Below are 56,667 nucleotides of genomic sequence, written 5' to 3'. Positions count from 1 at the left end.
GAACTAATGTCCTTATTATAAATTATTCCCCAACCTTTTTTATGAGCTGGCGCTTTAAACAAGCCAGCTTCAAAAGATGGCAATGAAGCCCCTTTTATCATAGATATTGGGTCATCAGGATAAAGGTTCCTAGATATCTCTTCAGCTGTAAGCTTAACGTCAACTGGAAATCTTGATAATCCTGGAACAGCATTGAGAATGTTAGTTAATTTGTAAGCCCATTTATAGGGACTTTGTTGTTTAGTCAGAATCGTCATCCCATAGTTCTGCTATTGAACGAATTTTTGCTTTAGCTTTATCGTCCATCTGTTTATATTTTCTATAGAACCGAGCATCCGCTGCATCTTCAATTGTTAAGCTTCCATCAGTATCTAATAAATACTCTATAGTAACTCCAAGTTGTTCGGCAATTTTTCCAAGCTTTTCTGCTGATGGTCGTGGGGGTGTTTTATTTTCTAGTTCCCATATATAACTTTTACTTGAACCTGTAAGTTCAGCCAATTTTTCCAAAGTAAAACCTTTAGACTTTCTAAGATCCCTTATTTTATCTGCCAGAGCAGTACTCATTGGGGGTGTACCTCAGTTTGATAAAAAAGTTCGGTATAGACGTACATTATAGGCTTGACTATCGGAAAAATCCATGTCTAAAATGTTCGGAGTACTGAACATATTTTGCTTTTTTTGTGTTACTTGAGCCGGTTCGTCGGTATATAAGTTAAAGCATGTAAGCAAAGTTGAGATACGCGTTGATTAACGCTTTAGACGGAGGTGCACAATGGCACGCTTACATGTAGACCACAAAGATTTAGTGAAATTTGCAAATGATAGAGTCAACTTACCCAAAGAAAAAGCTGACGAATATAGGGCTCAAGCACGAAGATTGGCTGATAAATTAGAAAATTACATCAGCGAGCACCCTACCTTTTCCATTAAACGGATTATGCTTTCTGGAAGTTTGGCCAAAGGGACTGCTCTTAGATCTCTCAACGATGTGGACATGGCGTGTTATATATCAGGGGCGGAAGCTCCTACTGATGTAAAAGAGCTTCTGGAATATGTTGCGGAGCGATTGCGCACCGCGTTTCCAAATTTTAAACCAGATCAAGTCAAGCCTCAGACTTACAGTATTACCGTCTCATTTATGGGTAGTGGTTTGGATGTCGATATCGTTCCTATTCTTTACTATGGCGATAAAGAATGGAAAGGCGATTTGGTAAGTCAAGAAAATGGTTCCTATCTTGAAACTAGTATACCAATGCATCTTGAATTTATTAGGAAAAGAAAGAGTGCTAATCATACCCATTTTTCTCAGGTTGTAAGACTTATAAAGTTTTGGACCAGAAAAGAAAAACGGGAACGAAGTGATTTTAGATTCAAATCATTTATGGTTGAGTTGGTATTAGCCCACCTAGTAGATAACGGTCAGGATTTGTCTGACTATCCTGAGGCACTACAAAGCTTTTTTACCTATTTAGCATCTAGCGAATTACGGGAGAAAATCATATTCACTGATTACTACAGTCGAAACTCTGTAGGGAACTTCAAGGAGCCATGTCAGATTATTGACCCTGTTAATACCAGCAACAATGTTGCAGGTCTTTATACAGAAATGAATCTCAAGGTAATTGCAGAAGCAGCTCTGGATGCAGGTGATGCAATAGATGCTGCCTTAGCTGCGACTACTAAAGAGAAAACAGTGTACTACTGGCAAAAAGTGTTTGGCTCAACTTTTGACGTGTGAGGTTAAAAATGACTTCAAGTTTCACTCAATCCTATTCTCAAACTTTCACTGTTACGCATGCTAAGCACCTAGCATCCAAAGTTGCAGCAGATCTCAAACGTATTCAAAGGTTTTATCAGAATGGTCCCACAGATCTACAAATTGAAAAATTTGAACAAGAACTTGTTCTTCTCTTGAAACATGGATATTTGGAAAGTGTTAAATATGGATTTCAAAGAAACGGGCAGTGGATTGAGCCTTCACTATTCTACACAGCTTCAGAAATTTCGAGCGGAAGTATTGATGACGATCCGGGAAAGGTAAGACCCAATAGAGATACTTCAGGTGCTGTATTTAGAAGCTTTTTAACTTACACAAGTAAATGGCATGCTTTATCAACACAGCAACAAGATGACTTTGATAATCAGTCACCTATAAGACGTGTTGGTGCGCCAGTCCCAACAATCAATGGATACCTAGAGAGCGATAGAAATTATAGCTCAGGCGGTTGCTCGCTTAACAGATCATCTGTAAGGACATGTTAATGACAGAAATAAATGAGTTGTTTGAAAAACGAACGATTTTCCCTGATGTCGATGCTAAAAGCAGGTTATCTCGGCTAGTTGGCATGGATGAGCGTAAACTAATGCTCACCAAAATTATTGGATTGTTAGTCAATCCAACTGGGTTGACTAATTGGCTTGATAAGAAACATCCCGATGCATATTTCTTAGCTGAGGCAGTGTTAAGGCGGCCTCCGTTGATTATTCTTGCCGGTGATGTTGGATCTGGAAAGTCTGAGTTAGCCGAAACTATTGGTGATGCAGTCGCAAGGCAAGAAAACATTGAGATTACTTTGCTACCAATGAGCTTAAGTACACGAGGTCAAGGTCGCGTAGGTGAAATGACTCAGTTGGTTACAGCTGCATTTGATACCACACTTGCTGAAGCCTCGAAGCTTAAGTCTATTGGCTCTTCTTCCAGAGGAGCGGTGATTCTCTTGATAGATGAAGCTGATGCATTGGCTCAGTCCCGTGAAGCTTCGCAAATGCATCATGAAGATCGAGCCGGAGTTAATGCATTTATTAGAGGCATAGATAGGATTGCTCAAGGTCAATTACCTGCAGCGGTCATTATGTGTACAAATCGATTAAATGCTTTAGACCCAGCAATACGACGGCGAGCTGCAGAAATAGTCACCTTTCAAAGACCAACTTTGGAACAACGTGCTCACTTACTAAATCATTTGTTGAAACCTGCCGGATTATCTACAAATGATATTCTGGATTTAGCACGTATTACTGGTAATTCTGATGATAGGAATTTCGGCTTTACTTTTTCAGACATTTCTCAACGCCTGATCCCATCAATAGTTTTGGATGCCTACCCAAATGGAACTATCAGCGCTTCGAGGGCTAAAGAAATAGCTAGTGCAATGGTACCTACCAAACCGTTTGTTGAAGAAAGTATTTAGTAATGATTTTTCATATTAGACTGATTTTTGGATGAACAGATGAATAAAGCAAAATCACTTTCTGATGTTGATGGAAGAGCTTTCCTTAGACAATCTTTTGCAGCTGAGCAGGATGTTCTAGGTTTACATTTAAAGTTAGCGTCAAAATCAGTGACTCATAACGGTGTAATGGGTGATATCAATGAAAAACATTTTATGCAAATGTTACGAAGGTATCTACCCAAAAGGTACGATGTAGACACTGGTATTGTTATTGACAGTAACGGGAAGAGCAGCCAGCAAATCGACATAGTGATTTTCGATAATCAGTATACTCCTACATTACTGGACCAGCAAAGTCATCGATACATTCCTGCTGAGGCGGTTTACTGTGTTCTTGAAGTCAAGCCCGAAGTTAATAAGGAATATATTTCCTACGCCAGGGATAAAGCCAAATCTGTCAGAAGCTTAGTAAGAACAAGTGTACCTATTGTGCATGCTGGCGGCCAATACCCTGCTAAAGCTCACTTTGAAATTATCGCTGGATTAATTGCACCAGATGTAGCTTGGGTGGGAGGGCTCCAGAGTGATGCGTTTGCATCAAGTATTGCCCAGACGGACGGTGAGTGTAAGTTGGATTTTGTTTTAGCACTTTCAGACCGATCTTTTGATTGTTTCTGGGGGCTCCACCATTTTAGTCCGCTAAATAACAGCATGGCATATCTGATCTTTAGGCTATTACAAAAGTTACAATCATTGGGAACTGTACCCGCGATTGATTGGAATGAATACGCAAAGGTTATGAGTGATATCGATGAGTAATAATTTCAGGATGGCTAAAAGGCGTAAGCTTTTTAGCCTGTTAGTAGACTTAAGAATTCATTTTTTGGAATTTTTAAGAAATTTGACTCCCCAAGTAATTATATTTTCTTTAGTTTTCCTCGTGGCTAGGAATTTGGATTTTACAAAGTTTGATATTTCGAATACTCCTGCAACATTATTGTTTTTTATCCTGCTGACAATAGGGGTTTATTCAGTGTGGGCCAATTCCACAATTTTCTTTGAGAGAGCAATGTTGGGTAAACTGCCATTTAAGCGTTCAGCTCGACTTCTAAGATATAGAGGATTTAGTGGTGTTAGCTTGATTTTTGTGAATTTAAAGTTTGCTTATCGGGTTAGAAAGCTACTTTTTCTTGAGTTAGTTTTATGTATGATTATTGTTCAGATTGGGGCTGTTATTGTTAGTGTATTGGCTTTGCGTTCAATGATTTCTACGCAGTGATAAATCACATGTCAGTCCAGTATGTCCGCTTTTTTATCAACTTAATGGTATAAATAATATGAAGATGAGTTTTACCAAAGTCTCCTTTCTAGTCGTGTTATCACTTTTAACTTCTCGTGCTGCCACTGCAAGTGATAAATTCTTGTTGACCTGTAAAGCAGCTGAGCCAGAACATAAGTTAATGTCAGAGCTTATATCCATTGAGTTGGATGCAAAAGGAAAGGAGGGTGTAGCTAAGTTCGTCTTAGCCAGCAAGGAAGTCTCTAACTACTTAATTGTCGAAGGCAATATGATGATAATCATGATTCTTCAAGATAAGGAAAATCCATGGGTCACTGAGAAGCTTGTAATTAATAGAATTACTGGCCAGTTTTTATATAGCAAGGAAACTAAGGAACGATATTTTTCAGATGGCTCAGAAAATAAAGAATTTGGTGGTCAGTGTGAGAAACGAGATTTTGAGATGAAATTTTGATTTTTCGTCAGTCATTCGTTATTTTCACTCGCTATTTTCGTATAAATAAATATGATTATTTGCAGATTGAGTATAATAAGGCTTGTGCCATGCAAGCCTTATCCGTGACTTGATAAAGCACTGTTGGTATTAGAGTTTACTTATCTGATTTATCGCAGAGCGATAATCAATCCCCAACCACCCGCAAAGCTCAATAAACTCCAAAATATCCAGCCCCCTAATTCCTTGCTCGATTTTGCCGAAGTAGCTATGTGGTTTACCGCTAATTGCTGATAGATCGCGCATGGTAAGACCTTTAGCCTTTCGCTGCTCACGTATCCAATTACCAAGAGCGATTCGCTTAGGGCTGGCTTTTAAGTGGGCTTCACCGCGTTTTGGTTTGTATGCTTCCATTAGCTTACCTCCACTTCAAAAACCCCCATATCCAGCCAGTAGGTTAAAAAGTTGTCCTCCCATATCGGGTAGATTTCTCTGGCGACTTCGATAGGGTAGTAGCCGGTCATATCCTGAAAGGTGCCAGCGATAAACTCGAAGTCCAAAGACTTCACCAGTTCGGCACAATCACCGATACCGGCATAACAAAAGTCGGTGATGTAGCAGATGTCATAACGGCCACTGGTGCCGGTAAGTAGTATTTCTACCGGGTGGTAGCCGCCGTGTTCTGCACTGTATTTCGGGTCCCGAAAGTTCACACAGACAAACTCTGCTAATGGCTCTCGGTGCGGCTCGATAACTTTTATCAATGCATCGATAAATCGCTTTGAAACAGGCAAAGCTAAGCTCTCGTACTGAATACGCATTATGTTTACTCCTGAATGGATTAGGTGTTACTGAAAAATTTCGGGATGGGTTTCTTGTAAGCTGGTGTACTGGTTCAGACCGATGATGATGTGATCCAGTACTGTGATATCCAGTGTTTTTGCCGCATCTATGATGTGACGGGTAATGCTGATATCTGCCCGGCTCGGGTCGGTCTTACCGGACGGATGGTTGTGAATCAGCATCACCACTTTTAAATTGAGAATGACTGCGGTTCTCAGTACTTCAGCCGGTCGTAAGGTGACGGCGTCAACACTGCCGGTAGCCACTACTTCGAAGCAGTTAATATCGTGCTGCTTGGTAAGGTTAACGACAATAAAGACTTCTTTCGTTTCATACTTCAGGTAGTCAAATAGTCGGGCTATGGCAGCAGGTTGATGCACTGGCATGCCGGTAATGTCGCAGTCGATTTCTTTGAACCGATACTTCACATCGATTTCGCGTAAGGTTGGCATAAGTCACCTCCAAAACCTCTAAAACTTTGGCCGGTACACTGACCGGCCATATCGCATCATTTCTTGTCAGTGGTTTTGGCTTTAGGCGGTTTCGGTGGTTTTGCTGGTGACAGTTGTAATATCTGCGTATCCAGCTCACCGCTCTCAACGGCCTTGATGATGGTGCTAATGACGGCTGGTAAGTCTTCTTTCTTGCCGACATCAATAGCCGCTTTGCCTTTGTCCAGCTCCAGCGTTTTAAGCCCGACTTTGATTTCAAAGTAGTAGTGCTCGTTGTCATCAAAGTACCAGGGGCGAACCGCTTTGCGTGTGCGCACGGTTTTGCGCTCACCGGTTTCGGGGTCCTTCACCTTTTTATCCTTAAAGGCTTCATAAGCCTGACCATCTAACATGGCCTGCGCCATTGCCTGCTGCTCATCCAGCTTTTCAATCAGTTTTAGGCGTTTGCCTAAGATGGGTGGTTTGGGCTCAATTTTTGGGCGAGCGATAACCTTGAGCGAACTCAATATAGACATAGTGTGTTTTCCTTATGGTGTTGGCTTAGTGGCTATTGCACAAAGCCGATTGGGGTTTTAGGTTGCTTGCGGTTGTTTTCATCGGTCAGCACGGCAAGCGCTAACTGACGATGTTCGTGCGTTGCGCTAAAGCGCAAACGACGGGTTAAAAGTGCAAAATCACCGGGTGTTAATCTGCTGAGCGAGCTTAGCTGCTCAGTCTCTAACGTTGATAGCTGTGGAACGCTCAGAGTGCGCTTATACAGCGTTAACACTTGTGGCGCGCTCAAGTAGTCACACTGCAGCTTGAAGTCGAAGCGGCGCAATATAGCGCTATCCAAAGCTGTTTCGAAATTAGTTGCAGCAAAGAGCGGGCAGCTAAAGCACTCAAGCTGCGCCAGCAGTTCGTTCACCACTTGCCGTTCGTGGTGCATGTTTAGCCGCTCCCGGCTGGTAAGCAGACTATCGACTTCATCTAACAGCAGCATCTGTTTGTTGCGGTGCGCTTGCTGAAATAGCCTTGCGATTTGTTTCTCAGAGCCGCCGACATATTTACTCAGCACATCCGAGCTTAATACGCGTTTTAACTCACGCTTGTGCTGCTCAGCTAAATGATGCGCCAGCGCGGTTTTACCCGTACCCGGTGGACCACTGATTAATACCCGTATCGGTGCGTTAGTCGCTACAGCATGGTTTATCTGCTTGAGCACCGCTGCGGACTGTTTGATGTTCAGTAGCGACATATCAAACGCCAGCTCTGCCTGATAGCGCATGCTGTCATCCCACAAGTCGCAGGCCGTCAGGCTGTTTTCTATCACATCCTCGATAACGCCTTGTGCCAGATTACGCTTCACACCCAGCGTTCTGGCAACATGGGAGGCGTTAGCCAGCAATGCCGGTGTCAGGTTCGGTGTTTTACTCAGCTGAACATGAAACTCACTGCTTACTCCTAAGCCTTTAAACTCCGCACGGCTCATTTTCTCCAGTACTTCGTCCTTGGGGGCATTAACCGACATCACAAGCTTAAAGCGGCGAATGTAGCTGTGCTCTAACTGGTCAACATAGTTGGTTATCCAGATAGTCGGCACCGCGTTTTGCTCCAGTAGCCGATGCACTGACTCTTTGGAATAATGCGTATCAGCGCTATAGAACAAGCTCTCGCATTCATCGACCAGCAACATCATGGCACTGCCGCCCATTAAGCTTTGCAGCATAGTGATGTACTGAATGCGCTGAGTGTCTGAGCTTTTCGCGCCAAACTCGTTAGATAAAAACCCATCGTCCATACGCATATTGCGGGCTTCATAGAGCGGTACGGATAAACTCTGCGCCAGCACTTTAGCCAGTGCCGTTTTACCACTACCGGCTTCGCCATAGAGTAGGATGTTTACACCACTAAGCTGCTGAATGATGGCCTCGGCCAGATAGCCTTGTAGCAGTGCCACATCGACATACTCAAAATCCTTAGTCGATAAACAAGTAGGCTCACTGGCGCATAACACATGCTGCAGCAGCTGCGATTTACTCTCTATCGTCTCACTGGTCAGCACATACAGCATACTGGCTGGTATGGTGATGTCCTGAAGCTCATTCAGATAACGGTCTACCAGTATTACGCCGTTTTGTTGCAAGACCGATAAGCTGTGTGACACATCCGTCGCCGTTAAACCTGAGACATTACACATCAGCTTTTCAAGTGCTTTATCTTCAAAGTAACCGCCAACAAAATCGACCAGCTGATTCAGCCCCTGATTAACGTTCATCAGCACCAGAAAGCCCAGTGCTGAACCAAACGAAGCCTCTACACCGAACAACGTACATAGCGTGGCAAGGTTCTTTTCAACTCGCTCTGTCAACTCTGGCTTAGTATCAGTAAAGGACAGGTGTTTAAGGGCGGTTTCACTTGTCAGCTCAGCATCTTCAAACGACTGACCCGTAATGCGTTTTAAAATGGAGCGGTTAACGTTCGTCATTTCGATATCAACGTCTATCAGGCTAATCACTTGCCTGGCATAAAACGCCGCCAGGTAATGACAGGGTAGCGGTGTGCGGGGTGGGGTAATCATGGCTACCTCCCACTATTACCATTACTACTGCCATAACTTAATGACCTTGCCGCCTGCTGCATAAACTGCATATCCCGCTTGTCGTAGATAGTGGTCGTCGTAATAGACGCATGACCGGCCATTTGCCGCACGGTATTTAAATCGACATTCTGCTCAAGCAAACGGGTAATAAAGGTGCGGCGTAAATCATGTGGTGACGCATTTTCGACGCCAATACGCTGCAGCTTGGTTTTAACCAGCCTTAGCACCAGCCACACACTTAATCCGGTAGTCAGTTTTACTTTGCCGTTAGCCTGCACCGGACAGAACAGATAACCGGGCTGCCTTGAGCGCAGTGTTAACCAGTTCTTTAAGTGGTTAAGGCTCCAATCAGGTAAGAACACCGTGCGGGATTTATTGCCCTTACCGTTACGCACCAACAGCGTCTGCTTGTTCGCATCGAAGTCTTTAAGCTCAAGCGCCACCAGCTCACTGCGACGAAGGCCGGTGCCGAGTAGTACGGCAAACATCGCAATATTGCGTATGCCGGTTTCGGTTCTTGAGCGCTCCAATAGCGTAAATAGCGCCTGAACCTGCTTCTGCGTAAGTGCGGTGCCTGGGTATTCGGCATGTTTAAGCTGACTCAGAGTGCTCAGCTGGCTTAACTGCTCGCTATCGGCCAGCTTCATCATCACAGCGATTTTGACGATATTACGGATAGCTACCTGTGCGCGGTTAATCGAGCGTGTTGCCCAACCAGCATGTTGCAGCATGGCACGTATTTGCAGCATGTCTTGATAGTTGATACGGTGAAAGCGTGCTTCATCGTCAACCGGCCAATCCATGATTTTAGCGACACTTCGAAGCTGTGACGCAATAGACTTTTTGCTATTAGCCGACAGTCTGCTCAGGTAAAGCGCATACGGCGAAGCTGTACTCATAGAGCACCTCGTTAGATAGTGATAATCAGATTGAAATAGGGTGAGAAAGGGAGCGCAAGAGATAGCGCTACACTATGGTAGCGCTGGTGTTGGTGGAATGGCGAGCGGTATTTATGACACGGGTTTTTGCAGATTTTTCATCATATCTTGGACTTCTGAAGCTATGTTCTCGCTAACTTTTTCAGAGATCAGCGAGTATGCATTAATCAGATTTTGTTGAGACAATACTGAAACGAGTGCCTTAGTAAGTGCTTTGTAACTATTCTTTGTTGTTTGACATTCGTAAGCGGCAACAAATTTTTCAAGTATTTCAACTCGCCTCAAAGTTGGATCAGTTGTAAGCTTTGCTTTCAAAGTTACCTCTTCAAGCTCGACTACTTTTTCTGAACTACTATCAGGCTCATTTTGTTTTAAGACGGCGCTAATCGCATCCTCAACAGATTGTCTCGTGACATGGGATTTATCTAAAACGTCTGTGTTATTCACTTCTTTCAAGTGCTCAATCACAAATAAGATTTCTTGCTCGTCCAATTTAGTCAGCGGTAAAAGACTATCTGTTGAGAGTGTTTCGACATATTCGACACCAAAATGGTCTTTTGCAATACGGGCTGCATTGACTATCCTGGACGCATTCGGGGGGGTTAAAGATAGGTTTTCTTCAACAAACTTGCCGAAAGATTTGTAACCTTTACCAATTAGCTTATAAGCTTCCGTGTCATGGAGTAGTAGTAGCGCAATTTTCTGCTTCTTTTCGGAGCTGACTGCTATATCCTTAAGTTTCTCAGCGTCGGATTTCGCAAGTAGGGTTTTGTTCTTTTTTAATAAATTTTTGATACTCTTTAACTCTGTGTCTAGCAAAAGAGAAAAGTGCCCAACTGAAAACTCAGGTAAAATTTCTTTCTTTATTAATTTTTTGTTTTTCTTGGTTTCGTCTTTCTTTGGTGCAGACTCCACCGATTCGTTCTTTAACTTTTTGCGTTTCACTGCCATATTGAATTTTCCCTAAAATGGTTGTTTATAGAGTTAATCGGAAAAGTTGCGAGTTCGCAATTTTTTAGCTGGTAAATATTCGCTTAAATGTCAGAAGAAAATTATTTAGTGCTATATTTCAAGGAATTACAGTTCCTTGCTGGATAGGATGCAATCCATGCCCAATTCGAGCGATTCTGCGCACCACGAGTTTTTCAATTATCTCGTACCGAGTAACATTTTTGATGTTAGTAAACATTCACACGTAGATATCGCGCTAAATCGCTCTATTGGGGCACTAACAAACCCACTGAAATTTCGATATACCTCAAAGCTTGATGAAATCTTACAGGTCTTAACTAACCCCGATACCATTGAGTATCAGAATCAGCTTTTACTTAAAGCGTTGAATGATGTATCGGTAAATACGGTTGACATAGACCATATTCAGATTGAATTAAAGCTCACCGCTACAGACTTCAAACATTTGCTTGATGCAAAAAACGGTATGCTCAATGTGCGCATTGCTGCTCGCCAAGCACGGTTGCGCGTAACGAGCTGTGATCCTGGTGAGAGAAATGAGGGATTTAAAAAGCAAGATTTCAGGCCTTTTTTTAACAAAGGTTTTGAGATGGTTCTGGATAACGATAGTTACCGGAACATCAGAATTTACTGCGCGGAAGCAAATCACCATAGGAATGCAGGCAGAGAGCTACGTTACAATTTCGAAATTGAGTTTATTCCTACCCGCCTCAGCGAAAAACAGATAGAAATAGCGTTTTTCCATCTTAAATCTGTACTTAGAAATACACGCTTTAAACAGTTAATAAACACCGCCACCATAGGCCGAATTGACACCGGCTATATCATGTATGGTGTATCGCAGCTGTTTGGTTTCCTATCTACTACGAATAACAAAGTTACGTCAGGCTCATGCATTCCCAGAAATCGCAAACACGCTGTTGAAACAACCTACGTCGGCAGTCGTAGTTCTCACCATCTAATTGGGTATGACAAAGTTCTAAAAGAGAATAAAAAATTTATTGAAGATGTGTTCAGACGCCTTCCTGTTAGTTTTTCCGAAGTCGCATCTAAACTCGAAGGGATAAATGAGTGGTTTCCTAATCAGGCCAGTTCATTTCGCGTGGAGTCTCGTAATATTTATAAGACTGATGAAGAGCCTAACTTTGTAGAGATGGATAACATTGTATCTAGATTAGAAGAGTTAAAGTTCATCCTACCCAAAGCACTTTATCCACTTGATGAAAAACGACTTAGAAAGCTAATACTGTCAAAAACGATTGGTAGAACAAGACCTCTGATTAAGGAATTAGGTACGTTTTTCATTCCATCAGTGACAGTAACCTTCGACCAAAGCGTTCTCAGACAGGCTATTCGTGAAAAGCTGACAAAATTTAAAAAAATTGTTCTTGATCTTACTGAGCCGAAAAAAAACGGGAAATCGGGAAACCGATCTAAAGATGCGCTAAGACTCCAACCGCCTCTAGAAGACATCAAACGGGTAAATCGAGCTCAGGCTGTTCTCGATGCACGAGCTGCCATTTCGCCCTTGATAGAAAAGAGAAGAACAAAAGATGATTCCGTCGACAGCATACTCAAATCGAATAAAAGGGCAATCTATGTCGAGGGTGGGCCGGGTTCAGGTAAAACTCGGTTAATAGTGTCACGTGTGGGGGCATTACTAGGTAGAGGTGTTCATGCATCAGAAATCTGTGTTTTAGCATACACCAACGATGCGGCTAATGTTTTTAAAAACCGATTAATTAAAGAAGGTTTTTATGATGAAGCTATGTTTGTCGGTACGTTTAGCAGCTGGTCTCGCTCTGTTATTGAGAATGACGATGGCAAATCCTCTGTGATTTTGGATGATGGGGCTTATTTAGAGCAGCTTACTAAACTGGTATCGAAAAGACGAAAACTCATTGAAGAAAGCGCGCCAGAGGACATTGCTAGGCGTCTTAAAACTGTTTTTAGTCATGCGGCGAGTTTTCCTATACCTGATGTTAAACGTAGCCTACGAAAACTCATGCCAAAATATAAAGGACTTCTAGCTGAAGTACTCAAAGTGCATCAACAACTTGAAAAATTTAAGGTCAAAAATAGCCTAAGAGATTTCAACGACCTATTTACTGCGTTCAACCAGAAACTAACTAAAAAAGGCTTTGCAAAGTCTGTAGCGGGAAAATACAAACACCTTATATTGGATGAGGTTCAGGACACAAACCCTGCACAGTGGGGGATCATCAAAGCCTTGCACGAAAAAGGGCAAGAATTTTTCTGTGTAGGTGATCCCGCACAGTCGATGTACAAGTTTAGGGGCGCTTCGGATGTTAATCTGAGGAAATTCCTAGAGGTATTTCCTGAAGGTAAAAAGTTCTACCTGATGACCAATCATCGGACTACCGGCGAGATAGTGTCGCTGTGTAATCAAGTAAGAACCAAGATAAATCGAAAGTATCGGAAGTCACCCTATGTAAGGCCTGATGGAATACCGCCGCTTGTGAAAATATGCGATGACATGGAGCAAGTAGCTAAATGGTTAGTTAGTGATATTGAGAGTCGCGCGAGTGTATCTAAAGAAACTTCGGTATTGATACTCTGCAGGTATAACAAACAAGTCGAGTTGATTGAGTCTACGATTAACAAAATAGGTATTGAAACCGGCGAAGAGCAGCATATCAAGGTACTAACATATCATGGTGCTAAGGGGTTAGAAGCAAAGTTATGCTATGTCATTGACCCGCTTTTTAGTTATTCACGACTGGCGTCCTATAATGAAGAGCTCTGCAACACATATGTTGCTCTTACTCGTGCAGAGGATGAGTTGGTTGTAGTGCGATGTTCGGGGGGATTTGGGTTTTACGGTATTCCATCGAACAGGTATGGAGTACCCTCCAAATGGGAACATTTCAAATCTGGGAGCATGCTTGCAAAGTTGTTAGCTGACGTGAAGCAGATAGATTAACGTTATTCAGTTTAGTCAGCACAGATTGCTTCTGAGCCGAGAAAATTATACGTGCTCGGTTTATCTATCTTAGTAGCAACCAGGTCATAGGGAATATGAGGCTGAAGTAGTGGCTCAAACTCTATCGGGTCAGTAATGCTTTCATCCAGCCAGAGACTTACCAAGGCCATATCTAGCGGCAATAATAGTGGTGATGCCTTGCTATGAATATGCATCAGCTTGGGGTGTGGTGGAAGGGTAATAACTGAGCAAGACAGTGCTGTTTCGCCTGTATCTTTGTTAATCCATTCCCGGCACAGGCCTCCGAGCAATATCGCACCATCTTTAGCAACAAGGTCATGGTAATGAAGTGGCTTGTTGTTCACATACTCCGTTTCACCAAAGCCCTTAGCTGGAATAACACACCTACTGTGGCGGTATGCCTGATAGCCAGCTGAACCCTTAACATTTAGCTTGTCATAACGGGTGTTAAATGAAGTGTACTTGGATGGCTTAAAGTCGGTAACAGATGGTTCAAGTAACAGCCACCAAGTAGCATTGTCCATTCTACGGACGCCATCTATCTGCCTGACAATACTGACCTGATTGGTTGCTCGAATAAACCTGCTGAATATCGGGCTATCTGAGAACAGCTGAATTTGTAGCCCTTCACATAGTTCTCTAACGCCGGGATCGTCAATTACGTTAAGTCTGCCGCACATGTCTTAAACTCAAATTACCGAGTAGATGTAAGTAGTATGAGCTATTCAAAGAATTTGGTGACGCAAGTGATACTTCTGCTGTGTGCCAGAAGCGGACATTTCAGACTGAATTTATTAACCGATTTTATTGCACTTTCCCGTATTTTAAGAACATCAGCATTGTAGCTGAGACTTCTCAGCCACATCCTATTGTAAAAGGTGTGTATACGTTGTAATTTTTTGAAATTAGGAACGTTAGGTAATGATTTCTCGGTTAACGCATCAGGTGTAACTGAGCAGTCTACATAATAACTGTTATGCGTGAATAAGGTTTCAGTGCTATGGATAGTGTTTTAGAAGAGTTAGCAAAAGGATTTTTCCGAGGACTAGTATTCGTTGTTGTTGAGATAGTCTTTGGTAAGGTTTGTTATTTACTTGGCTGGCCAGTTTGCAAACTTCTCTCTTTTGGCAAATATCCGTCAGCAAATCAACCGGTGCCATCTAAGAGTAATAATAGGCAAAGCTATTGGTGTAGTTTTGCAGGTATGGTTGTTTTACTTGCTGGTATTACCTATGTGCTTTTGGTTAATACTTAACATTCACACGCATGACAAGGCGCTGTTGTCGCCACTATCGTGGCTGGGACGGCTTACGCTGCGCTCCAGTCGCCCCAAAGCTTTGCGCTATGTGCTTATCTAGGAGTTCCCATTGAACGAATTGTTGGAAAAAATTGAAGCACTAAGAAAGATATACGAGATATCTGAATTTGAATGGGAAATACCTGAAAACTGCCCACTGCCAATTCCCGAAATTGAGACGAATAGCTTTCAAAAAAATGTTTATTTAAAGAAAAACCTAAGAGGTATTATTAGTAAGGACGATTCATTATCTACGCATTACTGGATTATCCAGGAATGGGGCGGTATTGGATCGTTTAAGAAAAACGAGCGAAATGACAAGAGGATCGTTAAGTTTCTTGATGAGTTAAAAAAAGGAAAGCTTTCAAAAGCAAGTTTTGATGCCATTTCATCTCTTTCAAAAGTTGCTTCATTTTTGACTCCTGAAGAATATGTTATTTATGATTCAAGAGTAATATATGGTTTAAACTGGCTGCTGTTTAACTTTTCTAATAGTAACAAGCTTTTTCCTCAACCAGTTGGTCGGAGTGCTGCTTTAGCAAAGTATGATATGCAAACAATATTCAGACTCTCCGGCAAGCGCTACGAGTATTATTCACACAAAGAAGCTTTTCATGAGTATTGTAAATTAATCAAGCAGCTATCATCAGATAAGACTGCTCCATATCTTCTAGAGATGTTTATTTTTGCTATTGCACCTTCTTGGGTAGTAAAAAATATAGAAGAAACCGTATCCCTTGAAATTAGACATGCACATAACAAATCAAAGCACTAGGACGCAGCAAGCTGCGCCGGTGTTTGAGGCGTTAAATTAATCAGTAGAAATCGGTCATTACATGGAGGTTGCTAAAGTGCTCCTATTCGGATTAGAAGTTAAGGAAATCATCGCGTTAGGCTCATTGGGAGTGGCTTTCTTGGCTTTGTTCATTGCTCCGTTAGTTAATGCTAGAAATTCTAAACGTCAAGTCTTGGCTCCAATGCGCCAAGCGTGGATAAATGCTCTCAGGGATAAGGTTTCCGAGTTTGTATCTATTGCGACTATCAGCAGACAACATGTGTGCCCAAGCTCAACTGCGCCTGAGGAAGTAAAACAGCAAGCACACAAAGAAGATCGTGAACGATATGCTCGTTTGAAGCTTCTGGTAGCTAGCGTCGAACTACATATCAACCCATTGGAACAAGATCATAGAAGCTTAGTGAAACAGATGCGTGACATAGTCGAAGGATATCACGACAACAAGGATTTAGCGGAAATGCTCAATGCACTGCTCAAAACCTGCCAGTCTGTCCTTAAACACGAATGGGAAGTAACCAAAAAAACTTAATTTAACAAAGCAGTTAAGGGCGATTTGAGCCAATTCGGAGATCGGCTTACAACAAATTGCTCGCGACCTGTTGCAGGCCTTAATGTCCGTTATTCGCTCAAAGCGGAAATTATCTAGCTATCGGAAGTTCACACCAGTTTGTTGTATAAGCTGGCGAGAGCAGCTCGCGTTTCATACCCCATTCTTGCTTTGTGCCCTGGCTGGCGAACCATAGTGTCTTGCTATGTTTGCTATTAAGGGTATCCATTAGCTGCATCAGTTTTTGGTCAGTTTCTTTTTGTACCATGGGTTCATCAAACAGGCCAGGTTGACACACGCCGGGATCATAGAAGTCGGCCAGCATTACTCCTGCTTTGGCATAGCGGTAACCGTTTAGCCATAGGCCATCCAATAGTTTCATTGCATGGGCAAGAAAGATTCGTGTGTCGCTACTTGGTGTATCAAGTTCGATACTTCTGCTGGCGCTGTAAGGCGCGTCTTTATCGCTAAACGGACTGGTACGTAAGAATACCGTTAAGTGTTTTGCAGTTTGCTGCTCTTGGCGCAGCTTCTTGCAAGCACGGCTAACGTATTCACTAATTGCCTCACGCATTTGCTGCTTATCGGTAATGCGTTCACCAAAGGCGCGGCTGCTGACAATCTGCTTTTTAGTCGGCGCCATCTCTTCCAGTGCAATACAGCTTTCGCCGTTAAGTTCTCGCACTGTGCGCTCAACCACCACAGAAAATTGCTGACGAATATACTCTGGGTCAGCGTCGGCAAGTTGCAGTGCAGTATTAATACCAAGTTGCTGTAACCGCTTAGTCAGCTTGCCGCCGATACCCCAAACCTCATTTACCGGCAACAAGGCCAATAACTTGCGCTGGCGCACTTTGTCAGTTAAATCCACCACACCACCGGTTTTGGGCCAGGTTTTGGCAGCATGGTTAGCAAGTTTAGCCAATGTTTTGGTTGGCGCTATACCCACACAAACGGTAATCCCTGTGTACTTTTGTACGACTTTTCGTACCTGCATGCCAAAGTCTGTCAGGCTCTGGCTAAAATCAACGCCGGTTAAATCTAAAAACGATTCGTCGATGGAATACACCTCCACTCTTGGGGCCAGGCTTTCCAGAGTGTTCATTACCCGCTGCGACATATCGGCATAGAGCGCGTAGTTAGAAGAGAATGCTACTACACCATGTTTCTGGATTAACTCACGCACCTGAAATACCGGCACGCCCATTTTAATGCCGAGTTTCTTCGCTTCTCTCGACCGGGCGACCACGCAGCCATCATTGTTAGATAACACAACGACCGGTTTGTCTGTTAGGTCAGGCCGAAACAGTTTTTCACAGCTGGCGTAGAAGTTATTACAGTCTACCAGCGCAAATACCGGTGTTGTCATTTGCGTTTCATTTGTCTAATAACGTTGGTCACTACGCCAAAGATGTTCAACTCTTCACCGTTACGTGGTCGTATCGGTTTGTAAGCCGGGTTGCGCGGTAACAACATGAGCGATGGTCGGATACATAGCTCTTTAACCGTAAACTCGTTGCCTACTGCTGCTACCACGATATCACCATGTTCTGCATCTACAGAGCGGTCTACTACCAATACATCACCGTCATAAATGCCAGCCTCTATCATCGAGTCACCCTCAACCCGAACAAAAAACGTGGCGGTAGGGTGGCGAATACACAGCTCGTTTAAGTCCAGCGTGCGTTCAACATAGTCTTGTGCAGGTGACGGGAAGCCTGCTTTGACCGGGTCGCTATAGAAGGGAATTTGTTGTTTCGGCCAGAAATCGGCATTACCAATAAATACTGCTGACATATCCACCTCGTATATGTATGGATATACAGTATATCAGGCAAGCCAGAATTGGCAATTCTGATACCGATGACTGCAATGCGTGCTCAGTTAGGTTACGGCATTGCAGTTCGACTTCTATCTATCAGAGAGCTTAAACAGGTCAGTTCATCGGTACAGCAGCTGTAGATTTCGCCACCTCTTGCCACTAGCCACATCAGCTGCAGCAAAATAATTTTCCGGTTAACGTTAAAGATGTCGAGGTGAATAGAAACAATGATAAATCTCAAAGGTATATTTGAGGACTATAATCCGTGGCGAATTAGTCCTTAAATTCTCATAGTGCACTTCTATTTAAAAGGAAGTGTAATGAGCACCATTTCGGTCAAATTCGGACTCAATCTGAGAAAGCAGCGAAAGGCAATTGGCTTGAGCCAGGACAATCTCGCTTTAACCGCTGAAGTTGACCGAAGCTATATCGGTAGAATAGAGCGGGGTGAAGCAAATGTCACTCTAGAAATGCTGTACAAGCTGGCTTCAGTTCTCAACTGTCATCCCAGAGATCTTCTACCCGAGTAAAAGAAAATCCTTCTGCTATCACTGCATACTCTGTATGCCTATGAGTAACAACGTTCTTCAAATAGTACCCATAACTTAAAAAATTGCCTTCCAACTATTAGCCAATTACACTTAGAAAAGAGGATTGTAATCCTCAATTTGGCGTCGTATTTCTACGACATAATTGCTTGATAGGAACCATATGGCATGTCCAAAAATGTATTATTGTTTTCCGGCAGTTTTCAGTATGGTGTAGTAGACGACTTCATAAACGGTATCAAACGGGCATTTGAGCTGATTGGATATCGGGTATATGAGGTTAGCTTAAAAGATAAAAGCTCTGATGACGAACTGCTCAGCCAGCTATCACTTATTGATACAACTCAGTTAAAACTCGTACTGTCGGTCAACGCCTTGGCCGTTGAGCTGACAAACAAATTGCCGCAGCTCGCGCCGATCCCTTTTTACACTTACCTAGTTGACCATCCAATCCACTTGTTACCGCGATTTTATGGCACCAAAGCAAAACTTCTTTGTGTAGACAAAGAGCATGTGACTTTCCTATCACAACTGGGTATTCAAGCTCAGTTCTGGCCGCATGCAGTGTGCGACACTGAGCTATCAGCTGAGTATGTCCCTTTTAGTCAGAAGAAAGGCATTCTTTTTCCAGCCTCATTTACAGATGAAAGCGCACATTTTGCTGAAATCAATAAAGTCGCCCCGAATATCGCAGCGAAGTTAACCGACGCTAATGTTCGCAGCATTTCAGATGTGTTAAGAATGCTCGGATTTATGTAGTCTGGAATATCGCCAAGCGTTCAGCTTAATGATCAGATTGTAACTTTCCTTCGGCGGTGCGATTTATATTTACGAGGGCGTGATAGAAATACGCTGATAAAAGAATGTCATCAGGCAGGGCTTGCACTAACCATTGTCGGTAGTAACTGGGATAAGACGCATCAGTACGACTCTCATTGCTACTTGCCGGCAGTACCATTTACTGAGTTAAAAAACCTGATTTCAAACAGTCGGTTTGTTCTTCATCATTCACCCGGTTTTGAGCAAGGCCAGCATGAGCGAGTTGTCTATCCATTAGCAAGAGGAACCTCTGTATTAAGCAGTGCTACACGTTACTTATTTGAGTCTTACGGAAGTGATAATGGCGTAGCGTTTTACAATAGTATGGCTGAGCTGAAACAAATTTCAGTATCAGTGTCGGAAGGGCATTACAGCAGTTGGATAAATAATGCCAATAGCATCATAGAGCGCAATGAAACGTGGCGTTCCAGAATTGCTATGTTGTAGTAACGCTTTACCTTGGAACCCGAACTCTGTCTATTAGGGTTCCTAAGCTTTTCAGTGCTTCGGTATAGCAAGAATGTGATTCGCCCACCTGATACCATTGATTACAGCGATACCCGGGTAACATCAAAACAATTCCCTTCTTGCTATTGTCAGCGAGAAGTTTTACAAGTGACAACAAATCCAGTCCAATACCATTCCTGCAGAATTTGCACTGCTTTCTGCCTAGTTACGGAATGATTATCCGCAGTCAATGTCTTTTTATGCGAAATATCTTCAGCGACAAGGTTGTAGTAATGCAAGAGGCTTATTGTTCACATACTTTCCTCAAAGCTCTTAGCTGGAACTACACATCTGCTATGGCAAAGTGCCTAGTAACCGTCAGAGCCAGTAATATTTAGACTGTATTATTGAATATTAAACGAAGTGTACGTGAATTACACCATGGGCAAAATCAAGCATTGATATCCAGGTGGCTTGTGAGTTTAAACCGGTTGGCAGGGTGATACAGAACTGCATAACAGATCGGTTGGCCGTGAGAATGTGTAATCCGGGTGACTTTCAGGCACGGTACTCCATCGTCCACTTGAAGGTTGTGCTTTAGTATTTTCGTAGGCATCACCGCTTCTACCGTTATTTCAGCTTCAGTGACTGGTGCTATTGAGTTTAGATACTCACTGGCAGTTATCTTGCTAAAATCCTGCTGCAAAAACAACGGCACCCGTTCAGCATTTACATAACGTTCTTCCAACTGAATAGGTTGCTCATTCTCTGAGTGCACGATGATAATTTTATAAACCGTTCTGCTATTAAGTGACAGCGTAAATGCGATGGCGTCGTTGGGGATTAGCGTCAGCTTGCTTAACACGGTCATCTTATGCACATGACCACGGGAGCGAATTTCGTCTGCGATATTGCGGATTTCCAATAACGAACTTTGCGCGGCAGGTTCCTTTACAAATGTACCTACACTGGCAACGCGCTCAAGTACGCCACTGTTGACCAGCTCTTCGACGGCTTTTCGCGCGGTCATCCTACTGGCCGAAAAGTGGTTGGCCAATTCGGTTTCCGACGGGATCTGGCTGCCAGCTTTCCATAAACTGGCACTTATCTTCTTTTTAATCTCATTAGAAATGAGGCGGTACTTTGGCAGCTTCATGCAATGTCCATATTACCTATTAACAATAAGTTTGAAGTGGATATACAGCTATACCATTACACCTCAATGCATGAACGGTAATTTTATACTGGGTTGCACTTCCGCCAACAGATTTTCCACGTTTGATCGGTGCTAAATGGGCGTTTCGCACAAGTTACATGTCAGCAACACTGTGCCAGTATATACCACGCGGCTACGCTGTCAATTTTTAATCAACTCAATCGGTATTCACCAAGGCAATCTTAGAAAATTAATTTCAAAACTGCCGTTGTATATACCGGTATGCTGTTGTATAACAATTGAGCAAGCAGCGACTTTATAATAAATTCCGGCTTCAGCTGGTACAAATGCTACTCAGGAGAACATTCAATGACAGCAATAAATATGACGCCTAGTCGTGTATATACCGCGATGTTGATGGCCGGTGCGGTGGCGGTTTCCACGCAAGCGAAGGCGCAAGACAGTGAGCCAGTTGAACGTATTCAAATTACCGGCTCAAAAATTAAACGTACCGATATTGAAACAGCTAGTCCAGTATCGGTTATATCCTCAGCTGATATCAGTGCATCAGGTATTACTAATGTAGAAAACCTGCTGCAGGAAATGTCTTTTTCAGCTGGTGTGGCTGGTAACGCTACCAACGCTTACTGGACCAGTGGTGGTTATGGTACCGCGCAGGTCAATTTACGTGGCCTGGGTATTAAGCGTACTCTGGTATTGTTAAATGGCCGTCGCGTCGTCGGCGGAGGCACTGGTGCCAATAGTTCGGTCGATTTGAATATGATCCCGACATCAATGATTGAGCGAATTGAAGTTTTAAAAGACGGCGCATCGGCTGTATATGGTGCCGATGCGGTGGCCGGTGTGGTGAATATAATCACCAAAAAAGAGTTCAGCGGCGCTGAGCTAAACGTGAAGGCTGGTATGTCGGATAAGGGCGATGCTGAAAATCAGGATTTGAGCCTGACACTGGGCGGCGAATTTGACAAGGGTAATGTGGTTGTAAATTTGAGTTACAACAACACGTCTGCGGTGCGTCAATCTGATCGTATTGCATGCTCAAAGTACGGTACAGAAGATGGCACTTTTGAGTGTTTTGGCAGCACCACCAGCGAAGGTGGTCGTGCGTTATTGGCTGACGGAACTCAGGTTCAGTTTAACTTGGATCCAGATACCGCCACGAACGGTAACAACTATGGCCCTTACAACGGTGCAATACACAGTTTTAACTCCATTCCTTATCTCAATGCTGTCAGCCCAATGGAGCGGATAAATATATCCAGCTTTGCTAACTACAACATTAATGACTCGGTGCAGCTGTTTGTAGAAGCAAGTTACGCTAACCGGCAGGGGGAGCAAATCGTTACACCGAGGAATGGTTTCGCTGGTATCAAAGTCGATGCCGATTTTCAATACAACCCTACCGGTCAGGATCTAGAGTTTTTACGTCGGCGTAATACCGAACTGGGCGCGCCTTATTTTTTCCAGGAAACTAATACTGTTCGGGTTGTAACGGGGCTAACCGGTGTATTAAGCAATGGCTGGGAGTGGGACTTATCTTATAACTATGGCCGCAATACTGGTACTGATGGCTGGACCTTTGATATTGACCCAGACCGAGCTGCACAAACTTTAGATGATAGCATTTGCACCTATGACAACAGCAATGGTATTCCTTGTGGTGACTGGTTCGGGAAAAACGAGCTGACGCAAGACGTTATTGATTACGTAAAATACCGCCGTGAAGGAACCGGTGGCAATGAAATGCGTGTCTGGTCTGCAAATATGAATGGTTATTTATATGAGCTACCAGCAGGCGGTCTAGGTTTTGCTATCGGTGCTGAAAGTCGAACAGAAAAAGGATGGCGAGATCCCGATTCCACGGTACTGCGTAACGGATTAGAGGATCCCATCAGCGGAAGTTATGATGTCAATGAAATTTTTGGTGAGTTATCCGTCCCTCTGCTGGCCAATGAGTTTTTGGTTAAACAGTTATCAGTTGAACTAGCTGCACGATACTCCGATTACAACACAGCAGGCGCGGAAACGACTTACAAAATGGGTTTAACATGGAGTGTGAACGACAGCCTGATGCTGCGTGCTGTGCGTTCAACAGCGTTTCGTGCACCAGTGATTACTGAGCTCTTCGGCGGTACCAATGGCGAAAACCTACGCACGATAGACCCTTGTGAAAATGCTACCGGCGCGATAGCTACAAACTGCCAGGCGGCAGGTGTACCCGCAGATTTTGTACAGGACGGCACGACAATTCTGACCAGTGTTGGCGGCAACCCCAAACTGGAACCGGAAACGGCTGACACTACCACAGTAGGTATCGTGTGGCAGCCTGAATTCCTTGAAGGTTTTTCTGCGACGATAGATTACTTCGATATTAGAATCGACGAAGCTATTACATCTGTTAATGGTTCCGATATGCTGCGGTTATGCTATGAAGACCCTATCGGTAACGCGAAGTTCTGCGATACCTTTACCCGGCATCCGGTAACTCACCAGGTTAATGAGTTGAATCAGCGCCCGGTGAATGCTGCGGTAGAAACTGTCAGCGGTGTTGACCTTAACACGGTATACAAATTTAACCTTTTTGGTTTGAGCAGCCGAGCGACTTTAGACATCACCCGTTTGCTAAAACATGAAAGCACTCCATTCCAAGGCCAACCTACTATCGACAAAGTAGGTTTTATTACTGAGGACCAAGGAAGTTACACTGAATGGCGTAGTAATTTTAGCTACAGCGTGATGACAGATGACTGGTCAGCAAGCTATTCCTTGCGTTATATCGGCAGTGCAGATGATGTCAATGGTACTGATTCCGACCCACTTGGTAAATCTGTCGGTTCAGTTACCTATTCCGATATATCAGCTTCATGGTACTACAGTGATGCGTTAACATTTAGCCTGGGTGTCGACAACATTTTCGACAAAAAAGCACCGTATCTGACGTCATGGAACGATGCCAACACTGACGTTATGACATATGATCTTTTAGGACGCCGCGGCTTCATCCGCGCCACCTACCAGTTCTAAGTCATTGTTAACCGGTAGCACCTGAGTGGAATGCTTGTATACCATTCCACTCAGGTGCTTACTTTATTCAATAGTAAAAATCAATGAGTTGAACGGAACGAATGGTTTCATGTGCAGTTACTAAGCTGCTGTGTGAACCAGCCGCACTAGAGGGCTGATAATGAATAAATCAATGCGGCTGCTGAAAATCAGCAGAAAATACCATAAATGGCTGATGGCGTTTATTGGCCTGCAGTTTATGGTTTGGTCGGTAACCGGGGCCTATATGGTGTTTTTTGATATTGATTATATCCATGGCGATACTTTGGTTAATAATGAACAGGATAAAATCGATCCACAGCAAGTCACCTACTCACTGCAAAGTTTGTTACAACACTATCCGCAGGCAAAAGCCATTTCCTTGGGGCGTTATCTGGATAAGGTTGTATATCGTTTTACACTGGAAGAACAAAAGTTAGCCATTGATGCCAATAGCGGTAAGGTCATGCCGCCGTTAGATCAGGCTCAGGCAGAAAAAGCCGCCCGCTTCTATTATAGCGGTGCAGGCACAGTCGAAAGTGCTGAGCTGATAAGTGAAAACGCCCCGTTTGAGCTCAATCCTGCGGTCATGCCAGCTTGGCGGGTAAATTTCTCGGACTTCGGCGCCCCGGCAATTTACGTGTCTGCTGAGACGGGGTTATTGGTTGGCAAACGGCATAGTTTCTGGCGCCTGTTTGACTGGATGTTCCGCTTTCATGTGATGGATTATGATGACGGTGCAGATATTGATAACAGCCTGTTATTCTGGTTCACCATGTTAGGCATTTTTGCTTCAGTACTTGGACTGGTACTGGCCTATTTCCGCGTGTTTCGCAAAGCAGACGAAGCATTACTTGCTCCTGATAGCAATGACAGTCACGTAGCAGGAGTAGCACGATGAATATGGTCAGAAAACTCCATAAATGGGCCTCCGTTATCGTCGGTATTCAGTTTCTTATCTGGCTGGGTAGTGGCATGTACTTCAACTTTATGGATCATACCAAAGCGGCAGGACACACTTACAAAGTGCATCAGCATCCGTCGCTGGCCTGGAATACGCTGACGTTGCAGGAACCAGCCGATGTGTTACGGCAATATAAACCCAGCACCACACTGTCTTTAATTGAGTTGGCGCAAAAGCCCTATTATTTGCTTAACCATCAGCGCGGTTTGTACGCTAACTTTGTCAACAAACATAGTTTGGTCGATGCGCGGACAGGCTTGCCAGTGACGCTTGATGTTGATTTTGCTAAACAGTTGGCCAGCGCATCCTATAACGGGCCGGGAGAAATTGTATCTGCAACATTGCTGCAGCCACCTATTTCCGATTTGCTCAAACAAAAGAATCCTGTGTGGCAGGTTAACTTTGCCGATGAAATTAACACCAGTGTTTATGTTGAGGCCGATTCAGGCCGTATTGCCGGTCACAGTGATGATGATAAACGCCTGGCCGACTTTTTCCTGAAACTGCATTTTATGGATTATGCCAATGAAGGCAGTTTTAATAGCGCGCTAATGATGGTGTTTGCCTTTATTGCCCTATGGCTTAGCGGTACAGGTCTAGTCTGGACGATAGATCTGGCTCTACGCGGCCAGTATAAAATTAAGCTGTTTGCTCGCAAAACCACCGTTAAGTTATTTGACCGTAACCAAAAAAGTCTGGGACAGGTGGCTTTTTCCAATCATAAAAATTTATTAGATGGTTTGGTTGAGCACAATATTATCTTGCCTTCAACTTGTGGCGGTGGTGGTACCTGTGGTCGATGCCGCATTATGATAAATCAAAACGTTAAATCTACCGCCGCGGATCTGCAGCATTTTAGTGCCTTCGAACTAGAACAGGGTTACCGGTTGGCTTGTCAGCACTTCAGTGATGATGTTGAACATATGACATTAATGGACATAACTGATGCGAAGAAGTACCAGTTGGAATTAGTTAGCAGTAAATTTTTAAGCCCTTTTATTAAAGAGTTGCGCTTTACTACTCAATCGAAGATTCCTATGCGATATAAAGCTGGTGCATTTATGCGCTTCTTTATCCCTGAGGCAAGTGGCTGTTCGGTGCCCTTGGATGTGCCTGAGTTGCTACAACAGGACTGGCAGCATATTGACCGATTAAACTATCAACACGGTGCCTGTAGCAGGAGCTATTCCTTGGCTGGCATAGATGATACGACAAACGAGTTAGTGTTTGTCATTAAACTACAAAGTGCTAAGAACCCGTCCGTACTACCCGGTATCGGTTCGAACTATCTGGGTAACTTACGCATTGGCGACCGGGTTGAGGCCTTGGGGCCTTTTGAAGAGTTTTACGCTAGCCCCGGTAGCGATAAGACAATGGTACTGGTTGGCGCAGGTTCAGGCATGGCGCCACTTAAAGCGCTGATCGAAGAACAGTTAGCACTGCATCGGAATAATAAAGGTGATAAGCCACCACGCCCGCTGCATTTCTTTTACGGCGCTCGCAACGAAAATGATGTGATTTACGTTGATTACTTTTATGAGTTGGCGAAGCAGTATCCGCATTTTCATTACTACCCGGTGTTGTCACGACCGGACAAAGGCTGGCTGGGTGCGACTGGCTATGCTCAGCACGTGCTGGCGTTAAACTGGCAGAATGTGGTTGAGCAAGGTGAACCTGAGTTTTATTTGTGTGGGCCTAAAGGCTTAATGGATGACACTATTCGGTTGCTGCGCGACAAAGGTGTGCCAGAAAGTAATATTGCCTTTGATGAATTTAGCTAGCTAAAACGGAACTGCGTGGGACGATTCCGCGCAGTTTTTACTTTGAAGCTGTGATCAGGCTGTTTTAAGACTGATCACAAAACGCGTGCTCTCCAGATCTGATTCGACATTAATTTGTCCTTCGTGTGCTTCCACAATGGCTTTGGTAATAGCCAACCCTAAACCGGCACCTTCACTATGCCGTTGCCTTGATTGATCTGCACGATAAAAGCGCTCAAATAAATACGGTAAATGTTCCGGAGGAATAGGCGGTCCAGGATTTTCGACGCTGATAGTGATCGAGTCTGGTGATGCCAGTGCTGTTGTTACTGTAATGTTTTGGCTCTGAGCAGTGTATCTCAATGCGTTTGACAGCAGATTGGTTAAAGCATGTCGCAGTAAGGTGCGATCAGCCTGCACCAAAATTACCGGACCGGAAAAATGCAAACTAACACCAGACTCTTCAGCAAGGGCTTCAAAAAAGTCAAAAATCGCCTGAATTTCGTCCGCCAGATTTAACGTTTGCTTTTGCAGTGTGAGTAAACCGTTCTGGCTTTTCGCTAACCACAACATATCGCTTATCATTTTATTCAGCCGCTCCAGCTCCTCCAGATTGGAGAACAGCAGATTCTGGTACTCGTCGGCGCTGCGCGCGCGCGATAAACTAACCTGGGTTTGCGTGATCATATTGGTCAGCGGTGTTCGTAGCTCATGCGCAATATCGGCACTAAAGTGCGACAGCTTGGTAAACCCTTGCTCCAGCCGGTCTAACATCAGATTAAAAGACTGCACCATATGCCGCAGCTCGGCCGGGACCTCGCCCGGTGATAAGCGAATATCCAGTTTATTGGTTTGAATATCACGCATTTGCGCGCTTAAACCCCGAAGTGGGTTTAGCCCCTGGTGCACTGCAAGCCAGGCCGCCAGTAGAGTAAGCAGGGCGGAGCCAAGTAAAATCAGCCCCAGGCTACGCTGTAACTGCGCCAAGAAATGGGTATGAAAACTGATATCAATAGCAGCAATTACCTTATAGTGCTGATCTGCCGTGGTCAGGCGGCTAAACACACCGCGATAGGCTTTGCCGTCCAGCTGCCAGTGGTGGATGGTTTTGGCATTGTAGTCGGCGCTGGCCGGGGTGTTGGCAGCCAGCAGGCTTAAGTCAACGTCGGCATTGCGGTACAGTAAGCGGTTCTGGCTATCCATCACCTGATAGTAAACACCGTGATGGCCCGATACCGCTTTGGCCAGCGTCTGTGCCGGCTGTTGCTGGCCGTTCTGCCCGGCAGTCATCGTGTGCTCAACCGCATGCAGGATCACAGCTAATTCGTCGACATCCTGCTCGATAAAGTGATGTTCGACTGAGCTGAGCAGTAATTGCTGCACGAAGAACAGGCAAATCGAAATGGTTAGCGCGACAAAAAGTACCACGCGAACGGTGATCGACAGGGGGCGTTTGCCAGCTTTATCCATCAGTTTGCTCATCGTCCAGTTTATAGCCCATACCGCGCACGGTGTGGATCAGTTTTGCCGCAAAGCCATCATCAATTTTGGCGCGCAAGCGGCGGATAGCTACATCGATAACATTGGTGTCGCTGTCAAAATTCATATCCCACACCTGCGAGGCGATAAGCGAGCGTGGCAGTACTTCGCCGCGGCGGCGCATCAGCAGCTCAAGCAAGCTAAATTCCTGATTACTCAATGTTATTTTGGCGCCGCTGCGGCTGGCTTTACGCTTGGCGATATCCAGTTGTAAATCGGCGACCTGCAATAATTCTGACTGCGGTACGGCCTGACCACGCCGTAGCAGGGTTCTGACCCGGGCCAGCACTTCAGAGAAAGCAAAGGGTTTGATCAGGTAGTCGTCGGCGCCAAGCTCCAGGCCTTTTACCCGGTCGTCGACACTGTCGCGGGCCGACAGAAACAGTACCGGCGTGTGGTTATGGTTTTCTCTTAGCGCCTGCACAATGCGTAAGCCGCTGACGTCCGGCAGCATCACATCCAGCATGATTAAATCGAAATCTTCTGTCATCGCCAGATGATGACCGTCCAGGCCATTTCTGACCAGTGACACCTGAAAACCGGCTTCGCTCAGGCCTTGCTTCAGATAGTCGCCGGTTTTTTGTTCATCTTCCACAATCAGCAAACGCATCTTGTCATCTCCAAACATAGCTTTGGCAGTATTAGGCCATAAACCGCCAAACAGCAACATGACAGCAAGATTACAACTTTGTCATGTTCAGGTCATGCTGCTGACAGTTTCGTCCTCTACACTGCTACGCATATAGAGAGTATTGGAGGTTGCAGATGATAAAGGCTAACACCATGATGCCGGTATCGGTTTCACGGCGCCGGTTTGTGCAGGGGCTGGCGGTGGGCGGCGTGCTGGCCACTTTTCCGCATATCGTCAGGGCGGGTAGCGCCTTTAAAGATAATGCCTTTACCGGCTATGCCACTGAGCTCAGCGGTAACGTGATTGATTTAACCATCGGCGAAGCGCTGGTAAATTTTACCGGCGTGGTCCGTAAAGCCACCACCATCAATGGTTCGATACCGGCACCGACCTTACGCTTGCGCGAAGGCGATGAGGTCACCATACGGGTAACCAATACCTTGTCGGTGCCCAGCTCAATTCACTGGCACGGTATTATTTTACCCTACCAGATGGACGGCGTACCCGGCATGAGCTTCAGAGGCATTATGCCCGGTGAAACCTTTGTCTATCGTTTTACGCTAAAGCAAAGCGGTACTTACTGGTATCACTCGCACAGTGGCTTTCAGGAAATGACCGGCATGTATGGCGCGCTGATCATTGAGCCAAAAGAGCAGGATATTATCCAAGCTGACCGCGAATATGTGGTGCAACTATCTGACTGGACCGATGAAGATCCACACACTGTGTTTCGCAAATTAAAAGTACAAAGTGATTTGTATAATTTTAATCAGCCAACGGTGCAGGACATGCTGCGCGATATCACTGACAGAGGGCTGGACGCGGCACTGGCGAAACGCCAGATGTGGCAGCAAATGCGGATGAACCCCACCGATTTGGCGGATATCTCCGCGGCCACTTTTACGTATTTAATGAATGGCAGTTCGCCGCTGGCAAACTGGCACGGCTTATTTAAGCGCGGTGAGCGTGTGCGGCTGCGTTTTATCAATGGCTCCAGCAACAGCTTTTTTGATGTGCGTATTCCCGAGCTTAAAATGACTGTGGTGCAGGCTGACGGCCAGAATGTGCACCCGGTAACGGTGGATGAGTTCCGCTTTGGCCCGGGCGAAACCTATGATGTTGTCGTATCGCCGCAAGCGGATGCCTACACCATTTTTGCCCAGAGTATGGACCGCAGTGGCTATGCCCGCGGTACCCTGGCCGTGGCTGAGGGCTTGCATGCGCCTGTGCCGGCGCTGGATCCGGTGGAATGGCTGACGATGGCTGACATGATGGGCAATATGAACCATGGCAATACCGGCGGTCATAGCGGTATGGCTCACGATGCTGCAGATCACAGCAGTATGGATCATAGCCAGCATGGTGCTATGGCTATCGATCACAGTCAGCATGGCCCGGCGGTGCCTTATGCCAAAGCCAGTTCAACTGTGCGTCATGCCAGCACCGAGTATGGCCCGTCGGTGGATATGCGGGTGGATATGCCAAGAACCAACCTGGACGATCCGGGTATTGGTTTGCGCAATACCGGGCGGCGCGCGCTGACCCTGGCCGATTTACATTCGCTGGACGGTATTATTGAGCCGGGCGGCCCGGAGGCGGAAATTGAGCTGCATCTGACCGGCAATATGGAGCGCTACACCTGGTCATTCGATGGCTTAGAGTTCAGTAAAAGCACACCGGTGCATATGAAGCACAATCAGCGTATCCGGGTGATCTTGCAAAACGACACCATGATGACCCACCCGATGCATTTGCACGGTATGTGGAGTGATCTGGAAAGTGACAACGGTGCCGTACAGGTACGCCGCCATACCATTCCGGTGCAACCGGCGCAGCGCATCAGCTTTTTAACCACGCCGCATGATGTCGGGCGCTGGGCCTGGCATTGTCATTTATTGTTCCATATGGATGCGGGTATGTTCAGAGAAGTGGTGGTGTCATGAAAACAGCCAACGTAACGCTAACCTTGTCGCTGCTGGCGCTGGCCTGTACTGTGGCGCTCAGCCCTGGCGTGGCAGCACAGAACGCCACTGAGAAACCGCCGGTACCAACGCACAGTGGCATGGACCACAGCAAAATGGACCACGGCAAAATGGATCATAGCAAGATGAACCACGCTGAGCAGGCGGTTGACCATAGCCAGACGAACCCTAGTGACATGGATCACAGTCAGATTGATCATAGTGACATGGATCACAGTCAGATTGATCATAGCGGCATGGACCACAGTAAAATGGGCCACGCTGAGCAGGCCGTAGACCATAGCCAGATGGACCACAGCGAAGTGGACCATAGCAAAATGGATCATACCGAGATGAACCATAGTGAAATGACCCATGCTGAGCAGGCTGTGGATCACAGCAGTATGGATCACAGCACGATGAAGCATGCCGATATGCAGATGCAAGGCGGTAAGGCGCCGGCTAATGCCCGCGATCCACATGCCTACTCCAACGGCTACACCCTTACTGACGGGCCCTATGGCATGGCCGATTCACGCCATTTAAAGCACGGCATTGAACATCCACAGTGGTCCGTGCTGGGCGATCGGCTGGAATACAATGCCGACAGTGAAGCTGGCGAACTGGAGCTGCAAGCCTGGTATGGTACGACCTATGATCGGTTGGTGCTGAAAACCGAAGCTGAAGTCAGTGACGGCAAGCTGGAAGAGAGCAGCACCGAGCTGTTATGGAGCCACGCGATAGCAGCCTATTGGGATGGTCAGCTTGGGCTGCGCCTGGATCAGGTTGCCGATGGCACCAACCGGCAGTGGTTAGCATTGGGTGTGCAGGGTTTAGCGCCGTACTGGTTTGAAGTGGATGTCACGGCTTATCTGGGCACTGGTGGTCGCACCGCGTTAAGTGCCGAAGCGGAATATGAGCTGCTGTTAACGCAGCGCCTGATCCTGCAGGCCCGGGCGGAGCTGACAGCCTATGGCAAAGACGATGAGGTCAATCAGCTGGGTAAAGGCCTGTCTTCACTGGGGGCAGGGCTTCGGCTGCGCTATGAATTCTCCCGCCAGTTCGCACCCTATGTCGGGGTAGAGTGGCAGAACAAATATGGTAACACGGCAGATTTTGCCCGCCTGCAGGATGCATCGACAGCAGAAACATCCTGGGTTGCCGGTGTGCGGTTCTGGTTTTAATAGATCAGGGTTTTAATCAATTTGGATGTTAATAAATAAGGTGATCAACATGAAAAAATTAATCCCGCTGCTTACTCTGCTCTGTTTGGCGTTTGCCGGGCCTGTGCTGGCGCATGTTAAACAAAGCGGCTCGGTGCCGGCGGATAACGCCATGCTAATGCAGGCACCGGATGTACTCAGTATCAGCTTTAGTGGCCCGATCCGGCTGACGAAAGTCACGCTGTTGCACGATAACGGTAACACTGTCGATTTTGGCTTTACGCCCACCGCTGTCGCCACGCAGTTTAGCTGGCCGTTGCCAGTGCTGGAGATCGGTAGTTATCAGGTTAACTGGGTAGGTTTGGGCGAAGACGGTCATAAAATGAAAGGTGATTTCAGTTTTATGCTGCACGCTAGCAAGGACAGCGGAGTGAAAGCTGATAGCGCGCACGCACATCAGCACTAAATAAACGAGGTTTGATGATGTTTAGCGATGCCTGGGTGTTAGCCTTATTTGCCCACAAGCTGCTGAGTTATCTTGCGGTTAGCGGCAGTATTGGTGCGGCGTTTTTGCTGCAGTTGCCGGCGCTGGCTCAGCGGCAATCAAAGCCTCAAATACAACAACAGTCTGACAACCTCGCTTTTCGGCAGTGGTTAAAGCGTCTTGTACTGGGCTGGTCGGCCGTGGGTATGCTATTGGCGCTGCTGTATCTGCCGCTGCAGGCTGGCGCGCTAGCCGAGGCCGGTATAGCGGGCATGGCCGATAGCCTGATGCTGCAGATGGTTTGGCAATCGGCAATGCGCACCCAGCTGCTGTTACTGCTATGTGGGTTTGCGACGCTGTCGCTTTGGGCCTGGCGTGTTAAACATAGCAACAAAGTGGTTAGTATTACGCTAGTGAGTATCGCTGCGTTATTGCTGGCCGGCAGTTTCAGCCAAACCGGCCATGTGGCCAGTTTGACTGGCCTGTGGCAGCTGCTGCTAACGCTACATGTGCTTGCGATTGCGGCTTGGGTTGGGTCCTTGCTGCCGCTGTGGCAAAGCTGTTACCGCTTAGCCCCGGACAGGTTACTGGCACTGATGCAGCAGTTTGGCCGCGTAGCGGTAATTGTGGTGTTAGTGCTTATCAGCTGTGGCGTGTTGATACTACTGCAGCTACTCGATTCGCCTGCAGCACTGTTTGTAACCGACTATGGTCGTTTAATGCTGTTAAAGCTGATGTTGGTCGCGGCTATGTTACTGCTGGCAGCCTGGCATAAATTTAATCTGGTGAAAGCGTTGGCGCAGCATCAGAACAGCCGGTTGCTGGCACGGTCTATTTTTATCGAAATGCTGTTGGCGTTATTGGTACTGGTAACCTGCAGCAGCTTTACCACTGTAGTTGGCTTAGCAAGATAAGTCAGCTTTATCCAAATAATGACAACAGGATACCTATGATATTAAGCAAAAAAATCCAAACCTTAGCTGTTATAACCTTAGGCATGGCGTTGTTGTCATCCGCTGGTGCGCTGGCACATGGCAATGAAAAGCCTAACACCCCTGCCTTGTTTGTCGGCGAAAATACAGCGCCAGCGCAAGCGGTAAAAGCATTTCATCAGGCGTTACGATCTGGCGATGCCGCTGCTGCTCGCGCCATGCTGGCAGATGACGTACTGATTGTCGAAGGTAATGGCGTAGAGCGCTCGGCAGATGAGTATGCCAGTCACCATATGCTGGCCGATATGAAATTTATGGCGGCGGTACAGGTAGAGGCGCTGGAACATCAGACCAAGGTGCTGGGCAAGGTGGCCTATTCGGTTAGCCGCAGCCAACTGACTGGCGACTATAAAGGCAAGCCGGTTGACGTTATCAGTAAAGAAACGCTGGTGCTGGTAGATACAAGCGCCGGTTGGAAGATCGTGCATGTGCACTGGTCGCACTAAGGCAACAGCGGGAGAGCACTATGAAGTTAACTCTGATAGCGGCAATGCTGGCAGCCACTGCGCTACTGGCAGGTTGTAACGACGCCGGCCCGGCTAAACCGGAAACTACAGCTTTGTCCGACAGTGCTGGCAATGCGGCAGCACTAACCCTCACGGTATACAAAACGCCAAGCTGCGGTTGCTGTAAAAAGTGGGTATCGCACCTTGAACAGCAGGGAGTGGTTGCACAGACGAAAGACTATGATGATCTAAGCGGCATAAAAGAGCGCTATGGCATCACGCCACAGTATTACTCCTGTCACACCGCCGTATCGGAGCAGGGATATGCCTTTGAAGGCCATATCCCTGCTAAATACATCCGGAAATTTCTTGCTGAGTCGCACCCGGATGCAATTGGCCTGAGTGTACCGGCGATGCCGCTTGGATCACCGGGTATGGAAGTGGAAGGCCGCTTTATGCCGTACGACATTCTGCTGCTGCATAAAGATGGCAGCGCCAGCGTTTACGCTCACATCAGTGATGCTGCCATGCAGTAAGTAGTGTAGTGTCAATCCTTGCTGCTACGCGGTGCTGTAATGACAACTAAATCACTGTTTTAGCTAAATTAGTACTATGAGAAGTGCGGTCAGGCTTGCAACCTGCCGCACGGCTTACCACAGCGAAATGTTAGTCCGCCATTTTTGCTGACTTGCAGCTCATTTCAGCATTGCAACACGACGCTACTGACGCTGCCGGCGTTGCTGGGTAACCAATTTCTTCCAGTGCTGCCAGAATTTCTTCCTGCGTCTGTGAGCTGTTCACTGTGATTGGTGATATCCGCTTCGACAAGCGCATTTTTGTTTCAACTTTTTGTTACCGCATATAGTGATGCCGATGACCAAGCCGAAGGCGCAGGTATGAATATTGCCTCTTGACTGCCACCTTTATTCCGTATTAGCCAAATCATTGATCTGGATTAATGACTAAGCGGACATATTGTATATACTTTCACAACGGCAACAAAGGGAGAGTTATCATGGCAATTAAAGCCGGAAACTGGAAAGGTTTGCATGGTCTAACGGTTGTTATTTTAGTTGTAGCCGCGCTTTATTTTTTGTTAGTTGAGCATGGTAGCCACCTTCTGCCCTATTTACCTTATCTGATTTTGTTGCTGTGTCCGCTGATGCATGTATTTATGCATAAAGGGCATGGCGGGCACCATCACGGCGATATTAACCAGAATGCAGATGATGCCTATCGCCGCGGCGTAGAGGACGGAAAAAAACAGTCTGCGCATTCTAAGCACCAGGAATAACAATATGGCCCTTAATGTTTGGCTAGCACCTTCTTTAAAACAGGAGCACGCAAATGCACATTGGCATGTGGGGATCTGCCATTATCGTTTCCGTTATTATTTCGTGGTTAATGTACCGCTATCTGGCACCCGATAGCTGGAAAGAGTGGACTCGCGCCGGCGTGCTGCAGGCTTTTATTATTGCGTTTTACGCCGAAATGTATGGCTTTCCGTTAACTATATATTTTTTGGCGCGCTTTTTTGGCCTAGATCTGGCTTGGGGTGACGGCGGCAACTTGTGGGCACAATTATTTGGTACACCCACTGCACATATTATTGCCATGCTACTTGGTTATGCGCTGGTGTTTTATGGTGCAACACTTGTCGCAGAAGGCTGGCGCCGAATTCATCTGGCGCGACGCAGTGCGGTACTAATGACAGATGGCATTTATGCCCATGTCCGTCACCCGCAATACAGCGGCCTGTTTCTTATCGTGTTTGGTGAAGGGGTGGTGCACTGGCCGACGATAGTCTCTGTATTGGCCTTTCCGATAATTGTTCTGGCTTACACCTTTTTAGCGCGTAAGGAAGAAAGCCACATGCTGGCGCTGTTTGGCAATGAATATCGCGCTTATCAGCAACGCGTGCCGATGTTTATTCCCCGTATCCAAAGCTTAGATCTGAGGAGCTTCCGATGAATCCGCAAATTATTACTATTATTAGTGGTATTGCACTATTGGTAGTACTTGCCCTGGCCGGTTGGAACTTGCGGCGCCGTCACGCCCATGCTGAAAATGCCGCACGTAAGAAACAACAGGACAGTGACGAATGAACGGTATTGCTATTTTAGGTAAGCAAACAGTGATTTATTAACGTTTAGCTCGATCAGTAATTTTGAGGCTCACGACATGGAAATTAAAACCTTTTCAGACCTGATAGATTGGACCCGCCAGCTGCATCAACACTTGGCATTGTGTCTTGCACACTGTGCTATTAAGAATGAGCAAGAGCAAGCCCGGCTATTGCTGGACTATCTGGCTGAGCATGAAGCAAAAATTGAAATCATGCTCAAGTTATTCGAACAGCAGGCAGCACCTAAAGTATTGAAAACCTACATTTATGACTATCTATCTCATCAGCCCATTCAGTCACACCGAACTTGTGACGACCGCTACGCAAGCCTTAGTTTTGATGAAATCTGTAACGAGGTATTTGATTATCATCAACAGGTTATAGAGCTTTACCGGGATATTGAGGCGAGGGCTGACATTCCTGAAGCGAAAGCATTGCTGGGTTCGTTACTGGCAATGGAAGAGCATGAAGCCATGCGGCTGTCCAGGCAGACTGGCCGAATGAGCGATCTGTAACTAACCCCTTTTTTGTTTAGGCCTGGAATGTAAATCTTCAAGTTTAGCGATGTTAATTTTAGTCACAGCTTAAGGAAACGTTATGAGCAGTGTAACACAAGGTAACAAAAGTCAGGCTCGCCTGACAGTGCCGGGCATGGGCTCAGATCACTGCGCCGGGATCGTGAAAACATCGTTGAAGCGGCTGGAAGGGATTGGTGATATTAGCACTAATATTGCAGCGCATCGGGTGCAGCTTAGCTATAACTCAGCGTTGTTAACTCTGGATGATATCCGCACTGCTGTTGAAAAAGCCGGTTATGATGTGGCGCAAGCGTCCGCTGACAATGATACTGACACCGATCACGACGCTGAAATTGATGCAGCGTATTTAACCCAAGCCCACAAACGACTTTGGATAGCCGGGCTCCCTACCGCCATGATTATGCTACTGATGTTGCCTCATATGTTCTGGCAACCCATTCCTGGATACCTGGCTATTGTCGCGTTGCTAGCCTTTCCAGTGGTATTTTTGTTTGGCGGTGCGGCAACTCATAATTCTACCTGGCGCTCACTGACCAACCGCACGTTTAACATGGACGTGCTGATTTCTCTTGGCAGTATTCCCCCTTATCTGATTGGCCTGGCAGGCTTTTTTTATAGTATGACCTCGTTTATCGAAATGGCTGCCACTATTATGACCTTTCACTTGCTGGGGCGTTTTTTGGAAGCCAAAGCGAAGGGTCGAGCCTCTCAGGCTATCCGTAAGTTATTGACTATGGGAGCTAAAACCGCTCGCATTGAACGAGACGGCGCAGAGCTGGAGATACCGGTCAAGGAGTTAAAGCCTGGCGATGTGATGCTGATCCGTCCTGGTGATAAGGTACCAACAGACGGTGAAGTACTGGATGGTGAGAGCCATCTGGACGAATCGATAGCCACTGGTGAATCAGTGCCGGTGTTTAAGGCCGCCGGCGACACCGTCATCGGGGCCACTATTAATAAAGAAGGTCGGTTGCGGGTAAAAGTCACCAAAGTGGGGGCCGATACTTTCTTATCTCAGGTTATTAAATTAGTGGAACAGGCTCAGGGTTCTCGGGTGCCCATTCAGGAATTTGCTGACCGTATGACTGGCCGCTTTGTTCCTATCGTGTTATTTATTTCGCTCGGCAGCCTGATTGTTTGGCTATTGGCTGTTGACAGCTTGCGGCCTATGCTGGAGTGGGGGGCCGGCTTTTTACCCTGGGTCGACCCAACTGCAAGCACAACAGTGTTGGCGATACTATCGGCCATTGCCGTGTTGGTTATTGCTTGCCCCTGTGCGTTAGGCTTGGCTACCCCGACGGCACTGATGGTGGGTTCAGGTATTGGTGCAGAGCGCGGCATTTTGATCCGATCCGGTGAAGCGATTCAAACCTTTAAAGACATTAAAGTGATAGTACTGGATAAAACCGGCACTATTACCCGTGGTGAACCCAAACTGACTGAATTGACAACCGCTGACGGCGTGACCGAACAACAATTGCTGCAATGGGCCGCGACAGTAGAAAATGCGTCTGAGCACCCCATTGCCCGGGCTATTGTTGAGGGCGCACGCGAGCGCAATGTAACACCTGGCGAGGTGACTGAATTTCGCTCTACCGGTGCCCGTGGCGTTTCTGGCATGGTTGCGGGTGCGTTCGTGCTGATAGGTAACCGCAAATTGCTCGATGAAGAGGGCGTCACAGGCCTGCAAGCGCTGGATCAGGCATTAGATGAGCTGGAAGGGCGTGGCCGCACCGCTGTGCTGGTTGCGGTTGACGGTAAAGCCTGCGGTGTTGTCGCAGTGGCCGATACCATCAAACAGGAGTCAGTTGCTGCCATTCGTGGCATGCATGAGCTGGGCCTGCATGTGGTGATGATCACTGGCGATAATGAGCGTGCGGCTCGCGCTGTGGCTAATGAGGTTGGCATCGATGAAGTGCAGGCGGGTGTGTTGCCCGCCGGCAAAGTCGATGCGGTGCGCGAACTTCAAAAAAAATATGGCAACTATGTGGCCATGGTCGGAGATGGCATTAATGATGCGCCGGCGCTAAAACAAGCTAACGTCGGCATTGCTATTGGTGCAGGGGCTGATGTCGCTATAGAGGCGGCCGACGTAACCCTGGTGCGGGGCGAATTGACTGGCGTGGTTGATGCAATGCATCTATCAAAAGCGACCTTTAATAAGATTGTGCAAAATTTGATTTGGGCCAGTGCCTATAACATTGCAGCTATCCCGATTGCTGCGATTGGTTTACTACACCCAATGATTGGGGTCGTGGCAATGACCGCCAGTTCATTATCAGTAATTGGTAATTCATTACTGCTAAAACAGCAATTTAAACGAAAAATAATGTCTTGAACGTTAAAATTTAAAGATGCGTGATCTTAAACATCACGCCGGCGTAGGCAAAATCAATTTGGTGATACGCCATCTATAATTGATAAGTTATAATTGATGGGCCCTGAGTCGCCACATAAAGCCGTCAACACAAAATGGACAGGCTTGCATATCAATTCTTTTGTGAAATTGGGAGAGTGTAAAAAAATCTGTGTAAGTGGCATTCTATCCATGTAATTGAAAGGAATAAAGAATGCCAGTATCAGACCAGCTTATCGATCAGTTATTAGCTGACTATAAATCCCCGGAAGACCTGCTTGGTGAGCAAGGAATTCTTAAGCAGTTGACCAAAAAGCTTGCTGAGCGTGCGCTTGAAGCCGAGATGGAGCAGCATCTTGGTTATGCCAAACATGATGCCGCCGTTAAAAACAGCGGTAACTCCCGCAACGGTAAAAGCCGTAAATCAGTACGCAGCATGCACGGCGATATCGAGCTTGAAACACCGCGAGACCGTAATGGCAGCTTTGAACCTAAGCTGGTTAAGAAAGGCGAGAAACAGCTCGGTGGTTTTGATGAGCGAATTGTCTCGCTGTATGCCAGAGGTATGTCTACCCGCGATATTCAGGCCCACTTTGAAGAAGCCTATGGTGTTGAAGTCTCACCGACCTTTATCTCCCAGGTAACCAATGCCGTACTGGACGAGGTTAAAGCCTGGCAGCAGCGGCCATTAGCGCCGGTGTACCCGATAGTGTATCTGGACTGCCTGGTCGTGCGTAGTCGCGATTCTGGCAGCATTCAGAACAAGTCTGTCTACCTTGCCCTTGGCGTAAACACAGATGGCGAGAAAGAGCTACTGGGCTTATGGATAGCGCAAACCGAAGGTGCCAAGTTCTGGCTGTCGGTGATGAACGAGCTGAAAAACCGCGGTGTGGAAGATATCTTTATCGCCTGCGTTGATGGCCTCAAAGGCTTCCCGGAAGCGATTGAGGCGGTTTACCCTAAAACGCAGATACAACTGTGCATCGTGCATCAAATCCGCAACAGCCTGCGCTTCGTCAGCTGGAAAGAGCGTAAAGCCGTCGCAGCACACCTTAAAACTATCTATGGCGCAGCTACCTTGCAGCAAGCAGAGCAGGCACTGGAGCAGTTCGCCGAAACCTGGGATAACCAGCATCCAAGCATCAGCAAATCCTGGCGCGACAACTGGACACGACTGAGCGTGTTCTTCGATTACCCGCCGGATATACGCAAGGTCATTTACACCACCAATGCCATTGAATCGCTAAACGCCAGCCTGCGTCAGGTCACCAAGACCAGACGGTCATTCCCTAATGATGATGCGGTGTTGAAGTTGTTGTATCTGGCTTTACACCAGATTGCTAAAAAGTGGACAATGCCACAGCGAGATTGGAAGCCTGCCATGACGCAGTTTATGATCATGTACGGTGACCGAGTATCGTTATGATAAACAGCCACTTACACAGAAGATTTTATAGTCTCCTCCCTGCACAGGCCGCCAAGTAAAATAGCGCCATCTTTAGCAACTAGGTCATGGTAATGCAGTGGCTTGTTGTTCACGTACTCCGTTTCGCCAAAGCCCTTAGCTGGAATAACACACCGACTATGGCGGTATGCCTGGTAGCCAGCAGTTCCCTTAAAATTAAGCTTGTCATACCGAGTGTTAAACGAAGTGTACTTAGATGGCTTAAAGCCGGTAGCAGTTTGCTCAAGTAACAGCCACCAAATAGCATTGTCCATTCTATGGACGCGATCTCTCTGCCTGACAATACTGACCTGATTCGTAGCCCGAATAAACCTGCTAAATATTTGGCTCTCAGGGAACAGCTGGATCTGCAGTCCTTCACACAGTTCTCTAACACCGGGGTCGTCAATTACGTTAAGTCTTCCGCACATGCCTTAAACTCAATTTACCGTTCAGATAGTAGTATGAGCTATTTGATGAATTTGGTGACGCAAGTGATACTTCTGCTGTGTGCCAAAAGCGGACACTTCTAGTCAATGGTGAGCAACGAATTTATAGCTTGCACAAATATCAGATGTACCTAAAAGTATTTGTAAGTTTAATTAAAGCAATATAGCTGACGAATCCCCACGAATGGCGTAGATAAAACAAATAGTTAGAGGCGAAGGGAACATTCATGGCAGTTCCCGATCTGATCTTTCGCCAAAAACACCTAACCATGAATGCTGCCATGAATGTAAAAACAATGCTCGCCGATTTCCTCTCATTTGTCACCCCAAAATGTATGCACAAAGCCCGGTTTTTTGCTTTGGGGGCGGCAGTACAAAGCTTGATGCAAAATCGCCAATGCACCGTAACCGCTATCGGGCGAGGTTTTGACAGTAAAACCTCTGAAAAGCATGGTATTAAACGCGCTGACCGCTTGCTGAAAAATGAAGCGCTTCAAGCAGAGGCACCGCTTATTTATGGCAAAATGACACGCTTGCTGCGCCAGGGAAAACAGCCGCTGATTTTAGTGGGCTGGAGCAATGCCGACACAGAAAAGCGCCATTTTATCCTGCGTGCCAGCCTGGCGCTGGAAGGTCGCCCGCTGACGTTACATCAGGTGGTCGCACCGATGGACGAGTATACGTGTCCGCACGTACACAAGGCGTTTTTACACCGATTAAAGCAGGTACTGCCAGCAGATTTTAAGCCGGTGATTATTACCGATGCGGGTTTTAAAGTGCCGTGGTTTAAGCAAATACGTAAGCTCGGCTGGCACTACATTGCCAGAGTGCGTGGCAACCAGACACTGCAACTGCCTGGACAAAATGACTTTGTCACCGAGGCAAAAGTGTACAAAAAGGCGCGCTCCACGCCGCAGCTATTGGGTGAAGTTCAGCTGACCAAAGCCCAGCAATATCGCACTCACGCCGTGCTGGTGGGCACCGGTTGGAAGCTGCGAAAATCCGACAAACACAAGCAATATAAAGAGCCGTGGTTGTTGGTCTCATCCTTGCCCAATTGCTTCGATTACGCGACGAAGATTGCCAAATGCTACGGCAAACGCATGCAAATAGAAGAGAGCTTCCGCGACCAGAAAAGCCAGACCTATGGCTTAGGTAGCGAAGCCCACCGTACTTATAAACGCGAACGATTGGAAGTGCTGTTGCTATTGGCGGCACTGGCAAATTGGTTGCATTACATGATAGGGCTGGCGGCAGAGCTGGCCGGGAAGCACTTGCAGTTTCAGGCTAACAGCATCAAACATCGGCGAGTACTCTCATTTAACTACCTGGGAATGCGATTATCAAAGGCCGCCCAGCTGGGCTTAACTGAAGAAGAGATACAAGCGGCAAGACGGCAAGTCATGCTCTGGGCCGCAGAGTTTGACTGGGGTGTCATCAAACTGGAAAAGAGCTGATACTATGGTCAAATTCGAGGGGATCCCTCAGCAAATATTCATAAATGTTTACATGACATCAATTTACTTATTCGAAAATTTGTATTAGCATAGGAGGTGTATTGTTTTATGAGAATTTTATGTCTAAAGCATTTTCAAAAGTCTTAGTAATAACGCTTATGCTATTTGCCTTTGTAGGGCAAGCATTTGCGTATTCTGCTATGCCTTACGAAATGTCATCAGGTTGTCACGAATCACACATGAACATGGATCATGGTGATATGAATAAAAGCAGTAATGGTCAATCAGAAGATTGTTGTGACGTTGAATGTATTTGTCCTGCAAATGCTTGCTCATCTACGACAGTCCTAAATTCCAGTGTTGACTCGACAGATATTCAAATATTGCGTGAATCTGTAGCTGCTCTGCAATCTAAACAACCTCATTCAATTTCCACTTCCCTTTATCGTCCACCAATTTTTGCCTAATACAGGATCAGTGCGTCTAAATTTCGCGCACATTTAATTAATTTTTCTGTTAGTCAATATAGCGTCGTAGCGCTATAGCTATTTTCCAGCGATGTCTGGGGGCAAAAATGATCAATAAGTATTTAAAAATAGCAGTTGTAATGCTGCTTTTACCTGCGTTTGCAAACGCCAATGAACATAAGCATGCACACAATAACGACGTAACACCTTTGGAGTTAATCGTTTATAAAACCCCAACTTGTGGGTGTTGTAAAAAATGGATAACTCATATTGAAGACAAAGGGATCGTTGCGCATTCCAAAGATTTCCAAAACATCGACAACATCAAAACTAAGTATGGTATCAAACCTAATTACCGTTCATGCCACACGGCAGTGAGTAGAAATGGATTTGCCTTTGAAGGTCATATACCTGCTAAATTTATTCAGCAGTTCTTATCAGAAGAACATCCCAATGCGATTGGGCTTTCAGTTCCAGCAATGCCAGTTGGCTCTCCCGGTATGGAAGTCGATGACCGCTTTATGTCATATAACGTATTAATTTTATTTAAAGATGGAACGAGTAAAGTCTATGCAAAAGTTAAGACATACGAGGAGCAATTCTAATGAAATTGAACGCTTCAAACCTTACTTCACTTTCAACTGCACTAATACTCGGCTTATCTGTATTCTCAGCTCAAGCTGAGAAAGTAGTGTCGCTTGAACAAGCTATCACCTTAGCTCAGCAAAATGATCCTTGGCTTCATGGTAGCCGATTGAAACAAAGTGCAGTTGAAAATAGAAGTATTGCTTCAGGTACTTTGCCTGATCCGAAAGTATCGCTAGGGATAATGAATTTACCAACAGATACTTGGGATTTAGATCAGGAAGGAATGACTCAGCTAACGGTTGGCGTCTCTCAAATGTTTCCGAGAGGCGACAGTCTAGAGATCAAGAAAGACCAGTTACAAATTGAGTCCACGAAATTTCCACTGCTACGAGAGGATCGTAAAGCTAAGTTGAAAAGCCAAGTGTCACAACTTTGGTTAGATGCTTACTTAGCCCAGAAAACTATTAAATTGATTGAAGATGATTGGTCTCTCTTTGAGCAGATGGCGGAAGTGGCTAAAGCTAGCTATTCAAACGTTGTTGGTAAAACTAGACAGCAAGATGTTATTCGTGCTCAATTGGAAATAGTGCAGTTAGATGACAGATTAACTTCGGAAAAGCAGAAACTAGAAACGACAATCGCTCGCCTTAATGAGTGGCTTCATATTTACGATGCTGACCGATTGAATGAATCATTCAACTTTGACGCGCAACCACTAGAGTTTAGCGTCTCAAAAGAATTGCCTTCGATTCAATTGAATAATCCAACAGTCCTAAAAGCATCTAATTACTCAAGAAATCTATTGGCTCAGGCTCTTGCTAATCATCCAGCCATACTTGCAATTGATGTAAAACGCAAATCTTCAGAAAAAGGTGTTGAATTAGCTAAACAGCAATATAAGCCGCAATGGGGTGTTAATGCGAGCTATGCCTATCGTGACAATATGCCTTCTGGTGATAGCCGAGCTGATTTATTTTCTGTTGGGGTAACGTTTGATTTACCGTTGTTTACCGAGAACAGACAAGATAAGCAAGTTGCAGCTTCTATTGCAGATTCAGAGGCTGTTAAAACCGAGAAACTATTGCTGACAAAGCAAATGATCAGTGCGGTGGAAAAGGAACTTAGACAGCTTAAGCGTTTATCTGATAGACAATCTATCTATCAAGAACAACTCCTTAAACAAACTCATGACCAAGCGGAAGCGTCTTTGACGGCTTACACCAATGATGATGGCGATTTTGCCGAAGTTGTTCGAGCAAGAATCGCAGAATTAAATGCCAGAATATCAGCCTTAAGAATTGATGTTGACGCACTTAAAACAGTTGCTCGCATCAACTATTTCTTTGCGCATTCTCAATCTAAATCAAATGCTGAACATAAGCCATTGCACACTTCGCACAAAACTAATCAGCACTTATCCAATAAGCAATTTGGAGAAAAATAATGTCAACGAATACGAAAACAATTATTGCCGTCATTATTGGGGCAGCACTAGGTGCAGGAGCATTGAGCTTATATCAAGGTGCAGGCTCAAACAGTGATACTGAGGAAGCTACATCAGCAGAGAAAAAGCCTCTGTATTGGGTTGCACCGATGGATTCTAATTACCGCCGGGACAAGCCCGGTAAGTCGCCTATGGGGATGGATTTAATTCCTGTGTATGAGGAAGGATCATCTGGTGATGACTTTGGCCCCGGAGCAGTAAAAATTGCGCCTCATGTAGTGAATAACCTTGGGGTTCGCACTGCACCTGTTGAACTGAAAAATATGCATACTGAAATCTCAACGGTAGGTTACGTTCAATATGACGAAGATAAGCTAATTCATATCCACCCACGGGTTGATGGCTGGATTGAAAAACTTTACATCAAAGCAGCAGGTAACCCTGTAGAGAAAGGGCAGCCTCTTTATACACTATATTCTCCTCAGTTAGTTAACGCGCAAGAAGAACTGTTAATAGCGTTAAAGCGCGATAATAGTTCCTTAATTTCAGCAGCCAAAGATCGCCTTAAAGCGTTACAGCTTTCTTCAGATTTCATTCAAAAGTTAGAAAAGACAAGAAAGGTTCAGCAAACAATTACCTTTTATTCACCACAAGCAGGTGTTGTCGATGGTTTGAAGGTTAGAGAAGGTTTTTATGTAAAGCCGGGAAACACCTTATTAAGCATTGGCCAGCTAGATCAAGTTTGGGTTGAAGCAGAAGTGTTTGAACGTGACGCAGCCTTAATTAAAAAAGGACTTCCTGTATCAATGACACTGGATTATTTACCAGGTGAGGACTGGGCTGGTGTCGTTGATTATGTTTATCCAACATTGAACAGTAAAACACGCACACTCCGAGTGCGACTGAAATTTGATAACCCAGACTATCAATTAAAACCAAACATGTTTGCCCAAGTATCTATTCACGCTAATCAAGCTGATAGCACGATACTCGTACCTAAAGAAGCCGTCATTCGCACTGGGAAACAAGACAGAGTTGTACTTGCCTTGGGTGATGGGCAATTTAAATCTATTGAAGTGACTATTGGCCGGGTTGATATCGACAGCATCGAAATATTAGACGGCTTAAATGAAGATGACGTTGTGGTGACATCTGCCCAATTCTTGATTGATTCTGAATCAAGTAAAAGCTCTGACTTTAAACGAATGACTCATGATGAAGTGCCTAACTCTGTTTGGATGGAAGGCGAAATCAACAGCGTCATGGCGGGACATCGTATGGTTAATATTACTCATGGTCCTGCTGAGGCTTGGGATTGGCCTGAAATGACAATGGACTTCGATGTAGGTGAAAAGGTAGATATTGATTCACTGAAGTCTGGTCAATCTTTGCACTTTGAAGTGAGCAAAACCGAAGACGGTGGATATGAAGTTACTGGAATTCATATCATGAGTGAGCCTGAAGCATCATCAGCAACAGTATCAGGTTTAATTAATGCGATTGATATTGATACACGGATTCTAAATATTAGCCGAGGCCCAATAGAGAAGTGGGATAGACCTGCTGCGACGATGGATTTTATCGTCGCGGACAATATAGAAATAGTTGATTTCAATGTTGGTGATAATGTCACTTTCACTTTTGAGGTTAGAGATGACTTAGTTATCACTGAAATCTCTCTTGAATCAGATGAACAACACGGCAAGGAAAATAAAGCTGCTGTTGATCATTCTAATCATTAAGTGGGAGAAAAATAATGATTGAATCAATTATTAGATGGTCTATCGGCAATCGTTTCTTTGTTTTGTTGATTACCTTAATTATCGCGTTTGGTGGTTTGTATTCATTACAAAAAACGCCAGTAGATGCACTCCCCGATCTTTCTGATGTGCAGGTGATAATTAAGACGAGCTATCCGGGACAGGCACCACAAGTAGTGCAGGATCAAGTGACATTTCCTCTTACTACAGCCATGTTGTCAGTGCCGGGGGCGCAAACTGTTCGTGGTTACTCATTCTTTGGTGATTCCTACGTCTACATTATTTTTGATGATGATACTGATTTGTATTGGGCTAGAAGCAGAGTACTTGAATACTTAAGCCAAGTAGCATCAAGCCTGCCTGATTCGGCAAAACCACAATTAGGACCTGATGCGACAGGTGTGGGTTGGGTATACATCTACGCTTTAACAGATAAGTCAGGAAACCATGATCTAAGCCAATTAAGAAGTATTCAAGACTGGTTTTTAAAGTATGAACTACAAACTGTTCCGGGCGTGTCTGAGGTTTCCGCCGTTGGCGGTATGGTTAAGCAATATCAGGTACAAGTCGATCCCGACAAGCTCAGAGCTTATAACGTGCCGTTAAGTCATATCCAAATGGCACTTAAACGAGGCAATAAAGAAACTGGCGCATCCGTTGTGGAAATGGCGGAAGCTGAATATATGGTTACTGCTACGGGATATATTCAATCAGTTGGAGACATAGAGAAAATTCCACTTGGTATTAACGAGCAAGGCACGCCATTGCGTATTGGTGATGTTGCTACCGTAAATTTAGGGCCTCAAATGCGCCGTGGTATCGCAGAGCTTAATGGTGAAGGCGAAGTTGTTGGTGGTGTTGTCGTTATGCGCTTTGGTGAAAATGCCCAACAAACCATAAACGGGGTAAAAGAAAAACTTGAATCGCTTAAATCTTCTCTACCAAAGGGGGTGGAGATTGTTCCTGTCTATGACAGATCGAAGTTAATAGATCGTGCTGTTGATAATCTTTGGAGCAAGTTGCTAGAGGAGCTTGCAGTCGTTGCTATTGTCTGTGTGGCTTTCCTATTTCATCTTCGCTCATCTATTGTGGCAGTTGTTACTCTGCCATTAGGTATCTTGGTGTCGTTCATTATCATGTATATGCAAGGCATCAATGCCAACATTATGTCTTTAGGCGGTATCGCTATTGCGATTGGTGCGATGACTGATGGTGCAATAGTGATGATTGAAAATATGCACAAGCATATGGAGAAAACACCACTAACAGATGAAAATCGCTGGCAAATTGTTGCTAAGGCTGCGAGTGAAGTAGGCCCTGCACTATTTTTTAGCTTACTGATCATTACAGTCTCATTCTTACCTGTATTTATCTTGGAAGCGCAAGAAGGAAGAATGTTCTCTCCGCTCGCCTATACAAAAACCTATGCAATGGCGGCATCAGCAGGTTTGGCGATCACATTGGTGCCTGTTTTGATGGGCTACTTTATTCGAGGCAAAGTTGTTTCTGAAAAGAAAAACCCGTTAAACCGATTATTGATTGCTATCTACATGCCTGTTTTAAAGCAAGTCATGAAGTTTCCAAAATCGACAATAGTAGCAGCAATATTAGTGACTATCGTTGGCTTTTGGCCTGTCGATAAAATTGGTAGTGAATTCATTCCGCCATTGGATGAAGGCGATCTCATGTATATGCCTACTACCTATCCCGGTATTTCAATTGGTAAAGCAAGGGAGTTATTGCAGCAAACAGACAAGCTTATTCGCACTGTGCCAGAAGTTGAAACTGTATTTGGTAAAGTAGGAAGAGCTGAAACTGCAACCGATCCTGCACCTTTAACCATGATTGAAACCTTTATTCAATTGAAGCCACAAGAGCAGTGGCGAGAGGGTGTGACTACTGAATCGTTAAAAGCTGAGTTTGATAAATTGGTTAAGTTTCCGGGCTTAACGAATGCTTGGGTTATGCCAATCAAGACCCGAATCGACATGTTAGCAACAGGCATAAAAACGCCTGTGGGTATTAAAGTCGCCGGACCAGAGCTTGATGTGATTCAGGAAATCGGCCAACAAATAGAGCAAATTTTACCCGAAGTTACAGGCACAGCATCAGTTTACTCAGAGCGAGTTGCAGGTGGACGATATATCAAGGTTGATATTTCACGCGATAAGGCAAGTCGCTTTGGGTTAAACATCGAAGATGTTCAACAAGTGGTTTCTACAGCTATTGGTGGTATGAACGTTACCCAAACGGTAGAAGGTCAAGAGCGTTACCCTGTTAACTTACGCTATCCGCAAGACTATCGAGACTCTCCTGAGCAGCTATCACGATTACCTGTTGTAACACCAAGTGGTCAACGCATTGCACTAGGTGATGTCGCAGATATTCGAGTTGAGAACGGTCCGCCGGGAATTAAGAGTGAAAATGCTCGTTTAAATGGCTGGACGTTTATCGATATAGACGGTGTTGACGTAGGTACTTATGTTGAAAGTGCAAAAATACACTTGGCTAATAAACTAAAACTACCAGCAGGTTATTCAATTACTTGGGCTGGGCAATACGAATATATGGAAAGAGCGAAAGAAAAGCTCACCTATGTATTGCCTTTAACACTCGCCATTATTGTTATTCTACTTTACTTAAACTTCAGAGCGTTTAGTGAGGTGGCTATCATTATCGTTACCTTGCCGATGGCGATGATTGGTGGCTTATGGTTGATGTATCTGGAAGGGTTTAACTTCTCTGTGGCTGTTGGCGTGGGCTTTATTGCTCTAGCTGGGGTAGCGGTTGAGATTGGTGTGATAATGTTGGTCTATCTCAATCAAGCACTTGCTGAGCTTAAGGAAAAAGCGGTGGAGCGAGCAGAACTCATCTCAGATGATGCATATCAAGATGCATTATTGCACGGTGCAGGCTTACGAGTTCGTCCAGTAATGATGACAGTTGCAACAATCATTATCGGCTTGATGCCCATTTTATATGGTACAGGAACAGGATCTGAGATCATGAGCCGCATTGCTGCTCCTATGGTAGGCGGAATGACAAGCGCTGTGCTGCTCACGCTTATTGTACTCCCTGCAATTTACTCAATCATTAAAAAGCCTGAAGTAAATGCCTTTAACAAGGAGCTTTCTAAGGCGGAGCTAAAAAGTAATGCTTAGCGAAGTTAAGAAACCATAAATAGCAATTTCAACAAACTAAAATAGAGGTAAATATGAAAAAACTAATTAAATTTTTAACCGTAATCAGTGTCGTTTTTAGTAGTGCGGTATTTGCGCATGTGCATCTTGAAAAAAGTGTGCCTGCTGATAATGCAATGCTAATGAATCCTCCAGAAGAGTTAACTTTGGTGTTCACCAAAGAGGTACGGGTTGTAAAAGTTTCATTGGCCAATAAACAAGGCGAAGAATTTAAATTTGGATTCGAGCCTTCTAAAGTCGCTACTAGCAAATTTACATGGAAACTACCTAAATTAGCTCCTGCAAACTATGCTGTGGATGTAACCTTCTTAGGTAACGATGGTCATAAAATGAAACATAGCTTCGGCTTTATGGTTCATTAATAAGGCTGTGTGATTGATATGGAAATGTATATCTGGAATACAGTCATTGTACTGTCAAAAATTGTATTTTACGTCGGCTTTGCCTGTATTGCTGGTTATACATTTTTCAGGCAAATATTTGAGAATAATGAATCTCATACTAATGCTGTAATAGCGAATTTAACGTGGACAAGAACTTATATAGTTATGGCTTTGATCGCTAATATTACTTGGTTCTTTGCCAGTACTGGTGCAATGGCAGAAGAGGGAATTCAGGGGGCGATAGACGCTGATATATTGGCTATTATGTGGGACTCCTCTGTCTGGCATCCTTTAAGCTCCAGCAAGTTAAGTAGCTGAGGTATCGCCGTAATTTCGTTGCTCTTCTCGTCCGTTTTAACCTGGCCCATTACCACACCATTGGCGCTGGCAAAGGCGCTAACCATATGAATAGAAGAGCAGCGGTCTTCCCGGTTGTAGGAGCCGCGAAGCGTTTTGCCGTCGATTGCGACCACCTGACCATCGGTAAGCTCTGTACAAGCCTGCATCCAACTGGCAAAGCAGCGCTGCAAGGCTTCGCTGTCCAGCAGTGACATCACCCGCGCGATGGCGTCGTGTACCGGCAAACCCAGTTTAAAAAAGCCATGTTCTTGCAGCCAGTCAAAGCGGTTTTCACCGAAATCTTCAATATCTTCCCAGCCCTCACAGCCAGCAATGACTGCGCAAAGCGTTAAAAACACTACGTCAAACAAGGGGTAAACGACCTTAGCGGCTTGCCTTGGGTCTTCTAATTCTGAAAAGTGCTCCGCAAAAATATCGATGTTCATAAACTGGCTCCGCGTAAAAGCCAGTATCTGATCACAGCTGAAGATCGGGGTCAATCAGTTATGCTAAAGTGCGTCCTAAATGTTCGTGATCTTGCCCTGAGGTTTTAGTTCAAAGGTTGATCAAGATCATAAAATTATTTTTATAAAGTGGCTAATATTGTAGGTGCTAAAGAAGGAATGATAATGTTTGGACTTTTCAGGTGGTTTAAAATAGTAATAATAACTGTGTTGCTTACGCAGCAAAGTTTTGCTACAGCTAAGCCAATGAATTGTGAAGAACATCAAAATGGGTCTTCCGACACGCATATTATGCAACGAAGCAAAAATATTCACCATCAATCAATAAATGACAATAGTCACTATCACACTGTAAACTCGCAAGATTCTAAACACCGTCATGGTGATGAAGTCTGTGAAAAATGCAAAGCTAGTGATTGTGTTTGTTGTGAGGGGGGATTTTGTTCAAGCTTTCATTTAAATGCCTATCTTATGCAAGCGCAAGAGGAAGGTATTTGCAATATTTACTCTGAGCTATTTCTACAGCGTACACCTCTACCAAAATCTGGTATCCATCTCTTACTTTATCGTCCACCAATTATTGGCTAATCACAGGATCAGTGCGTCTTTTTTTCGCCACTCCCATCAAAAATAGAATGACTTATTCATTGATTTAAATAATCAATTGTTTTGAACGATTAGTACGATATTTTGAAGGCACTATGAAAATTCTCAAACTATTGCCATTTACAGTACTTAATGCTGTCGATTTTGACCGAGATTTCTCTTTTACCAAAAAATTAGTTTTTAGCTTATTCACTAGAATTAGTACTTGACCTGTGTCTTAGACACAGGTCTAAGCTGAAGATGAGAGTACAAACTTAGTTAAAAAACTGAGGAGTGAATATGAAAGTTGCGGAGCTGGCAAAAAGCCTTGGAACGACTGCTGATTCGGTGCGCTATTACACCAGATTAGGATTGTTAAAACCTGCTAAGTCAGTGAACGGCTACAAGTCATACTCGAATAAAGAAGTATCGAGACTTAAATTCATTTTAAGTGCTAGAAACCTTGGTTTTTCCGTTGCAGATATCAAGGAAATTATTAATGAATCTGAAGATGGTAAAAGTGCGTGCCCATTAGTCAGAAGCCTGATCAAAGAGCGGCTTGAAGAAACAGAAAAGCAGTTTCAAGCAATGTTGGCACTTCGAGGAAAAATGTCTTCTGCGCTTTCTCGATGGGAAGAAATGGAAGACAAAGCACCGACTGCAAACATGGTTTGTCATCTCATCGAAAACTTTGAGCAAATTAAAAAAGCATAGGAGGAAAAAGGGTGGCTACTAACACAAATATAAAAACTGAATCAGGCTGTTGCTGTCAGGCAAAAGCTCAATCCTCTTCGTGTAAAAGTAAGAAGAATACGTTGGAGAAAGTATCACATAACCAACAGCTTATCATTGAAGGTGCTGGGTGTGCTAGCTGTGTAGGCAAAATTGAAGGGGCGTTGAAGGCAACTCTTGGAGTCGTCAGTGCGGAAATGAATTTTGCTGATAGGACAGTAACAGTTTATGGGACAGCTAAAACAAAAGAATTGATCAAAGCTGTTGAGTCAGCGGGGTATAACGCGAAGCCAATTGATGATAGCTCAGCAACAGATGCGCTTGATGAGAAAGAGGCGGCGGATTTTGCATATTACAAAAAGCTAATGCGCGATACGTTTATTGCCCTTTCACTCGGCGTTCCTTTGATGATCTACAGCATTGTGATTGGAGAAATGACGGTTGAAACAAACCTTGAGCGCATGTCTTGGCTGGTTGTAGGCATTTTAACTTTTGGTGTTATGTATTTTTCAGGTAAGCATTTTTATGTTGGCGCTTGGAAAAGCTTTAAAAACCACTCCGCTAATATGGACACTTTAATAGCTTTAGGAACAGGTACAGCTTGGGTGTATTCGATGGTTGTCGTGTTTGCACCTGACGCCGTTCCATTAATGGCACGGCATGTTTATTTTGAAGCTACCGCCATGATCATTGGCTTAATTGATTTAGGTCTGGCATTAGAAATAAAAGCCAGAGGTAAAACCTCTGAGGCCATTAAGCGTCTTATCGGCTTGCAGGCCAAAACGGCAACCGTAGTTCGTGACAACAAAGAAGTTCAGATAGGTATTGAGCAGGTTTTATTTAACGATATTGTGAAGGTAAAACCGGGTGAAAAAATTCCCGTCGATGGTGTGGTATTGGAAGGGCACACCTCTATTGATGAGTCCATGCTGACAGGCGAGCCTATGCCTGTTGAAAAAGCCGAAGAAGATGAGGTTGTCGCTGGTACTTTGAACAAATCAGGCATGATTATGTTTAAAGCCACACGTGTTGGAAAAGACACGGCGCTTGCGCAAATCATCAATATGGTGAAACGAGCACAAAATTCTAAACCGCCGATTGGCCGCTTGGCTGATGTTATTTCAGCTTTTTTCGTTCCTGTTGTCATGATCATCTCTGTGTTAAGTGCGCTAGCATGGCTTAACTTTGGACCTGAGCCAGCAATTGCTTTTGCCATCGTATCAGCAACTACTATACTCATTATTGCCTGCCCATGTGCTTTGGGCTTGGCAACACCCATGTCTGTCATGGTGGGAGTAGGAAAAGCAGCAGAAGCCGGAGTGCTTATTCGCAACGGTGAGGCACTGCAAACCGCCTCTAAAATCACTGCCATGATTTTAGATAAAACGGGCACTATTACTGAAGGGGCACCTAAGGTAACCGATATTGTTTTAGCAAAAGCTACGGACGAAAAAGACGTACTACAGCTTGCTGCAAGTTTAGAGAGCGGCTCAGAGCACCCTTTAGCGCAAGCGATTGTTGAAAGTGCGTTAGATAAGGATATTGAGTTACTAAAAATTGAAGCGTTTAACGCCATTACGGGTTTTGGTGTAGAAGCAAACTGCAACAATAAAGCCCTGCTTTTCGGAAACGATAAACTAATGAAGTTAAAAGGCATAGACCTCACAGGCTTTGTTGAACAAGCGCAGTCTTTAGCCAAAGAAGCCAAAACACCTATGTACTTTGCTGTAGATGGTGAACTTGCAGCAATCATTGCTGTTGCAGATCCTATCAAGTCAGACTCAATCTCTGCTATCAAACGACTTCAGGCTAATGGTATACGCGTCATCATGTTAACGGGTGATAACAAGGAAACCGCTGCTGCTGTTGCCAAAAAAGCGGGTATTAGTGAGTTTCTTGCTGAAGTGCTGCCAGAAGATAAAGCCAACAAGGTGAAAGAGCTACAAGAAGGCGGCGAAATTGTTGGTATGACAGGAGATGGCATCAACGATGCTCCTGCGCTAGCGTTAGCCGATGTTGGCTTCGCCATAGGCACAGGGACTGATGTAGCTATCGAAAGTGCTGACATTACCCTAATGCGTGGTTCACTTCATGGCCTAGCTGATGCCATAGCGGTAAGCAAAGCTACTTTACGAAATATAAAACAAAACTTGTTTGGCGCGTTTGTCTATAACGTAGCCGGGATTCCTTTTGCTGCGGGGGTTCTATATCCCTTCTTTGGCATTCTGCTTAGCCCTGTAATTGCAGGTGCTGCAATGGCGTTTTCGTCATTGACTGTAGTGTCAAATGCAAATCGACTTCGCTTGTTTAAAGCAAAAGAGAATTAAGGAGAAACACGATGATGTTAATTAACTTATTAGGCTTAGTGTTAATCGCACTGATTGTTTGGTGGTTTTGGCTATACAAACCCAATAAAACAATTGTTCAAGGTAATGAAGTACTCATTGAAGTGAGGGATGGCGTGTATTCACCATCCTCAATCCAAGTGTCTGCTAGTCAACCTGTCACTCTGAAGTTTATGCGCAAAGATCAATCACCCTGCGCTGAAACAATGCTTATTCCTTCATTGGATATAAGCGAACAGCTTAAATTAAATGAAATTACTCAAATTACCCTATTGAACTTATCACCGGGAGAGCATGAGTTTCACTGTCAGATGCAAATGTATCGCGGTGTCTTAAAAGTCGTTTAGGAGGGCAATATGAAAAATCAACACCCTAATTTTTGGTCAACACCTACAGGCTGGGCTGCACTGGCACTTATTGCCGCAGATGAACCGCAAAATGGAAGAAATGAAAGATAGCAATCAACAGCATTCACACAAACATTAGGAGAAAAATTATGAGCGATTTAGATCATAGAGTTGGCGTTAGAGAGCAAAATTTAGTTGTTCGAAATCTAAAGCTTAGCAATGTCACAGAAGAAAGCTGTGACGAGTTAGTAAAAGAAATAGATCAGCTTTTTGGTATAGATGAAGTTAGTTACAACATCAAAGAAGGTGAAATACACCTTGCCTATGATGCCGTAAACGTAAGCCTTGATGGGATTGAGGAGGTAATCCGTAAGTATGGCGCAGATGTTCATGATGATTGGTGGACACATACTAAAGAAAGTTACTATAAATTTGTTGATCAGAACATCAAAGATAACTCTGTTCATAAGCCTTGGAGTTGTCATCAAGCACCTTCGGGGGCTGGCCGGAAAAACAAATGAATTCATAAAAAAGTGTATAGATAATTAGTTAGTCAAATGAGGTAACAGTGATGAAAACACCCTATATAAAAGCTCTTTTATTGCTTACATTCGGTTTATATTTAGTGGGTTGTTCCAATACCACTTTTTATCATAAATACATGATGAGAGGTCAGGTAGTAGAAAGTTCTGATAATCGAACTCTAATCTGTATTGGTGCTAAGCATGGCGCAGAGGTTGGGCAAAAATACAGTGTTATTAGATTTCATGAAAGAATAGTATTGAGTGAAGGTGAAGATCCCTACACTATCGAAAAGGTAGGAACGGTACAAATTACTAAAATTGTGAATGATCATTTCGCAACTGTAAAGCTAGTGTCTGGTGACATTGCAGCGAAAGATATGGTGGAACTTGAAAACTAATAAAGTGGTGGCGAAAGCCACCACAAGAGCATAACAATAAAACTTAATGAAAAAACTTTAGTGTTATTTTGTACAACCTTTGAGATTGTTTGCTCAGCTGAGCTGGGCACCTGTTCTCCTGAGATACCCTGAAATTCCCTCCTGAAAATACACTGCTATGTGCTTGAACTTACTTTAGTCACTATCTGCTGTTCAGCAGCGCTCAGAGCTTATCTGTGTTGCAGAAGTGTAAAGTTTAGCTAAAGTAGTGACAGTAGTATCGAAATTAACTATGTTAGTGACAAGGTATGCACTTTGTCGCAGATCCAGCTAAAAATCTGCACTTTAATGCACATTAAAGTGCAGAATAGAATCTATGTCTTATCATTATCTAATGTATGTAGTCTCTAAAGAGTACACTTAAGTTAAGCTTTAATTTAATAATCAGTGATATGCTTCGCGTCTCTTATTTAGCGATCGAGGATTGCTCTTTTCTTTCGCAGACTCATTATCTTAGTGATAGTAAATGAATAAAAAAATTAAACATGAGTACCAAATCAGTATGCGCTCTGTAGTGGTCAAGTAAAATTGGCCACGGTTTTATAGTAAAGCCAGTATCTTTTCTCTGACTCATTTGGTGTTAAACC

Annotated in this window: 57 protein-coding genes and 1 pseudogene (1 of these 58 only partly in view); 41 read left to right on the top strand and 17 right to left on the bottom strand. The window is 44.9% G+C overall.

The genetic code is table 11. The features are described 5' to 3' along the window. Both KQY15_RS07515 and KQY15_RS07510 read right to left on the bottom strand, forming a co-directional pair. Positions 1-257 carry the 5' portion of an ImmA/IrrE family metallo-endopeptidase gene (locus KQY15_RS07515; protein WP_217668578.1) on the bottom strand. 577 nt of this gene lie to the left of the window's left edge, so only the first 257 of its 834 coding nucleotides appear in the window; it begins with the start codon at positions 255-257; the stop codon falls past the left edge of the window. Further along, complete coding sequence (locus tag KQY15_RS07510; protein ID WP_217668577.1) at positions 241-567, bottom strand: helix-turn-helix domain-containing protein; 327 nt, start codon at positions 565-567, stop codon at positions 241-243. Before KQY15_RS07510 ends, KQY15_RS07515 begins: the two co-directional genes overlap by 17 nt. 208 nt (positions 568-775) lie before the next feature. On the opposite strand from KQY15_RS07510, the gene KQY15_RS07505 reads away from it, so the two are divergent. From KQY15_RS07505 to KQY15_RS07480, 6 genes are read left to right on the top strand one after another with little or no spacing between them, the layout of a single operon-like run. Beyond that, positions 776-1,741, top strand: coding sequence for a CBASS oligonucleotide cyclase (locus KQY15_RS07505; protein ID WP_217668576.1), 966 nt, complete (start codon positions 776-778; stop codon positions 1,739-1,741). A gap of 8 nt (positions 1,742-1,749) precedes the next feature. Continuing rightward, positions 1,750-2,265 carry an HORMA-1 domain-containing protein gene (locus KQY15_RS07500; RefSeq protein ID WP_217668575.1) on the top strand — a complete coding sequence of 172 codons (516 nt, stop codon included), beginning with the start codon at positions 1,750-1,752 and terminating at the stop codon, positions 2,263-2,265. Beyond that, positions 2,265-3,194 (top strand): AAA family ATPase, encoded by a 930-nt coding sequence (locus KQY15_RS07495; RefSeq protein WP_217668574.1) that lies wholly within the window; start codon positions 2,265-2,267, stop codon positions 3,192-3,194. Before KQY15_RS07500 ends, KQY15_RS07495 begins: the two co-directional genes overlap by 1 nt. A 39-nt stretch (positions 3,195-3,233) precedes the next feature. Then, positions 3,234-3,995 (top strand): DUF6602 domain-containing protein, encoded by a 762-nt coding sequence (locus KQY15_RS07490; RefSeq protein WP_217668573.1) that lies wholly within the window; start codon positions 3,234-3,236, stop codon positions 3,993-3,995. Further along, entirely contained in the window at positions 3,988-4,455 is a 468-nt protein-coding gene (locus tag KQY15_RS07485) for a hypothetical protein (protein WP_217668572.1), read from the top strand. Before KQY15_RS07490 ends, KQY15_RS07485 begins: the two co-directional genes overlap by 8 nt. A gap of 58 nt (positions 4,456-4,513) precedes the next feature. Continuing rightward, positions 4,514-4,930 carry a hypothetical protein gene (locus KQY15_RS07480; protein WP_217668571.1) on the top strand — a complete coding sequence of 139 codons (417 nt, stop codon included), beginning with the start codon at positions 4,514-4,516 and terminating at the stop codon, positions 4,928-4,930. Between the two features lie 129 nt (positions 4,931-5,059). On the opposite strand, the gene KQY15_RS07475 is transcribed toward KQY15_RS07480, so the two are convergent. The 7 genes from KQY15_RS07475 to KQY15_RS07445 form a co-directional block, all read right to left on the bottom strand. Continuing rightward, positions 5,060-5,323 carry a helix-turn-helix domain-containing protein gene (locus tag KQY15_RS07475; RefSeq protein WP_254795535.1) on the bottom strand — a complete coding sequence of 88 codons (264 nt, stop codon included), beginning with the start codon at positions 5,321-5,323 and terminating at the stop codon, positions 5,060-5,062. Beyond that, positions 5,323-5,730, bottom strand: coding sequence for a DUF2787 family protein (locus KQY15_RS07470; protein WP_217668570.1), 408 nt, complete (start codon positions 5,728-5,730; stop codon positions 5,323-5,325). The genes KQY15_RS07475 and KQY15_RS07470 overlap by 1 nt, the downstream gene beginning before the upstream one ends. Before the next feature lie 27 nt (positions 5,731-5,757). Continuing rightward, positions 5,758-6,204, bottom strand: coding sequence for a JAB domain-containing protein (locus KQY15_RS07465; protein WP_217668569.1), 447 nt, complete (start codon positions 6,202-6,204; stop codon positions 5,758-5,760). Positions 6,205-6,260: 56 nt separating this feature from the next. Beyond that, on the bottom strand, positions 6,261-6,719 hold the full coding sequence (locus tag KQY15_RS07460) for a DUF6641 family protein (protein WP_217668568.1): 459 nt from the start codon (positions 6,717-6,719) through the stop codon (positions 6,261-6,263). A gap of 32 nt (positions 6,720-6,751) precedes the next feature. Beyond that, complete coding sequence (locus tag KQY15_RS07455; protein ID WP_217668567.1) at positions 6,752-8,764, bottom strand: AAA family ATPase; 2,013 nt, start codon at positions 8,762-8,764, stop codon at positions 6,752-6,754. Positions 8,765-8,766: 2 nt separating this feature from the next. Continuing rightward, positions 8,767-9,684, bottom strand: coding sequence for a tyrosine-type recombinase/integrase (locus KQY15_RS07450; protein WP_254795533.1), 918 nt, complete (start codon positions 9,682-9,684; stop codon positions 8,767-8,769). 111 nt (positions 9,685-9,795) lie between these two features. Beyond that, on the bottom strand, positions 9,796-10,674 hold the full coding sequence (locus tag KQY15_RS07445) for a hypothetical protein (protein WP_217668566.1): 879 nt from the start codon (positions 10,672-10,674) through the stop codon (positions 9,796-9,798). Positions 10,675-10,831: 157 nt separating this feature from the next. Here KQY15_RS07445 and KQY15_RS07440 point away from each other — a divergent pair, with 157 nt between their 5' ends. Beyond that, positions 10,832-13,639, top strand: a complete 2,808-nt coding sequence (locus KQY15_RS07440; protein ID WP_217668565.1) for a DEAD/DEAH box helicase — start codon at positions 10,832-10,834, stop codon at positions 13,637-13,639. 11 nt (positions 13,640-13,650) lie between these two features. Here the strand turns inward: KQY15_RS07440 and KQY15_RS07435 are convergent, their stop codons facing one another. Next, positions 13,651-14,340: an SOS response-associated peptidase family protein gene (locus tag KQY15_RS07435; protein ID WP_217668564.1), complete on the bottom strand. Its 690-nt coding sequence runs from the start codon at positions 14,338-14,340 to the stop codon at positions 13,651-13,653. A 320-nt stretch (positions 14,341-14,660) separates the two neighbouring features. Between KQY15_RS07435 and KQY15_RS07430 the strand changes: the two genes are divergently transcribed. From KQY15_RS07430 to KQY15_RS07420, 3 genes are all read left to right on the top strand, one after another. Then, a complete protein-coding gene (locus tag KQY15_RS07430; protein ID WP_217668563.1) occupies positions 14,661-14,915 on the top strand; it encodes a hypothetical protein in 255 nt (84 codons plus the stop codon). 112 nt (positions 14,916-15,027) lie between these two features. Next, the gene (locus KQY15_RS07425; RefSeq protein ID WP_217668562.1) at positions 15,028-15,732 is read left to right on the top strand and encodes a hypothetical protein; all 705 of its coding nucleotides are present in this window, start codon (positions 15,028-15,030) and stop codon (positions 15,730-15,732) included. 61 nt (positions 15,733-15,793) lie between these two features. Further along, the gene (locus tag KQY15_RS07420) at positions 15,794-16,282 is read left to right on the top strand and encodes a hypothetical protein (protein ID WP_217668561.1); all 489 of its coding nucleotides are present in this window, start codon (positions 15,794-15,796) and stop codon (positions 16,280-16,282) included. Between the two features lie 109 nt (positions 16,283-16,391). On the opposite strand, the gene umuC is transcribed toward KQY15_RS07420, so the two are convergent. Together umuC and umuD are read right to left on the bottom strand one after the other, a co-directional pair. After that, complete coding sequence (gene umuC / locus KQY15_RS07415) at positions 16,392-17,669, bottom strand: translesion error-prone DNA polymerase V subunit UmuC (RefSeq protein ID WP_217668560.1); 1,278 nt, start codon at positions 17,667-17,669, stop codon at positions 16,392-16,394. Further along, complete coding sequence (gene umuD / locus KQY15_RS07410) at positions 17,666-18,097, bottom strand: translesion error-prone DNA polymerase V autoproteolytic subunit (protein ID WP_217668559.1); 432 nt, start codon at positions 18,095-18,097, stop codon at positions 17,666-17,668. The genes umuC and umuD overlap by 4 nt, the downstream gene beginning before the upstream one ends. 345 nt (positions 18,098-18,442) lie before the next feature. Between umuD and KQY15_RS07405 the strand changes: the two genes are divergently transcribed. The 3 genes from KQY15_RS07405 (at position 18,443) to KQY15_RS19330 (ending at position 19,936) form a co-directional block, all read left to right on the top strand. Next, positions 18,443-18,652, top strand: a complete 210-nt coding sequence (locus KQY15_RS07405; protein WP_134059653.1) for a helix-turn-helix domain-containing protein — start codon at positions 18,443-18,445, stop codon at positions 18,650-18,652. Between the two features lie 186 nt (positions 18,653-18,838). Next, positions 18,839-19,429 (top strand): hypothetical protein, encoded by a 591-nt coding sequence (locus KQY15_RS07400; RefSeq protein ID WP_217668558.1) that lies wholly within the window; start codon positions 18,839-18,841, stop codon positions 19,427-19,429. Between the two features lie 6 nt (positions 19,430-19,435). Next, positions 19,436-19,936, top strand: coding sequence for a glycosyltransferase family protein (locus KQY15_RS19330; RefSeq protein WP_443627111.1), 501 nt, complete (start codon positions 19,436-19,438; stop codon positions 19,934-19,936). 451 nt (positions 19,937-20,387) lie between these two features. Here the strand turns inward: KQY15_RS19330 and hutC are convergent, their stop codons facing one another. Next, a complete protein-coding gene (hutC, locus tag KQY15_RS07395; protein WP_008224191.1) occupies positions 20,388-21,092 on the bottom strand; it encodes a histidine utilization transcriptional repressor HutC in 705 nt (234 codons plus the stop codon). Between the two features lie 369 nt (positions 21,093-21,461). Here hutC and KQY15_RS07390 point away from each other — a divergent pair, with 369 nt between their 5' ends. The 3 genes from KQY15_RS07390 to KQY15_RS07380 all read left to right on the top strand — a co-directional run bounded on the left by KQY15_RS07390 (position 21,462) and on the right by KQY15_RS07380 (position 26,900). Continuing rightward, positions 21,462-24,137, top strand: a complete 2,676-nt coding sequence (locus KQY15_RS07390; RefSeq protein ID WP_217668557.1) for a TonB-dependent receptor — start codon at positions 21,462-21,464, stop codon at positions 24,135-24,137. A gap of 160 nt (positions 24,138-24,297) precedes the next feature. Next, on the top strand, positions 24,298-25,056 hold the full coding sequence (locus KQY15_RS07385; RefSeq protein WP_217668556.1) for a PepSY-associated transmembrane domain-containing protein: 759 nt from the start codon (positions 24,298-24,300) through the stop codon (positions 25,054-25,056). After that, positions 25,053-26,900, top strand: a complete 1,848-nt coding sequence (locus tag KQY15_RS07380) for a 2Fe-2S iron-sulfur cluster-binding protein (protein ID WP_217668555.1) — start codon at positions 25,053-25,055, stop codon at positions 26,898-26,900. The genes KQY15_RS07385 and KQY15_RS07380 overlap by 4 nt, the downstream gene beginning before the upstream one ends. A 54-nt stretch (positions 26,901-26,954) precedes the next feature. Here the strand turns inward: KQY15_RS07380 and KQY15_RS07375 are convergent, their stop codons facing one another. Both KQY15_RS07375 and KQY15_RS07370 read right to left on the bottom strand, forming a co-directional pair. Further along, positions 26,955-28,349 carry a heavy metal sensor histidine kinase gene (locus tag KQY15_RS07375; RefSeq protein ID WP_217668554.1) on the bottom strand — a complete coding sequence of 465 codons (1,395 nt, stop codon included), beginning with the start codon at positions 28,347-28,349 and terminating at the stop codon, positions 26,955-26,957. Beyond that, a complete protein-coding gene (locus KQY15_RS07370) occupies positions 28,342-29,028 on the bottom strand; it encodes a heavy metal response regulator transcription factor (RefSeq protein WP_217668553.1) in 687 nt (228 codons plus the stop codon). Before KQY15_RS07370 ends, KQY15_RS07375 begins: the two co-directional genes overlap by 8 nt. Before the next feature lie 155 nt (positions 29,029-29,183). On the opposite strand from KQY15_RS07370, the gene KQY15_RS07365 reads away from it, so the two are divergent. The 12 genes from KQY15_RS07365 (at position 29,184) to KQY15_RS07310 (ending at position 40,541) form a co-directional block, all read left to right on the top strand. After that, a complete protein-coding gene (locus KQY15_RS07365) occupies positions 29,184-30,992 on the top strand; it encodes a copper resistance system multicopper oxidase (protein WP_302850304.1) in 1,809 nt (602 codons plus the stop codon). Next, the gene (locus KQY15_RS07360) at positions 30,989-32,194 is read left to right on the top strand and encodes a copper resistance protein B (protein ID WP_217668552.1); all 1,206 of its coding nucleotides are present in this window, start codon (positions 30,989-30,991) and stop codon (positions 32,192-32,194) included. Before KQY15_RS07365 ends, KQY15_RS07360 begins: the two co-directional genes overlap by 4 nt. A 49-nt stretch (positions 32,195-32,243) precedes the next feature. Continuing rightward, positions 32,244-32,639 (top strand): copper resistance CopC family protein, encoded by a 396-nt coding sequence (locus KQY15_RS07355; RefSeq protein WP_217668551.1) that lies wholly within the window; start codon positions 32,244-32,246, stop codon positions 32,637-32,639. Between the two features lie 14 nt (positions 32,640-32,653). Continuing rightward, complete coding sequence (locus KQY15_RS07350) at positions 32,654-33,571, top strand: CopD family protein (RefSeq protein WP_254795531.1); 918 nt, start codon at positions 32,654-32,656, stop codon at positions 33,569-33,571. Positions 33,572-33,606: 35 nt separating this feature from the next. After that, positions 33,607-34,095 (top strand): YybH family protein, encoded by a 489-nt coding sequence (locus KQY15_RS07345; protein WP_254795529.1) that lies wholly within the window; start codon positions 33,607-33,609, stop codon positions 34,093-34,095. A gap of 20 nt (positions 34,096-34,115) precedes the next feature. Then, positions 34,116-34,631, top strand: coding sequence for a DUF411 domain-containing protein (locus tag KQY15_RS07340; protein ID WP_217668550.1), 516 nt, complete (start codon positions 34,116-34,118; stop codon positions 34,629-34,631). 479 nt (positions 34,632-35,110) lie between these two features. Further along, positions 35,111-35,389: a DUF2933 domain-containing protein gene (locus tag KQY15_RS19235; RefSeq protein WP_019677906.1), complete on the top strand. Its 279-nt coding sequence runs from the start codon at positions 35,111-35,113 to the stop codon at positions 35,387-35,389. 53 nt (positions 35,390-35,442) lie between these two features. Continuing rightward, the gene (locus KQY15_RS07330; protein WP_019677907.1) at positions 35,443-36,066 is read left to right on the top strand and encodes a methyltransferase family protein; all 624 of its coding nucleotides are present in this window, start codon (positions 35,443-35,445) and stop codon (positions 36,064-36,066) included. Continuing rightward, entirely contained in the window at positions 36,063-36,200 is a 138-nt protein-coding gene (locus tag KQY15_RS07325; protein ID WP_019677908.1) for a hypothetical protein, read from the top strand. The genes KQY15_RS07330 and KQY15_RS07325 overlap by 4 nt, the downstream gene beginning before the upstream one ends. 76 nt (positions 36,201-36,276) lie before the next feature. Next, complete coding sequence (locus KQY15_RS07320) at positions 36,277-36,735, top strand: ATPase (RefSeq protein ID WP_217668549.1); 459 nt, start codon at positions 36,277-36,279, stop codon at positions 36,733-36,735. 82 nt (positions 36,736-36,817) lie between these two features. Beyond that, positions 36,818-39,097, top strand: coding sequence for a heavy metal translocating P-type ATPase (locus tag KQY15_RS07315; RefSeq protein ID WP_217668548.1), 2,280 nt, complete (start codon positions 36,818-36,820; stop codon positions 39,095-39,097). 232 nt (positions 39,098-39,329) lie between these two features. Further along, positions 39,330-40,541, top strand: coding sequence for an IS256 family transposase (locus KQY15_RS07310; RefSeq protein ID WP_217668547.1), 1,212 nt, complete (start codon positions 39,330-39,332; stop codon positions 40,539-40,541). Positions 40,542-40,552: 11 nt separating this feature from the next. On the opposite strand, the gene KQY15_RS19285 is transcribed toward KQY15_RS07310, so the two are convergent. Continuing rightward, positions 40,553-40,990 (bottom strand): SOS response-associated peptidase family protein, encoded by a 438-nt coding sequence (locus KQY15_RS19285; protein WP_372449314.1) that lies wholly within the window; start codon positions 40,988-40,990, stop codon positions 40,553-40,555. Positions 40,991-41,289: 299 nt separating this feature from the next. Here KQY15_RS19285 and KQY15_RS07300 point away from each other — a divergent pair, with 299 nt between their 5' ends. The 7 genes from KQY15_RS07300 (at position 41,290) to KQY15_RS07270 (ending at position 50,286) form a co-directional block, all read left to right on the top strand. Next, positions 41,290-42,465, top strand: coding sequence for an IS4 family transposase (locus tag KQY15_RS07300; RefSeq protein WP_217668995.1), 1,176 nt, complete (start codon positions 41,290-41,292; stop codon positions 42,463-42,465). A gap of 119 nt (positions 42,466-42,584) precedes the next feature. Next, on the top strand, positions 42,585-42,932 hold the full coding sequence (locus KQY15_RS07295) for a hypothetical protein (protein WP_217668546.1): 348 nt from the start codon (positions 42,585-42,587) through the stop codon (positions 42,930-42,932). Between the two features lie 107 nt (positions 42,933-43,039). After that, the gene (locus KQY15_RS07290) at positions 43,040-43,537 is read left to right on the top strand and encodes a DUF411 domain-containing protein (protein ID WP_217668545.1); all 498 of its coding nucleotides are present in this window, start codon (positions 43,040-43,042) and stop codon (positions 43,535-43,537) included. Next, a complete protein-coding gene (locus KQY15_RS07285) occupies positions 43,537-44,964 on the top strand; it encodes a TolC family protein (protein WP_217668544.1) in 1,428 nt (475 codons plus the stop codon). The genes KQY15_RS07290 and KQY15_RS07285 overlap by 1 nt, the downstream gene beginning before the upstream one ends. Next, the gene (locus KQY15_RS07280; RefSeq protein WP_217668543.1) at positions 44,964-46,706 is read left to right on the top strand and encodes an efflux RND transporter periplasmic adaptor subunit; all 1,743 of its coding nucleotides are present in this window, start codon (positions 44,964-44,966) and stop codon (positions 46,704-46,706) included. The genes KQY15_RS07285 and KQY15_RS07280 overlap by 1 nt, the downstream gene beginning before the upstream one ends. Positions 46,707-46,720: 14 nt before the next feature. Next, on the top strand, positions 46,721-49,885 hold the full coding sequence (locus tag KQY15_RS07275; RefSeq protein ID WP_217668542.1) for an efflux RND transporter permease subunit: 3,165 nt from the start codon (positions 46,721-46,723) through the stop codon (positions 49,883-49,885). A gap of 53 nt (positions 49,886-49,938) precedes the next feature. After that, positions 49,939-50,286, top strand: coding sequence for a copper resistance CopC family protein (locus KQY15_RS07270; RefSeq protein WP_010558032.1), 348 nt, complete (start codon positions 49,939-49,941; stop codon positions 50,284-50,286). 305 nt (positions 50,287-50,591) lie between these two features. Here the strand turns inward: KQY15_RS07270 and KQY15_RS07265 are convergent. Continuing rightward, positions 50,592-51,092: pseudogene (locus tag KQY15_RS07265) on the bottom strand (ISAs1 family transposase); the annotation flags it as partial. Positions 51,093-51,275: 183 nt separating this feature from the next. Here KQY15_RS07265 and KQY15_RS07260 point away from each other — a divergent pair. The 6 genes from KQY15_RS07260 to KQY15_RS07235 all read left to right on the top strand — a co-directional run bounded on the left by KQY15_RS07260 (position 51,276) and on the right by KQY15_RS07235 (position 56,041). Next, a complete protein-coding gene (locus KQY15_RS07260; protein WP_217668541.1) occupies positions 51,276-51,698 on the top strand; it encodes a hypothetical protein in 423 nt (140 codons plus the stop codon). A 297-nt stretch (positions 51,699-51,995) separates the two neighbouring features. Further along, positions 51,996-52,409, top strand: a complete 414-nt coding sequence (locus tag KQY15_RS07255; RefSeq protein WP_217668540.1) for a MerR family transcriptional regulator — start codon at positions 51,996-51,998, stop codon at positions 52,407-52,409. An 11-nt stretch (positions 52,410-52,420) separates the two neighbouring features. Beyond that, entirely contained in the window at positions 52,421-54,754 is a 2,334-nt protein-coding gene (locus KQY15_RS07250) for a heavy metal translocating P-type ATPase (RefSeq protein ID WP_308160232.1), read from the top strand. An 11-nt stretch (positions 54,755-54,765) separates the two neighbouring features. Continuing rightward, positions 54,766-55,119 (top strand): cupredoxin domain-containing protein, encoded by a 354-nt coding sequence (locus KQY15_RS07245; protein ID WP_134057859.1) that lies wholly within the window; start codon positions 54,766-54,768, stop codon positions 55,117-55,119. A 149-nt stretch (positions 55,120-55,268) separates the two neighbouring features. Further along, positions 55,269-55,640: a cation transporter gene (locus tag KQY15_RS07240; protein WP_217668539.1), complete on the top strand. Its 372-nt coding sequence runs from the start codon at positions 55,269-55,271 to the stop codon at positions 55,638-55,640. 50 nt (positions 55,641-55,690) lie between these two features. Continuing rightward, positions 55,691-56,041 (top strand): hypothetical protein, encoded by a 351-nt coding sequence (locus KQY15_RS07235; RefSeq protein ID WP_004589646.1) that lies wholly within the window; start codon positions 55,691-55,693, stop codon positions 56,039-56,041. The last annotated feature ends 626 nt before the right edge of the window (positions 56,042-56,667 follow it).

Source organism: Arsukibacterium indicum (assembly GCF_019100565.1).
In the GTDB taxonomy this organism is placed as follows: Bacteria; Pseudomonadota; Gammaproteobacteria; order Enterobacterales; family Alteromonadaceae; genus Alishewanella; species Alishewanella indicum.
The sequence above is the reverse complement of the archived record's forward strand: the minus strand, read 5'-3'. Positions and strand labels throughout refer to the sequence as shown.

What these genes read in the sequence shown, in the direction of transcription:
- KQY15_RS07510 (WP_217668577.1), bottom strand. Translation starts at nt 567, where the DNA reads ATGAGTACTGCTCTGGCAGATAAAATAAGGGATCTTAGAAAGTCTAAA.
- KQY15_RS07260 (WP_217668541.1), top strand. Translation starts at nt 51,276, where the DNA reads ATGTTTGGACTTTTCAGGTGGTTTAAAATAGTAATAATAACTGTGTTG.
- KQY15_RS07485 (WP_217668572.1), top strand. Translation starts at nt 3,988, where the DNA reads ATGAGTAATAATTTCAGGATGGCTAAAAGGCGTAAGCTTTTTAGCCTG.
- KQY15_RS07355 (WP_217668551.1), top strand. Translation starts at nt 32,244, where the DNA reads ATGAAAAAATTAATCCCGCTGCTTACTCTGCTCTGTTTGGCGTTTGCC.
- KQY15_RS07500 (WP_217668575.1), top strand. Translation starts at nt 1,750, where the DNA reads ATGACTTCAAGTTTCACTCAATCCTATTCTCAAACTTTCACTGTTACG.
- KQY15_RS07420 (WP_217668561.1), top strand. Translation starts at nt 15,794, where the DNA reads ATGGAGGTTGCTAAAGTGCTCCTATTCGGATTAGAAGTTAAGGAAATC.
- KQY15_RS07465 (WP_217668569.1), bottom strand. Translation starts at nt 6,204, where the DNA reads ATGCCAACCTTACGCGAAATCGATGTGAAGTATCGGTTCAAAGAAATC.
- KQY15_RS07380 (WP_217668555.1), top strand. Translation starts at nt 25,053, where the DNA reads ATGAATATGGTCAGAAAACTCCATAAATGGGCCTCCGTTATCGTCGGT.
- umuC (WP_217668560.1), bottom strand. Translation starts at nt 17,669, where the DNA reads ATGACAACACCGGTATTTGCGCTGGTAGACTGTAATAACTTCTACGCC.
- KQY15_RS07460 (WP_217668568.1), bottom strand. Translation starts at nt 6,719, where the DNA reads ATGTCTATATTGAGTTCGCTCAAGGTTATCGCTCGCCCAAAAATTGAG.
- KQY15_RS07365 (WP_302850304.1), top strand. Translation starts at nt 29,184, where the DNA reads ATGATAAAGGCTAACACCATGATGCCGGTATCGGTTTCACGGCGCCGG.
- KQY15_RS07405 (WP_134059653.1), top strand. Translation starts at nt 18,443, where the DNA reads ATGAGCACCATTTCGGTCAAATTCGGACTCAATCTGAGAAAGCAGCGA.
- KQY15_RS07480 (WP_217668571.1), top strand. Translation starts at nt 4,514, where the DNA reads ATGAAGATGAGTTTTACCAAAGTCTCCTTTCTAGTCGTGTTATCACTT.
- KQY15_RS07490 (WP_217668573.1), top strand. Translation starts at nt 3,234, where the DNA reads ATGAATAAAGCAAAATCACTTTCTGATGTTGATGGAAGAGCTTTCCTT.
- umuD (WP_217668559.1), bottom strand. Translation starts at nt 18,097, where the DNA reads ATGTCAGCAGTATTTATTGGTAATGCCGATTTCTGGCCGAAACAACAA.
- KQY15_RS07385 (WP_217668556.1), top strand. Translation starts at nt 24,298, where the DNA reads ATGAATAAATCAATGCGGCTGCTGAAAATCAGCAGAAAATACCATAAA.
- KQY15_RS07270 (WP_010558032.1), top strand. Translation starts at nt 49,939, where the DNA reads ATGAAAAAACTAATTAAATTTTTAACCGTAATCAGTGTCGTTTTTAGT.
- KQY15_RS07495 (WP_217668574.1), top strand. Translation starts at nt 2,265, where the DNA reads ATGACAGAAATAAATGAGTTGTTTGAAAAACGAACGATTTTCCCTGAT.
- KQY15_RS07375 (WP_217668554.1), bottom strand. Translation starts at nt 28,349, where the DNA reads ATGGATAAAGCTGGCAAACGCCCCCTGTCGATCACCGTTCGCGTGGTA.
- KQY15_RS19235 (WP_019677906.1), top strand. Translation starts at nt 35,111, where the DNA reads ATGGCAATTAAAGCCGGAAACTGGAAAGGTTTGCATGGTCTAACGGTT.
- KQY15_RS07280 (WP_217668543.1), top strand. Translation starts at nt 44,964, where the DNA reads ATGTCAACGAATACGAAAACAATTATTGCCGTCATTATTGGGGCAGCA.
- KQY15_RS07400 (WP_217668558.1), top strand. Translation starts at nt 18,839, where the DNA reads ATGTCCAAAAATGTATTATTGTTTTCCGGCAGTTTTCAGTATGGTGTA.
- KQY15_RS07430 (WP_217668563.1), top strand. Translation starts at nt 14,661, where the DNA reads ATGGATAGTGTTTTAGAAGAGTTAGCAAAAGGATTTTTCCGAGGACTA.
- KQY15_RS07235 (WP_004589646.1), top strand. Translation starts at nt 55,691, where the DNA reads ATGAAAACACCCTATATAAAAGCTCTTTTATTGCTTACATTCGGTTTA.
- KQY15_RS07240 (WP_217668539.1), top strand. Translation starts at nt 55,269, where the DNA reads ATGAGCGATTTAGATCATAGAGTTGGCGTTAGAGAGCAAAATTTAGTT.
- KQY15_RS07505 (WP_217668576.1), top strand. Translation starts at nt 776, where the DNA reads ATGGCACGCTTACATGTAGACCACAAAGATTTAGTGAAATTTGCAAAT.
- KQY15_RS07440 (WP_217668565.1), top strand. Translation starts at nt 10,832, where the DNA reads ATGCCCAATTCGAGCGATTCTGCGCACCACGAGTTTTTCAATTATCTC.
- KQY15_RS07445 (WP_217668566.1), bottom strand. Translation starts at nt 10,674, where the DNA reads ATGGCAGTGAAACGCAAAAAGTTAAAGAACGAATCGGTGGAGTCTGCA.
- KQY15_RS07340 (WP_217668550.1), top strand. Translation starts at nt 34,116, where the DNA reads ATGAAGTTAACTCTGATAGCGGCAATGCTGGCAGCCACTGCGCTACTG.
- KQY15_RS07455 (WP_217668567.1), bottom strand. Translation starts at nt 8,764, where the DNA reads ATGATTACCCCACCCCGCACACCGCTACCCTGTCATTACCTGGCGGCG.
- KQY15_RS07330 (WP_019677907.1), top strand. Translation starts at nt 35,443, where the DNA reads ATGCACATTGGCATGTGGGGATCTGCCATTATCGTTTCCGTTATTATT.
- KQY15_RS07350 (WP_254795531.1), top strand. Translation starts at nt 32,654, where the DNA reads ATGATGTTTAGCGATGCCTGGGTGTTAGCCTTATTTGCCCACAAGCTG.
- KQY15_RS07325 (WP_019677908.1), top strand. Translation starts at nt 36,063, where the DNA reads ATGAATCCGCAAATTATTACTATTATTAGTGGTATTGCACTATTGGTA.
- KQY15_RS07370 (WP_217668553.1), bottom strand. Translation starts at nt 29,028, where the DNA reads ATGCGTTTGCTGATTGTGGAAGATGAACAAAAAACCGGCGACTATCTG.
- KQY15_RS07470 (WP_217668570.1), bottom strand. Translation starts at nt 5,730, where the DNA reads ATGCGTATTCAGTACGAGAGCTTAGCTTTGCCTGTTTCAAAGCGATTT.
- KQY15_RS19285 (WP_372449314.1), bottom strand. Translation starts at nt 40,990, where the DNA reads ATGTGCGGAAGACTTAACGTAATTGACGACCCCGGTGTTAGAGAACTG.
- KQY15_RS07345 (WP_254795529.1), top strand. Translation starts at nt 33,607, where the DNA reads ATGATATTAAGCAAAAAAATCCAAACCTTAGCTGTTATAACCTTAGGC.
- KQY15_RS07450 (WP_254795533.1), bottom strand. Translation starts at nt 9,684, where the DNA reads ATGAGTACAGCTTCGCCGTATGCGCTTTACCTGAGCAGACTGTCGGCT.
- KQY15_RS07320 (WP_217668549.1), top strand. Translation starts at nt 36,277, where the DNA reads ATGGAAATTAAAACCTTTTCAGACCTGATAGATTGGACCCGCCAGCTG.
- KQY15_RS07285 (WP_217668544.1), top strand. Translation starts at nt 43,537, where the DNA reads ATGAAATTGAACGCTTCAAACCTTACTTCACTTTCAACTGCACTAATA.
- KQY15_RS07475 (WP_254795535.1), bottom strand. Translation starts at nt 5,323, where the DNA reads ATGGAAGCATACAAACCAAAACGCGGTGAAGCCCACTTAAAAGCCAGC.
- KQY15_RS07435 (WP_217668564.1), bottom strand. Translation starts at nt 14,340, where the DNA reads ATGTGCGGCAGACTTAACGTAATTGACGATCCCGGCGTTAGAGAACTA.
- KQY15_RS07315 (WP_217668548.1), top strand. Translation starts at nt 36,818, where the DNA reads ATGAGCAGTGTAACACAAGGTAACAAAAGTCAGGCTCGCCTGACAGTG.
- KQY15_RS07360 (WP_217668552.1), top strand. Translation starts at nt 30,989, where the DNA reads ATGAAAACAGCCAACGTAACGCTAACCTTGTCGCTGCTGGCGCTGGCC.
- KQY15_RS07295 (WP_217668546.1), top strand. Translation starts at nt 42,585, where the DNA reads ATGTCTAAAGCATTTTCAAAAGTCTTAGTAATAACGCTTATGCTATTT.
- KQY15_RS07300 (WP_217668995.1), top strand. Translation starts at nt 41,290, where the DNA reads ATGAATGTAAAAACAATGCTCGCCGATTTCCTCTCATTTGTCACCCCA.
- hutC (WP_008224191.1), bottom strand. Translation starts at nt 21,092, where the DNA reads ATGAAGCTGCCAAAGTACCGCCTCATTTCTAATGAGATTAAAAAGAAG.
- KQY15_RS07275 (WP_217668542.1), top strand. Translation starts at nt 46,721, where the DNA reads ATGATTGAATCAATTATTAGATGGTCTATCGGCAATCGTTTCTTTGTT.
- KQY15_RS07390 (WP_217668557.1), top strand. Translation starts at nt 21,462, where the DNA reads ATGACAGCAATAAATATGACGCCTAGTCGTGTATATACCGCGATGTTG.
- KQY15_RS07245 (WP_134057859.1), top strand. Translation starts at nt 54,766, where the DNA reads ATGATGTTAATTAACTTATTAGGCTTAGTGTTAATCGCACTGATTGTT.
- KQY15_RS07290 (WP_217668545.1), top strand. Translation starts at nt 43,040, where the DNA reads ATGATCAATAAGTATTTAAAAATAGCAGTTGTAATGCTGCTTTTACCT.
- KQY15_RS07310 (WP_217668547.1), top strand. Translation starts at nt 39,330, where the DNA reads ATGCCAGTATCAGACCAGCTTATCGATCAGTTATTAGCTGACTATAAA.
- KQY15_RS07255 (WP_217668540.1), top strand. Translation starts at nt 51,996, where the DNA reads ATGAAAGTTGCGGAGCTGGCAAAAAGCCTTGGAACGACTGCTGATTCG.